This window comes from Skermanella stibiiresistens SB22, assembly GCF_000576635.1.
Taxonomy (GTDB): domain Bacteria; phylum Pseudomonadota; class Alphaproteobacteria; order Azospirillales; family Azospirillaceae; genus Skermanella; species Skermanella stibiiresistens.
In genome coordinates, this window is sequence record NZ_AVFL01000009.1 from 57,672 (window position 1) to 113,346 (window position 55,675).

Annotated in this window: 56 protein-coding genes (2 of these 56 only partly in view); 29 read left to right on the top strand and 27 right to left on the bottom strand. The window is 66.1% G+C overall.

Going from position 1 to position 55,675, the window contains the following annotated elements:
* Both N825_RS13850 and N825_RS13855 read left to right on the top strand, forming a co-directional pair.
* A protein-coding gene (locus tag N825_RS13850) for a CYTH and CHAD domain-containing protein (RefSeq protein WP_051512341.1) crosses the window boundary here: on the top strand, positions 1-822 show its 3' portion. It extends 813 nt beyond the left edge of the window; 822 of the gene's 1,635 nt are visible here — the last part of the coding sequence; the start codon falls outside the window, past its left edge; it ends in the stop codon at positions 820-822.
* A gap of 45 nt (positions 823-867) precedes the next feature.
* A complete protein-coding gene (locus tag N825_RS13855) occupies positions 868-2,844 on the top strand; it encodes a M1 family metallopeptidase (RefSeq protein WP_037452637.1) in 1,977 nt (658 codons plus the stop codon).
* A 192-nt stretch (positions 2,845-3,036) separates the two neighbouring features.
* On the opposite strand, the gene N825_RS13860 is transcribed toward N825_RS13855, so the two are convergent.
* Both N825_RS13860 and N825_RS13865 read right to left on the bottom strand, forming a co-directional pair.
* Entirely contained in the window at positions 3,037-3,486 is a 450-nt protein-coding gene (locus N825_RS13860) for a DNA polymerase III subunit chi (protein WP_037452639.1), read from the bottom strand.
* Between the two features lie 46 nt (positions 3,487-3,532).
* Complete coding sequence (locus N825_RS13865; protein ID WP_037452641.1) at positions 3,533-5,038, bottom strand: leucyl aminopeptidase; 1,506 nt, start codon at positions 5,036-5,038, stop codon at positions 3,533-3,535.
* Between the two features lie 260 nt (positions 5,039-5,298).
* Here N825_RS13865 and lptF point away from each other — a divergent pair, with 260 nt between their 5' ends.
* From lptF to rsmA, 5 genes are all read left to right on the top strand, one after another.
* Positions 5,299-6,423: an LPS export ABC transporter permease LptF gene (lptF, locus tag N825_RS13870; RefSeq protein WP_051512342.1), complete on the top strand. Its 1,125-nt coding sequence runs from the start codon at positions 5,299-5,301 to the stop codon at positions 6,421-6,423.
* Positions 6,424-6,430: 7 nt separating this feature from the next.
* Positions 6,431-7,525, top strand: coding sequence for an LPS export ABC transporter permease LptG (gene lptG / locus N825_RS13875; protein ID WP_037452643.1), 1,095 nt, complete (start codon positions 6,431-6,433; stop codon positions 7,523-7,525).
* Between the two features lie 83 nt (positions 7,526-7,608).
* A complete protein-coding gene (locus N825_RS13880) occupies positions 7,609-8,781 on the top strand; it encodes a peptidylprolyl isomerase (RefSeq protein WP_245613108.1) in 1,173 nt (390 codons plus the stop codon).
* Entirely contained in the window at positions 8,781-9,827 is a 1,047-nt protein-coding gene (gene pdxA, locus N825_RS13885; RefSeq protein ID WP_037452645.1) for a 4-hydroxythreonine-4-phosphate dehydrogenase PdxA, read from the top strand. Before N825_RS13880 ends, pdxA begins: the two co-directional genes overlap by 1 nt.
* Positions 9,824-10,657 (top strand): 16S rRNA (adenine(1518)-N(6)/adenine(1519)-N(6))-dimethyltransferase RsmA, encoded by an 834-nt coding sequence (gene rsmA / locus N825_RS13890; RefSeq protein WP_037452647.1) that lies wholly within the window; start codon positions 9,824-9,826, stop codon positions 10,655-10,657. Before pdxA ends, rsmA begins: the two co-directional genes overlap by 4 nt.
* Positions 10,658-10,722: 65 nt before the next feature.
* Here the strand turns inward: rsmA and gmk are convergent, their stop codons facing one another.
* Together gmk and N825_RS13900 are read right to left on the bottom strand one after the other, a co-directional pair.
* Complete coding sequence (gene gmk, locus N825_RS13895) at positions 10,723-11,376, bottom strand: guanylate kinase (protein WP_037453066.1); 654 nt, start codon at positions 11,374-11,376, stop codon at positions 10,723-10,725.
* 14 nt (positions 11,377-11,390) lie between these two features.
* Complete coding sequence (locus tag N825_RS13900; RefSeq protein ID WP_037452648.1) at positions 11,391-12,257, bottom strand: YicC/YloC family endoribonuclease; 867 nt, start codon at positions 12,255-12,257, stop codon at positions 11,391-11,393.
* A 133-nt stretch (positions 12,258-12,390) separates the two neighbouring features.
* Between N825_RS13900 and N825_RS13905 the strand changes: the two genes are divergently transcribed.
* A complete protein-coding gene (locus tag N825_RS13905; RefSeq protein WP_037452651.1) occupies positions 12,391-13,170 on the top strand; it encodes an SDR family NAD(P)-dependent oxidoreductase in 780 nt (259 codons plus the stop codon).
* Positions 13,171-13,179: 9 nt separating this feature from the next.
* Here N825_RS13905 and N825_RS13910 read toward each other — a convergent pair whose 3' ends face one another.
* On the bottom strand, positions 13,180-15,075 hold the full coding sequence (locus tag N825_RS13910; protein ID WP_037452654.1) for an ABC-F family ATP-binding cassette domain-containing protein: 1,896 nt from the start codon (positions 15,073-15,075) through the stop codon (positions 13,180-13,182).
* Between the two features lie 217 nt (positions 15,076-15,292).
* Here N825_RS13910 and ndk point away from each other — a divergent pair, with 217 nt between their 5' ends.
* Entirely contained in the window at positions 15,293-15,715 is a 423-nt protein-coding gene (gene ndk / locus N825_RS13915) for a nucleoside-diphosphate kinase (RefSeq protein WP_037452657.1), read from the top strand.
* A gap of 26 nt (positions 15,716-15,741) precedes the next feature.
* On the opposite strand, the gene N825_RS13920 is transcribed toward ndk, so the two are convergent.
* The 4 genes from N825_RS13920 to purM form a co-directional block, all read right to left on the bottom strand.
* Entirely contained in the window at positions 15,742-16,695 is a 954-nt protein-coding gene (locus N825_RS13920; RefSeq protein ID WP_037452660.1) for a lipid II:glycine glycyltransferase FemX, read from the bottom strand.
* A 54-nt stretch (positions 16,696-16,749) separates the two neighbouring features.
* Positions 16,750-16,890, bottom strand: coding sequence for an aa3-type cytochrome c oxidase subunit IV (locus tag N825_RS37900; RefSeq protein ID WP_198038321.1), 141 nt, complete (start codon positions 16,888-16,890; stop codon positions 16,750-16,752).
* A 121-nt stretch (positions 16,891-17,011) separates the two neighbouring features.
* The gene (gene purN, locus N825_RS13925; RefSeq protein WP_037452661.1) at positions 17,012-17,665 is read right to left on the bottom strand and encodes a phosphoribosylglycinamide formyltransferase; all 654 of its coding nucleotides are present in this window, start codon (positions 17,663-17,665) and stop codon (positions 17,012-17,014) included.
* The gene (gene purM, locus N825_RS13930) at positions 17,653-18,750 is read right to left on the bottom strand and encodes a phosphoribosylformylglycinamidine cyclo-ligase (RefSeq protein WP_051512345.1); all 1,098 of its coding nucleotides are present in this window, start codon (positions 18,748-18,750) and stop codon (positions 17,653-17,655) included. Before purM ends, purN begins: the two co-directional genes overlap by 13 nt.
* Positions 18,751-18,857: 107 nt before the next feature.
* Between purM and N825_RS13935 the strand changes: the two genes are divergently transcribed.
* From N825_RS13935 to N825_RS13950, 4 genes are read left to right on the top strand one after another with little or no spacing between them, the layout of a single operon-like run.
* The gene (locus tag N825_RS13935) at positions 18,858-20,117 is read left to right on the top strand and encodes a DUF2066 domain-containing protein (RefSeq protein WP_051512346.1); all 1,260 of its coding nucleotides are present in this window, start codon (positions 18,858-18,860) and stop codon (positions 20,115-20,117) included.
* A gap of 34 nt (positions 20,118-20,151) precedes the next feature.
* The gene (locus N825_RS13940) at positions 20,152-20,712 is read left to right on the top strand and encodes a CDP-alcohol phosphatidyltransferase family protein (RefSeq protein ID WP_037452665.1); all 561 of its coding nucleotides are present in this window, start codon (positions 20,152-20,154) and stop codon (positions 20,710-20,712) included.
* On the top strand, positions 20,709-21,797 hold the full coding sequence (locus tag N825_RS13945; RefSeq protein WP_037452668.1) for an AI-2E family transporter: 1,089 nt from the start codon (positions 20,709-20,711) through the stop codon (positions 21,795-21,797). Before N825_RS13940 ends, N825_RS13945 begins: the two co-directional genes overlap by 4 nt.
* A complete protein-coding gene (locus N825_RS13950) occupies positions 21,794-22,477 on the top strand; it encodes an HdaA/DnaA family protein (RefSeq protein WP_342666023.1) in 684 nt (227 codons plus the stop codon). Before N825_RS13945 ends, N825_RS13950 begins: the two co-directional genes overlap by 4 nt.
* A 25-nt stretch (positions 22,478-22,502) precedes the next feature.
* Here N825_RS13950 and mltG read toward each other — a convergent pair whose 3' ends face one another.
* The 5 genes from mltG to fabD all read right to left on the bottom strand — a co-directional run bounded on the left by mltG (position 22,503) and on the right by fabD (position 27,087).
* Positions 22,503-23,498 carry an endolytic transglycosylase MltG gene (gene mltG / locus N825_RS13955; RefSeq protein WP_037452671.1) on the bottom strand — a complete coding sequence of 332 codons (996 nt, stop codon included), beginning with the start codon at positions 23,496-23,498 and terminating at the stop codon, positions 22,503-22,505.
* 7 nt (positions 23,499-23,505) lie between these two features.
* Entirely contained in the window at positions 23,506-24,771 is a 1,266-nt protein-coding gene (fabF, locus tag N825_RS13960; protein WP_037452674.1) for a beta-ketoacyl-ACP synthase II, read from the bottom strand.
* A 137-nt stretch (positions 24,772-24,908) separates the two neighbouring features.
* Positions 24,909-25,148, bottom strand: a complete 240-nt coding sequence (locus N825_RS13965; protein ID WP_037452677.1) for an acyl carrier protein — start codon at positions 25,146-25,148, stop codon at positions 24,909-24,911.
* A 177-nt stretch (positions 25,149-25,325) separates the two neighbouring features.
* Entirely contained in the window at positions 25,326-26,063 is a 738-nt protein-coding gene (gene fabG, locus N825_RS13970) for a 3-oxoacyl-[acyl-carrier-protein] reductase (protein WP_037452680.1), read from the bottom strand.
* A gap of 79 nt (positions 26,064-26,142) precedes the next feature.
* Positions 26,143-27,087, bottom strand: coding sequence for an ACP S-malonyltransferase (fabD, locus tag N825_RS13975; RefSeq protein WP_037452683.1), 945 nt, complete (start codon positions 27,085-27,087; stop codon positions 26,143-26,145).
* A 533-nt stretch (positions 27,088-27,620) separates the two neighbouring features.
* Between fabD and N825_RS13980 the strand changes: the two genes are divergently transcribed.
* From N825_RS13980 to rplI, 5 genes are all read left to right on the top strand, one after another.
* Complete coding sequence (locus N825_RS13980; protein WP_037452686.1) at positions 27,621-28,340, top strand: terminase small subunit; 720 nt, start codon at positions 27,621-27,623, stop codon at positions 28,338-28,340.
* 192 nt (positions 28,341-28,532) lie between these two features.
* A complete protein-coding gene (gene rpsF, locus N825_RS13985; protein ID WP_037452689.1) occupies positions 28,533-29,000 on the top strand; it encodes a 30S ribosomal protein S6 in 468 nt (155 codons plus the stop codon).
* Positions 28,997-29,263 (top strand): 30S ribosomal protein S18, encoded by a 267-nt coding sequence (gene rpsR, locus N825_RS13990; RefSeq protein ID WP_037452692.1) that lies wholly within the window; start codon positions 28,997-28,999, stop codon positions 29,261-29,263. Before rpsF ends, rpsR begins: the two co-directional genes overlap by 4 nt.
* A gap of 33 nt (positions 29,264-29,296) precedes the next feature.
* A complete protein-coding gene (locus N825_RS13995; protein WP_037452695.1) occupies positions 29,297-30,271 on the top strand; it encodes a DUF2232 domain-containing protein in 975 nt (324 codons plus the stop codon).
* A gap of 2 nt (positions 30,272-30,273) precedes the next feature.
* Positions 30,274-30,849, top strand: a complete 576-nt coding sequence (gene rplI / locus N825_RS14000; protein ID WP_037452698.1) for a 50S ribosomal protein L9 — start codon at positions 30,274-30,276, stop codon at positions 30,847-30,849.
* Between the two features lie 124 nt (positions 30,850-30,973).
* Here the strand turns inward: rplI and N825_RS14005 are convergent, their stop codons facing one another.
* Together N825_RS14005 and N825_RS14010 are read right to left on the bottom strand one after the other, a co-directional pair.
* Entirely contained in the window at positions 30,974-31,159 is a 186-nt protein-coding gene (locus N825_RS14005; RefSeq protein ID WP_037452701.1) for a hypothetical protein, read from the bottom strand.
* A gap of 119 nt (positions 31,160-31,278) precedes the next feature.
* Complete coding sequence (locus N825_RS14010) at positions 31,279-31,716, bottom strand: hypothetical protein (protein ID WP_037452704.1); 438 nt, start codon at positions 31,714-31,716, stop codon at positions 31,279-31,281.
* A gap of 250 nt (positions 31,717-31,966) precedes the next feature.
* On the opposite strand from N825_RS14010, the gene N825_RS14015 reads away from it, so the two are divergent.
* The 8 genes from N825_RS14015 (at position 31,967) to N825_RS14050 (ending at position 40,481) form a co-directional block, all read left to right on the top strand.
* Positions 31,967-33,490, top strand: coding sequence for a replicative DNA helicase (locus N825_RS14015; RefSeq protein ID WP_157619186.1), 1,524 nt, complete (start codon positions 31,967-31,969; stop codon positions 33,488-33,490).
* Between the two features lie 257 nt (positions 33,491-33,747).
* Positions 33,748-34,521, top strand: coding sequence for an MlaE family ABC transporter permease (locus tag N825_RS14020; protein ID WP_037452707.1), 774 nt, complete (start codon positions 33,748-33,750; stop codon positions 34,519-34,521).
* A 5-nt stretch (positions 34,522-34,526) separates the two neighbouring features.
* On the top strand, positions 34,527-35,351 hold the full coding sequence (locus tag N825_RS14025; RefSeq protein ID WP_051512380.1) for an ABC transporter ATP-binding protein: 825 nt from the start codon (positions 34,527-34,529) through the stop codon (positions 35,349-35,351).
* 210 nt (positions 35,352-35,561) lie between these two features.
* Positions 35,562-36,968 (top strand): DNA repair protein RadA, encoded by a 1,407-nt coding sequence (gene radA, locus N825_RS14030; RefSeq protein WP_051512347.1) that lies wholly within the window; start codon positions 35,562-35,564, stop codon positions 36,966-36,968.
* A 41-nt stretch (positions 36,969-37,009) separates the two neighbouring features.
* Complete coding sequence (locus N825_RS14035; protein ID WP_037452709.1) at positions 37,010-37,729, top strand: CvpA family protein; 720 nt, start codon at positions 37,010-37,012, stop codon at positions 37,727-37,729.
* 41 nt (positions 37,730-37,770) lie between these two features.
* Entirely contained in the window at positions 37,771-39,231 is a 1,461-nt protein-coding gene (gene purF, locus N825_RS14040) for an amidophosphoribosyltransferase (RefSeq protein WP_037452712.1), read from the top strand.
* Positions 39,232-39,258: 27 nt separating this feature from the next.
* A complete protein-coding gene (locus N825_RS14045; protein ID WP_037452715.1) occupies positions 39,259-39,966 on the top strand; it encodes an SDR family NAD(P)-dependent oxidoreductase in 708 nt (235 codons plus the stop codon).
* 8 nt (positions 39,967-39,974) lie between these two features.
* Complete coding sequence (locus N825_RS14050) at positions 39,975-40,481, top strand: arsinothricin resistance N-acetyltransferase ArsN1 family A (RefSeq protein WP_037452718.1); 507 nt, start codon at positions 39,975-39,977, stop codon at positions 40,479-40,481.
* Positions 40,482-40,525: 44 nt separating this feature from the next.
* Here N825_RS14050 and N825_RS14055 read toward each other — a convergent pair whose 3' ends face one another.
* The 10 genes from N825_RS14055 to N825_RS14100 form a co-directional block, all read right to left on the bottom strand.
* Positions 40,526-42,214 (bottom strand): methyl-accepting chemotaxis protein, encoded by a 1,689-nt coding sequence (locus N825_RS14055; RefSeq protein ID WP_037452721.1) that lies wholly within the window; start codon positions 42,212-42,214, stop codon positions 40,526-40,528.
* Positions 42,215-42,321: 107 nt separating this feature from the next.
* Positions 42,322-43,695, bottom strand: a complete 1,374-nt coding sequence (der, locus tag N825_RS14060; protein WP_037452724.1) for a ribosome biogenesis GTPase Der — start codon at positions 43,693-43,695, stop codon at positions 42,322-42,324.
* A gap of 53 nt (positions 43,696-43,748) precedes the next feature.
* A complete protein-coding gene (locus N825_RS14065; RefSeq protein WP_051512348.1) occupies positions 43,749-45,134 on the bottom strand; it encodes an outer membrane protein assembly factor BamB family protein in 1,386 nt (461 codons plus the stop codon).
* Entirely contained in the window at positions 45,131-45,811 is a 681-nt protein-coding gene (locus N825_RS14070; RefSeq protein ID WP_037452730.1) for a tetratricopeptide repeat protein, read from the bottom strand. The genes N825_RS14065 and N825_RS14070 overlap by 4 nt, the downstream gene beginning before the upstream one ends.
* A 116-nt stretch (positions 45,812-45,927) precedes the next feature.
* Positions 45,928-46,473 carry a thioredoxin family protein gene (locus N825_RS14075; RefSeq protein ID WP_037452733.1) on the bottom strand — a complete coding sequence of 182 codons (546 nt, stop codon included), beginning with the start codon at positions 46,471-46,473 and terminating at the stop codon, positions 45,928-45,930.
* Between the two features lie 133 nt (positions 46,474-46,606).
* Positions 46,607-49,072 (bottom strand): sensor histidine kinase, encoded by a 2,466-nt coding sequence (locus tag N825_RS14080; RefSeq protein WP_245613109.1) that lies wholly within the window; start codon positions 49,070-49,072, stop codon positions 46,607-46,609.
* Entirely contained in the window at positions 49,059-49,733 is a 675-nt protein-coding gene (locus N825_RS14085; protein WP_037452738.1) for a response regulator transcription factor, read from the bottom strand. The genes N825_RS14080 and N825_RS14085 overlap by 14 nt, the downstream gene beginning before the upstream one ends.
* A 40-nt stretch (positions 49,734-49,773) precedes the next feature.
* Positions 49,774-50,208, bottom strand: a complete 435-nt coding sequence (locus N825_RS14090; RefSeq protein WP_051512349.1) for an acyl-CoA thioesterase — start codon at positions 50,206-50,208, stop codon at positions 49,774-49,776.
* Positions 50,205-51,236, bottom strand: coding sequence for an AbrB family transcriptional regulator (locus tag N825_RS14095; RefSeq protein ID WP_051512350.1), 1,032 nt, complete (start codon positions 51,234-51,236; stop codon positions 50,205-50,207). Before N825_RS14095 ends, N825_RS14090 begins: the two co-directional genes overlap by 4 nt.
* Positions 51,237-51,523: 287 nt before the next feature.
* Positions 51,524-52,183 carry a response regulator gene (locus N825_RS14100; protein ID WP_037452739.1) on the bottom strand — a complete coding sequence of 220 codons (660 nt, stop codon included), beginning with the start codon at positions 52,181-52,183 and terminating at the stop codon, positions 51,524-51,526.
* Between the two features lie 286 nt (positions 52,184-52,469).
* On the opposite strand from N825_RS14100, the gene N825_RS38885 reads away from it, so the two are divergent.
* Together N825_RS38885 and N825_RS14105 are read left to right on the top strand one after the other, a co-directional pair.
* Positions 52,470-52,823: a hypothetical protein gene (locus N825_RS38885; protein WP_157619188.1), complete on the top strand. Its 354-nt coding sequence runs from the start codon at positions 52,470-52,472 to the stop codon at positions 52,821-52,823.
* 476 nt (positions 52,824-53,299) lie between these two features.
* Positions 53,300-53,971, top strand: coding sequence for a LuxR C-terminal-related transcriptional regulator (locus N825_RS14105; protein ID WP_245613120.1), 672 nt, complete (start codon positions 53,300-53,302; stop codon positions 53,969-53,971).
* A 170-nt stretch (positions 53,972-54,141) separates the two neighbouring features.
* On the opposite strand, the gene N825_RS14110 is transcribed toward N825_RS14105, so the two are convergent.
* Positions 54,142-54,822, bottom strand: a complete 681-nt coding sequence (locus tag N825_RS14110; protein ID WP_037452741.1) for a LuxR C-terminal-related transcriptional regulator — start codon at positions 54,820-54,822, stop codon at positions 54,142-54,144.
* Between the two features lie 762 nt (positions 54,823-55,584).
* Here N825_RS14110 and N825_RS39765 point away from each other — a divergent pair.
* Positions 55,585-55,675: the 5' portion of a hypothetical protein gene (locus N825_RS39765; RefSeq protein WP_198038322.1), read on the top strand. 86 nt of this gene lie beyond the right edge of the window; the window shows 91 of its 177 coding nt (coding positions 1-91); the start codon lies at positions 55,585-55,587; the stop codon falls past the right edge of the window.

A 55,675-nucleotide genomic window follows, 5' to 3' on the forward strand; every position in this document is an offset into this window, starting at 1 on the left:
AGCGTGATGGCGGTGGCCCACGACCCCGCCGTCGGCGACGAGGGTGTCCACCAGATGCGGGTGGCGCTGCGCCGCCTGCGCTCGGCGCTGGGCTTGTTCGACGAGGTCGTGGCCTCTCCCGACGCGGACTCCATGAGGAACGAGGTCAAGTGGCTGGCGAACCGGCTCGGTCCCGCGCGGGACTGGGACATCCTCGACACGGCGTTCTTCGCTTCGTACGCCGAGAAGAAGGGTAACGACAAGGGCGTCAGGCTGCTCGCCCAAGCCATCACCCAATCCCGCGGTTCGGCCCGGGCCCACGCGATCGAGGCGCTAAGGGCGCCGCGGCACACCACGCTGATGCTGGGTCTGGGAAGCTGGCTGGAATCGGGCCGCTGGAACGAGGACGCCGATGCCGGGGTCAGGGAGCTGCTGACCAAACCGATGGCGGACCTCGCTGGGGGCTGGCTCGCCACCCGGCACCGCAAGTCGCTCAAGGCCGGGCGCCAGATCCGCAAGCTGGACGACGATCGTCGACACCAATTGCGCATCAGCTTCAAGAAGTTGCGTTACGCGGTGGAGTTCTTTCGCGGCATCTATCCGGCACCGGCGGTTCGCCCCTATCTTGAGGCGATCGAAACTTTGCAGGACCTGCTCGGCCAACTCAACGACGCAGCCACCAGCCGCCGGCTGATCGAGGCGATCGGGGCTGAATCCGGAAGCGACGTCAAGGCGGCGGCCAAGGAGTTCAAGGAATGGCTCGACCGCAAGACACGGCGCCAGCTGACCGAACTGCCCGACCGCTGGCGTGATTTCGAGAAGGTCCAGCCGTTCTGGGGGTGAGCGGCGGGCGCTCGCCGCCGACCCCCAGAACATCGGGAGCCCCGCATGACAGGCTGGTCGCGAACACCTCTCCTCCCACTCCGCCTATTGCTGGCCACACTGGTGCCCATCCCGGCCCTCGCCGCGACCTTTCCCGAGGTCGGTCACGACATCGACGCGCGCCTGGATCCGGCGGCGCGTCGGCTGGAGGTGACAGACGAGATCACGCTGACCGGCGATGGCACGCTGGAGTTCCGCTTGTCACCGCGGTTCGCCCGCCCGAGTGTCGAGATCGACGGTGCCGCCATCGAGATCGCGGGTAACCCCGACGGCTGGCGCGTGCCGATCCAGGGGACCGGCGAGAAGCGGGTGACGATCACCTATTTGGGCCCACTCGCTCCGCTTGATGCTGGCGGTGGCCCGTTCGGTGGCGAGGAAGCGGGATCCAGCCCGATGGGAAGCTTCCTTCCGGGCGGTGCGGCGTGGCTGCCGGTGATCGACGCGGAGCGCGTCGCCTATCGATTGACGGTGCGGGTTCCCGCTGGTTTCCGCGCCGTGGCGACCGGCACCCTGATCGAGGAGACGCCAGAGCATACCGTCTACTCCGCCGCCCCCGCCTTCGAGGAGCCATCACTGTTCGTCGGCCCGTGGGACATGCGGGAGCGATGGGCGGGAAACCTCCGGCTGAGGACCTATTTCGAACCCGATCTAGCCGGATTGTCGGATGATTACCTCCAAGTCGCCGAAGACCAGATCAAGCGGTTCTCCGACCTGATCGGGCCCTATCCGTTTCAGGGCTTCTCCATCCTGTCGGCTCCCCTTCCCGTCGGGCTGGGCTTCGCCGGCCTGACCTATATCGGCCGCCAGGTGCTGCCGCTGCCCTTCATGCGCGGCCAATCCCTCCCCCACGAGATCCTGCACAACTGGTGGGGCAATGGCGTCCGGGTCGATTACGCCACCGGCAATTGGTGCGAGGGACTGACGACCTACATGGCCGACTATGGCCTGACGGCGGAACGCGATCCCGAGGCGGCGCGAGAAATGCGGTTCGGCTGGTTGCGCGACTACGCGGCCCTGCCGGAGGAGCGCGATGGATCGCTCGTCGACTTCAAGGCGCGGGTCCATGGCGCCGCCAAGATCATTGGCTACGACAAGTCGGCCTACCTGTTCCTGATGCTGCGCGACAGGCTCGGCGACGACGCCTTCGACCGCGGCATCCGGCTGTTCTGGGAACGGCATCGCCTTCGGCAAGCCGGCTGGTCCGACCTTCGCGCGGCGTTCGAGGCCACGTCGGGCCAGGAACTGGGCGAGTTCTTCCACCAGTGGGTGGCGCGGACCGGGGCCCCCAGGCTGCGCCTGGACGAAGCCACGACCAAGCGGACCCGTGGCGGCCACGCCCTCACCGTCAGGATCGGCCAGGGCTCGCCGACCTATCGGCTCGACGTGCCGGTGGTGATCGAGACGGCCGGCGGCAAGCTCCGGCGCACCATCGCCTTGGATGGCCTGGAGACCACCGCGACCCTCGATCTGGACGCCGAACCGGTGGCGATCGCCCTCGATCCGGATTACCGCCTGTTCCGTCATCTGGCACCTGGGGAAGCCCCACCGATCCTGCGCGACGTCACCCTCGATCCGCGAACCAGACTACTGCTGGTGGGCCCCCACCAGGATGCCGCGCGGGAGTTGGCCGGCCGCCTGATGGACGCCGGCGCCACCGCCGGGCGGCCGGTGGCGGGGACGCCTCTCGCCATCATCGGGACGACCGCCGACGTGGCGGAGGCTCTGGCGGAGCATGGCTTGCGGGACGTTCCCGCGGCGCTGGGGGGCAAGGGCACGGCGCGGGTCTGGACCGCCAGCGCCGAGGGGGGAGCCCCCGTGCTGGTCGTGGCGGCGGACGACCGCGCCAGCCTGGAGGCGCTGCTGCGCCCCCTGCCCCATTACGGTCGCCAGAGCTATCTGGTCTTCCAGGGCCGCGAGGCGGTGGACCGCGGCGTCTGGCCCCCCGGCGCCAGCCCGCTCCGCCGCACGGTCACGGCGGAATGAAACTCAGTGTATCGAGAGCACCCAGCTGCAATCAGATCGTGCAATTCGCAGGTCGGCTATAGCGAAGCGGCAGCCGACACCCATTCCGGCGCGCCTGCTTGTCGGCTGCCGCTTCGCTATAGCCGACCTACGGTAGGAAGCAACGCCGTTACGGTGGAAAGCATTGCCGCCGCAGCCCCAAAACAGTCGACTTCAAGCCTTCTTCTCCCATCCTCCCCGGTCGGTCTGCTGCCAATAGGTCAGCGCGTGATTGTCGGCCTTGTACTGTTTCCAGCGGCGCCGGGCGGATTGAACGGCGTCGAAGTCGTTGCCGTCGAACATCTCGCAGACCAGGGTGAAGCCGTCGAGACGGTCGGTTTCGACCCCGTCGGTCAGGATCAGCACCGTGGCACCGTTGGGGTTCTCCTTCTCCGTGGTCAGCCAGATCGGCTGGTGCTCGGCGTCGCCGTCGCGGGCGCTGCCATGGGGCAGGAAGCCGAAGTCCTTATAGGTCCACAGATGCTGGGTCAGCGCCTCCACCCGCTCCTCCGACCCGGCCATGACGACGGCCCGCCAGCCGCGCTCCAGGGTCTTCTCCAGGATTTGCGGCAGGGCGTCCTCCAGCGTCTTCCGCTGAAGATGGTAGAACCGGATCTCGGTCATGTCGGATGGCCGCGCGGGAGACTGGCTACCGCGCGGCCCCCTTCCATCAGGACTCGTAAACGTCGGCGACGTAGCGGTCGAGCAGGCGCACGCCGAACGAGGTGGCGCCCTTCGGGATCGTGCCGGTATCCTTCTTCGACCAGGTCACGCCGGCGATGTCCAGGTGGGCCCACGGGACGTTGTTGACGAACCGCTGTAGGAACTGGGCGCCGATGATGCTGCCGGCGTCGCGGCTGCCCGCGATGTTCTTGACGTCGGCCGCGTCCGAGTTGATCGCCTTGTCGTAGGCGTCGTTCATCGGCATCCGCCACAGCTTCTCGCCGACCTTGCGGCCGGCCGCCGTCAGCTGCTCCGACAGGGCGTCGTCGTTGGAGAACAGCCCCGCGTGCTCCGTTCCCAAGGCCACGATGATGGCGCCGGTCAAGGTCGCCAGATTGACCATGGCGCGTGGCTTGAAGGTGTCCTGGGTGAACCACAGGGCGTCGGCCAGCACCAGCCGTCCCTCCGCGTCGGTGTTCAGCACCTCGATCGTCTGGCCCGACATGCTGGTCACGATGTCACCGGGCCGCTGGGCGCTGCCCGACGGCATGTTCTCGACCAAGCCGACGATGCCGACCGCGTTGACCTTGGCCTTGCGGCCGGCCAGCGCCTTCATCAGGCCCAGGACGACGCCGGCGCCGCCCATGTCCCACTTCATGTCCTCCATGCCGCCGGCCGGCTTGATCGAGATGCCGCCGGTGTCGAAGGTGACGCCCTTGCCGACGAAGGCGACCGGGCGCTTGTCCTCGGCGTCTGGAGCGCCGTCATACTTCATGACGACCAGATACGGCTCCTTGACGCTACCCATGGCGACACCCAGCAGCGCTCCCATGCCGAGGCTCGCCATCTGGTCCTGGTCCAGCACCTGGACCTCGACGCCCAGCGATCCCAGCTCGACGCAGCGGTCCGCCAGGGTGCGCGGATACAGGATGTTGGCCGGCTCGGAGATGACGTCGCGGGTCAGGAAGACGCCGTCGGCGACCGCCTCGCGAGCGGCGTACACCGACGCGGCGCCTTCGGCGTCGGAGGTCAGCAGGGTGATCGCCTGGAGCGACGGCTTGGCCTCCGGCTTCTCCTTGGTGCGGTACTTGTCGAACCGGTAGGAGCGCAGCTGGGCGCCGAACGCGATCTCCGCCGCGACGGTGGCCGGCGCCATCCCGCCGCCCAATTCATCGACGACGACCGTCACCTCGTCGGCGTTTTTGCCCAAGGCCGCCACAATGGCGCCACCGGCATCCTGCAAGGTCAGGTCGGTGATCTGGTCGGGCTTGCCCAGGCCGACCAGGACGATGTGGTTGAGATCGACGCCACCCGGCGCCACGACGGTCAGCAGTTCGTCCGTCTTGCCGGAGAACTTGTTGGCGGCCATCGCGCGCGTCAGCATGCCGCCGGTCTTGCCGTCCAGGTCGGTGCCGGCGGGCGTCAGCGTGCGTTCGGCCAGGACGGGTAGAACGAGCGAGCCGGATTTGGGCAGCGACACGGGAAGGGTCAGATCGGAGAACGTGAATTTCATGTCTACCCTCTTGGTTTATCACAGGCGGCCAGTTAGGGCCTTTTATCCCAACGGCAATTTCGCCGTCCCGGCACTGGGCAAATTGGCCGTCCCGGCATCGGATGGTTGTTTCGACGGCGCGTGTCCGATAAAGAACACGAGCACTACGCTGTCAAGCTACGCCGACCAGGGCTCACGCGCCACTTTCGTCCGTCGGGTGGCCGGTCGGGGTGATGCCCCGGTCATGGGACGACGGGACGGCTGGGTATAAGTTCGAGTCCATGAAACGGTTGACCGCCTATCTCCTGCGCCACCTCACGGTGGCGGCCATCTTCGTCACCGCCGGGTTGACGCTGGTGATCTGGTTGACCCAGTCGCTGCGCCTGCTCGAGATCGTGGTCGACGGTGGAGCCCCCATCTACCTGTTCCTCCAGCTGATGCTGGTCACCCTGCCGACATTCCTGTCGATCGTGCTGCCGATCAGCCTGCTGGCGGCGGTGCTGTTCACCTATAACCGGCTCACGATGGATTCGGAACTGGTGGTGATGCGTTCGGCCGGGCTGGGAACCTGGGGCTTGGCCAAGCCCGCCCTGATCCTGGCGCTGGCCGTGACGATGATCGGTTATGTCCTGACGCTCTATCTGGCCCCGGCGGCGCATCGCGAGCTGGCGCGGCTGGAAGCGTTGGCGAAAAGCGATTTTTCGACCGTGTTCCTGCGCGAGGGCGTGTTCAACGAGGCGGGTGACGGTGTCACCGTCTATGTCAGGCGTCGGATGCAGGACGGCGAGTTGCAGGGGCTGCTGATCCACGATACCCGCACGCCGGGCAAGCCGGTCACCATCATGGCCGACCGCGGCCGGACGGTGGAGGGCGAGGCCGGTACCCGGGTCGTCGTGTTCGACGGCAACCGCCAGGAGGTGGATCTCGCCACCGGCCGCATGTCCCAGCTCTATTTCGACCGTTACGCCGTGGATTTCCGCGTGTTCGAGAAACAGCTGGGCGACCGGCTGCCCGACGCGCGCGAACGGTCGACCTTCGACCTGCTGCACGCGGAGGACCATCCGGAATTGGCGCCGTTCAAGAACCGCCTGACCGCCGAATTGCACCAGCGATACACCAGCCCGGTCTTCTCCCTGGGCTTCACCATGATGGGTGTCGCGATCCTGCTGGTGGGGGAATTCAACCGGCGCGGCCAAAGCCGCAGGATCATCGCCGCGGTCGCGTGCGTGCTGGTCCTGCAGAGCTCGGCGCTGGGCATCACCAATCTGGCGGTCAACAACAACGCGTTCATCCCGCTGCTCTATGTCGTGGTGGCCATTCCCGTGCTGGTCGGCGGGTTCCTGATGCTGCGCCAGCGGCTGCGCGGCAGCCGGGCATTCCGCGCGCGGCCGGCGGCGGCGGGGTGAGGCGACCATGAGAACCTCGGCCACGCTGTCGCGCTATATCGGGCGGCAGTTCCTCCTCTATTTCTGCATGCTGTTGGGCATCCTGCTGTCGATCATCCTGCTGGTCGACACGGTGGAACTGCTGCGCCGCGCCGGCGGCAAGCCGGATGCCACCTTCTCCGTCGTCATCCGCATGGCTTTCTTCAAGCTGCCGGAAATCGGCCAGCAGGTGTTTCCCTTCGTCATCCTGTTCGCCGGCATGTTCACGTTCTGGAGGCTGACGCGCAGCCAGGAACTGGTGGTGGCGCGCGCGGTCGGCGTTTCCGCATGGCAGTTCCTGGCGCCCGTGCTGATCGTGGCGCCGCTGATCGCCATCTTCCAGGTCACGGTGATCAACCCGGTCGGTTCCGTGCTGGTCGCCCGCTACGAGAAGATGGAGGACCGCTACCTGCGCGGCCGGACCAGTTCGCTGGTGGTGTCGGGGTCGGGCCTCTGGCTCCGGCAGGTCCAGGAAAACGGGCAGGTCCTGATCCACGCCGACACCGCCGAAGCCGGCACCGCCACGCTGAAGCCGGTCAACGTCTTCATGTACGACACCAAGGGTGACTTCTCGAGCCGGATCGACGCCGCGTCGGCGACGCTGGAACGGGGACACTGGACGATCCGTGACGGCTGGCTCAACACCGGGACGGCGCCGGTCGAGCGGTTCGCCGAGTACCGGCTGAACACCGATCTGACTTTGGAACGCATCCAGGAAAGCTTCGCCTCGCCGGACAGCCTGTCCTTTTGGGAGCTGCCCGGCTTCATCAAGACGTTGCAGGACACCGGTTTCTCCGCGACCCGGCACCGCCTGCATTTCCAGTCGCTGCTGTCGACACCCCTGCTGTTCTGCGCCATGGTCCTGTTCTCGGCCGCCTTCTCGCTCCGCCAGACCCGCCGGGGCGGGACGATGATGATGGTCGCGGGCGGAGTCGTCACCGGATTCGTGCTGTTCCTGTTCAGCGACGTGGTCCGCGCCTTCGGTATTTCCGAGACGATCCCGGTGCCGCTGGCCGCCTGGGCACCGGCCGGCGCCAGCCTGCTGCTCGGCATCGCCGTACTTCTCCACCTGGAGGACGGATGATGCTAGGGATACGCCGCAAGGATCGCTCCTCGACCCTGGATATTTCGAACCCAAGACCGCCCAAAGCTTTGGAAGGGCCGACAGTGTACAGAACCGTATTTGAAATCATCGGCGGCGTCACCCGCCGGAGCGGAATTATAGCGGCGTCCCTCGCGTCCGCGATACTCGCCCTGGGCACCCTTCCGGCGGCGGCCCAGTTCGCCACTCCCCAGACCATGCCGCAGGGTGGCCAGCAGCAGGCGCCCCAATCGGCTCCCCAGCAGGCTCCCAAGCCCCAGCCCCAGCAGCAGGCACCCCGCCCGGCTCCGCAGGCGACCCCGCGTCCGGCGGCGCCAGCCCAGCAAGCCCGGCCCGCCGAACCGGCTCCGATCGCTCCGCCACCGGCACGCTCGGTCGAGGGTATCGCCGCCGTGGTCAACGACGACATCATCTCCACATCGGACCTGACCGCCCGGTTGCAACTGGCGCTGGTCTCATCCGGCCTGCCGAGCACGGCGGAGACCCGCCAGCGGCTGACACCCCAGGTGCTGCGCGGTCTGGTCGACGAACGGCTTCAGCTCCAAGAGGCGACGAGGTCCAACATCTCGGTCGGCGAGAAGGAGATCGGCGACGCCTTCGCCCGCGTCGCCGAGCAGAACCGGATGGATCGCGACCAGCTGGAGAAGATGCTGGCGAGCCAGGGCGTGCCGCGCAGCACCCTGGAAAGCCAGATCCGCTCCACCATCGCCTGGGGCAAGCTGGTGCAGCGGCGACTGCGCCCGAGCATCGAGATCGGCCAGGACGAGATCGACGCCGTGCTCCAGCGCATCCAAGCCAACGCCGGCAAGCCCGAATACCTGACGGCCGAAATCTTCCTCGCCGTCGACACACCCGACCGCGAGGACGAGATCAAGCGTCTGGCCGACCGGCTGGTGGAGCAGATCGGCCAAGGCGCCAGCTTCCCCGCCGTGGCCCGGCAGTTCTCGCAGTCGGCCGGGGCCAGCAATGGCGGCGACCTGGGTTGGGTCCAGCAGGGCCAATTGCCGGACGAGCTTGACACGGTGCTGCGTGAGTTGAGGCCGGGTCAGGCGTCGCGCCCGATCCGCAGCCTGACCGGCTACCACATCCTGCTGCTGCGCGACCAGCGCACCACCGGAGGCACCCTGCCGCCACGCGATCAGGTCATGGCCTCGCTGGGCCAGGAGCGACTCGACATGCTGCAACGCCGGCTGCTCCGCGACCTGCGCCGCGACGCCTTCGTGGACCTGCGCATCTGATGCGCGGCGATGGTCCAGGCGGAAGCCCTCCGCTCGCCCTGACCATGGGCGAGCCCTCGGGAATCGGTGGCGAGCTGGCGCTGAAGGCCTGGACCTTGAGGACCACGCGGACCGTGCCGCCATTCGTCCTGCTGGACGATCCGGAGCGGATTTCCGCGCTGGCGGCACGGATTGGGCTGGACGTGCCGGTCGTGACAGTCGCGGACCCGGCCTGGGCGGCGCAGGTCTTCGAGCGTGCCCTGCCCGTCCTACCGATCACGCTGGATCATCCGGTGGAACCTGGACGTCCCGATCCGGCCAACGGCGCCGCCGTGCTCGCCAGCATCGATCAGGCGGTGGCTCTGGTCCAGTCGGGCGCCTGCGCCGCGATGGTGACCAACCCGATCCAGAAGAGCGCGCTGTACGCGGCCGGCTTCGGCTATCCGGGACATACGGAATACCTCGCGGCCTTGGCCGACATCGTGACCGAGCCAGTGATGATGCTGGCGGGCGGCGGGCTGCGCGTGGTTCCGATCACCATCCACCTGCCGCTGCGCGACGCGATCGACGCGCTGACGATCGACGGCATCGTTCAGTGCGGGCGTGTCACCGCCGCCGCCTTGACCGCCGATTTCGGCATCGAGCGCCCCCGCCTCGCCCTCGCCGCCCTCAACCCCCATGGCGGGGAAGGCGGCTCGCTCGGAACCGAGGAGATCGAGATCATCGCCCCGGCCGCCGCCCAACTCGCGGACGAGGGATATGACGTGATCGGCCCGCTGCCGGCGGATACCCTGTTCCACACCGCCGCCCGCGCCCGCTACGACGCCGTGCTCTGCATGTACCATGATCAAGCGCTGATCCCGTTGAAGACGGTCGACTTCGACACCGGCGTGAACATCACGCTGGGCCTGCCGTTCGTGCGGACATCGCCCGACCATGGCACGGCGCTGGATATCGCCGGCTCCGGCACGGCCGATCCAAGCAGCCTGATCGCGGCGATGCGGACGGCGGTCGAGATGGCCAGCTTCCGGGCCAGTGGCAAGCTGTCGGCCGCATCGCCCAAATGAGCCGAATCGACGAATTGCCGCCGCTGCGCGATGTCATCGCGCGGTTCGACCTGGGCGCCAAGAAGGCGCTGGGCCAGAACTTCCTGCTCGACCTCAACCTGACCGGCCGGATCGCCCGGGCCGCCGGTGACCTGACCGGCGTCACCGTGATCGAGATCGGTCCGGGACCGGGTGGATTGACGCGGGGCCTGCTGAACACCAACGCCGCCGCCGTCGTGGCGATCGAGCGCGATCCCCGCTGCGTCACGGCCCTGGCCGACCTGATCGAGGCGGCGGAGGGACGGCTCCGACTGGTCGAAGGCGACGCGCTGGAGGCCGATGTCGAGGCGCTCGCCCCCGCCCCCCGCGCCATCGTCGCCAACCTGCCCTACAACGTCGCCACACCCCTGCTGATCGGCTGGCTTCGTCGGATCGACCAGTTCCGCAGCCTGACCCTGATGTTCCAGCGCGAGGTCGCCGACCGCTTGGCCGCGAAGCCGGGCGGCAAGACCTATGGACGGCTATCGGTGATCTCGCAGTGGCGCGCCGATGTCCGGCCGCTGTTCAACCTCCCCGCCCGCGCCTTCACGCCGCCACCGAAGATCGAGTCGACCGTCGTCCAGCTGATCCCCCGCCAGTCTCCCGAACCGGCCGAGTTCGCGGCGATGGAGACGGTGACGGCCGCCGCGTTCGGCCAGCGCCGCAAGATGCTGCGCGCCAGCCTCAAGTCGATCGGCGATGCCGAGTCCTTGATCGAGCAGGCGGGATTGATCCCGACACAGCGCGCGGAGGAGATCCCCGTCGCCGGCTTCGCTGCGCTCGCCAGGGCCTATCAAGCCTCGCGTTCGTAGGTCGGGTGCCGCTGCGCTCTACCCGACCTACGGCCCTACGGCCAAAACTCCGGCACCTGGCTTCCTCAGAGACCTTCCTGAAGCTGGCGCACGAAGTCGGACAGGCCGATCTGGCGTCGGCGCTTGAGGCGCTCGGCCTCCAGGATGGTCTGGACCTGATGGACGCTGGACTCGACGTCGTGATTGACGATCACATAGTCATAATCGAAGTAGTGGCTCATCTCGTCCGAGGCCTTGGCCATCCGGCCGGCGATCACCTCGGCGCTGTCCTGGGCGCGGGCGTGGAGTCGCCGCTCCAACTCCTTCGCGGAGGGCGGCAGCACGAAGATGCTGACCAAGTCCTCGCGGGCGTTCTCGGAGAGTTGCTGGGTGCCCTGCCAGTCGATGTCGAACAGGATCTCCCGTCCCTTGGCGAGCGACAGTTCGACCGGCCCCTTCGGCGTGCCGTAGTAGTTGCCGAAGACACGGGCGTGTTCGAGCAGTTGACGCTCCTCGACCATCCGCTCGAAGGTGTCGCGGTCGATGAAGTGATAATCGACGCCATCGACCTCACCAGGCCGCATCGGCCGCGTCGTCACCGACACCGACATGGTCAGGTTGGTGTTCCGCTGAAGCATCCGGCGCGCGATGGTCGTCTTGCCGGCGCCCGAGGGCGACGACAGCACCAGCATCAGCCCGCGGCGTCCGATCTTCGCCGGGCCAGATCCCGCCGGCTGCATGTCCATGGGTACGGTCATTCGATGTTCTGCGCCTGCTCACGCAATTGTTCGATGGCGGCCTTCAAGGCGAGGCCGGTGCGCGTCAGCTCCACGTCGGACGACTTGGAGCAAAGGGTATTGGCTTCCCGGTTGAACTCCTGACACAGGAAGTCCAGCTGCCTGCCGATGGCGCCGCCCTTGGCGAGCATGTCGCGGGCCGCTGCGATATGGGCCCGCAGGCGGTCCAACTCCTCCCGGACGTCGGCGCGCGTGATCAGCAAAGCCGCTTCCTGGGCCAGCCGCTCCTCGGTCAGGCTCGGGATGGCTTCCAGCAACGCCACGACCTGCCCGCGCAGCTTCTGCCGAAGCGCCTCCGGCTGGAGCGACGCGCAGGCCGACGCCTGATCGGTCAAGCGGGCGATCTCATCCAAATGCTGGTTGAGGACATGGACGAGCCGGGCGCCCTCCGCCAGACGAACGGTGGACAGGTGGTCCAGAGCCTGCTGGAGCGTGGCCGCCATGGCCGCCTCCAGACGCTCGCGATCCTCGCCGCCGTCGGCGTCCTCGACCGTCTCGACAACGCCGCGCACCGCCAGCAAGGCGTCCAGCCGGGGCTTCTCGGTGGCGCCGCCAAGCTCCATCGAAAGCGCTATCAGCTGGTCGAGCAGATCGCGGTTGATCCGGATCTGGTTGGCCGCCGCCGTACGGGTGACGGCCAGCGCCACGTTGACGCTGCCACGGCGGACCCGCTGGGGAATGGCGGCGCGGGCGATCGGCTCCAGCGCGTCGAAACCCGGAGCCAGACGGCAGCGGAGGTCGAGGTTCCTGCTGTTGACGCTCTTGATCTCGAAGGTCCAGGCATGGCCCTGGTCGCGCCCTTCGGCCCGCGCGAAACCAGTCATGCTGGCGACTTGTTGTTGAGCGCTCAACGCTGCCTCGCTAGTACCGTTGGTTGGCCGCCGTTATACCCCTGGTGTCCCGCCACAACAAGCGACTGTGGCCGAGCGTCGAAGAGCCAGCCTTGGAGACATTGTCATGCGCGATCCCCGCGTCATCCTGATCACGGGTGCCTCCAGCGGCATCGGCGAGGCTCTGGCCGAAGCCTATGCCGCTCCCTCGACCACGCTGGTGCTGACCGGGCGCGACCAAGCCCGACTGGATGGCGTGGCGGAGCGCTGCGCCGCGCGCGGGGCGACCGTCCGGGCGGCGGTCATCGACGTCACCGACCGCGACGGCATGCGGCGCTGGCTGGCCGAGGTGGACGCCGCGTCGCCGATCGACCTGTGCGTCGCCAATGCCGGGATCAGCGGCGGGACCGGCGGGCGCGATCCCAGCGGCGCGGTCGGGGAGACCGAGGAGCAAGCCCGGCGCATCCTGGCGGTCAATGTCGATGGGGTGCTCAACACCATCCATCCGCTGATCGGTCCCATGAGGGCGCGCGGCCGCGGCCAATTGGCCCTGGTCAGCTCGATGGCCGGCTTCCACGGGTTTCCCGGAGCGCCGGCCTACTGCGCCAGCAAGGCCGCCGTAAAAAGCTACGGTGAGTCGCTGCGGCTGGACCTCCGCAAGAGCGGCATCCAAGTCTCGGTGATCTGCCCCGGTTTCGTCCGCAGCCGGATCACCGCGCTCAACCGCTTTCCCATGCCGCTCCTGATGGATGCCGACCGGGCGGCCCGGATCATCCGGCGCGGGCTGGAACGCGACCGCTCCCGGATCGCCTTCCCCCTGCCGACCCTCTTCATGAGCTGGCTGATCGGTGCCCTGCCCGCCGGGCTGGCGGACTTGGCGCTGGCGCGGACACCCGCCAAGGAGTGACCAATTGCTTCAGGCGGTGCCGGCGGCTTCCGATTCGGCGGCTTCCAGCACCTCCAGCGCGTCGAGCCAGGTCTGCTCGGCCGCCTCCAGCTTCTTGTCCAGGTCGCCGATCTGGATCTGGAGCTTGGTCACCTTGTCCGGCGGTCCATCGTACAGGCCCGGCTCGGCGAGCTTGACCTGAAGCTCCTGGCGGTCGCGGGTCAGCCGGGCGATCAGCTTCTCCGCGTTCTCGGCCTTGCGCTTCAAAGGGGCCAGGGCCGCGCGCAGCTCGGCGGCGGCGCGGCGCTGATCCTTCTTGTTGCCCCCGCCCTGGTCGCTCTCCTTGCCGTCCGACTTGTCGGCGCGCCGCTTCTCCATCAGCAGCTTCCGATAGTCCTCCAGATCGCCGTCATAGGGCCGGCACGCTCCACCATCGACCAGCAGCAGGCGGTCGGCGGTCAGTTCGATCAGGTGGGGATCGTGGCTGATCAGGATCACCGCCCCCTCGAAACCGTTGATCGCCTGGATCAGCGCCTCGCGGCTGTCGATGTCGAGGTGGTTGGTCGGCTCGTCGAGCATCAACACGTGGGGAGCCTCGCGGGTCATCAGCGCGAACAGCAGCCGCGCCTTCTCGCCGCCCGACAGCTTGGCGATCTGGGTGTCGGCCTTCTGCTGGGGAAAGCCGAACCGGCCCAGATGGGCCCGGACCTTCTCCTCGACCACGTCCTTCATCCACAGCCGCGCCTGCGCCACGGCGGTCAAGCTCAAGTCCAGCTCCTCCGCCTGATGCTGCGCGAAGTAGCCGATCCTGAGCTTGCTCGACCGTCTCATCTCGCCGGCCATCGGCGCCAGCCGGTTCGCCAGCAGCTTGACCAGGGTCGATTTGCCGTTGCCGTTGGCGCCCAGTAGGGCGATGCGGTCGTCCAGGTCGATGCGGAGATCCAAGCCTCGCAGGATCGGCTTGCCGTCATAGCCGACGTCGACATCCTCCAGCTGGATCAGCGGCGGAGCCAGTTGGGCCGGCGACGGAAAATCGAAGCTGACGGTGTGGTCCTCGACGATGCTGACCAGCGGCTCCATCCGCTCCAGCATCTTGATCCGGCTTTGCGCCTGTCGGGCCTTGGACGCCTTGTAGCGGAAGCGGTCGATGTAGGACTGGATATGCTTCCGCTGGGCGATCTGCTTGGTCTGGTTGGCAGCCAGCCGCTCCAGGTTGGCCCGCCGGGTCCGCTCGAACTGGTCGTAGTTGCCGGTGTAGGAGATCAGCTTGGCCTGATCCAGGTGGATCGTCGTGGTCGGGACCTTGTTGAGCAACTCGCGGTCATGGCTGATCAGCAGGATCGTGTGCGGGTAGTTCCGCAGGTAGTTCTCCAGCCAGATCGTCGCTTCCAGGTCCAGGTGGTTGGTCGGCTCGTCCAGCAGCAGCAGTTCGGGCGCCGCGAACAGCACGCCGGCCAGCGCCACGCGCATGCGCCAGCCGCCGGAGAAGTCGCTGCACGGCCGCGTCTGCGCCTCGGCGTCGAAACCAAGGCCGGATAGGATCTGCGCCGCCCGCGCCGGGGCCGAATGGGCATGGATATCGGCCAGCCGGGTGTGGATCTCGCCGATCCGGTGCGGGTCGGCGGCGGTCTCGGCCTCCGCCAGCAGCGCCGTGCGTTCGACATCGGCGGCCAGCACCGTGTCGAGCAGGCTGACGTCGCTGCTCGGCGCCTCCTGCGCCACCATGCCCATGCGTGTCCCCGCGGGCATGGTGATGGATCCGCCGTCCACGGGCATCTGCCCGGCGATCAGACGGAGCAGGGTCGTCTTGCCCGTGCCGTTGCGACCGACCAGCGCGACGCGATGGCCCTTGGGAATGGCGACGGTGGCGTGGTCGAAGATCACACGCCCGCCGAAGCGGAAAATCAGGTCTTTGATATGAAGCATGCCGAGGCAGGTGATAGCATGGCGGATGGGTCGATTTGAAGTCACCGCGCGCCGAAATCGCCATGGCCTCCACGAATGGCAGCCGGTTGCCGGACGCTTGCGCCGGGGATCGGGACGTGTTCGGAAAGACCGGTCGAAAAAAACCCTCGTTGCCAACTCCGCCGAAGCGCGTATATAACGCCGCGAATTTTGCGAGAGCACACAGGAGCCTTCCAACATGGCCGTCGAACGGACCTTGTCCATCATCAAGCCGGACGCGACCCGCCGGAACCTCACGGGTAAGATCAACGCCCGCTTCGAGGAAGCCGGGCTGCGGATCGTGGCGCAGAAGCGCATCCGTCTGACCAAGGAACAGGCGGAGAAGTTCTACGAGGTCCACGCCGAACGCTCGTTCTTCGGCGAGCTGGTCACCTTCATGATCTCCGGTCCGGTCGTGGTCCAGGTCCTGGAAGGCGAGGACGCCGTCCAGCGCAACCGCGACATCATGGGCGCCACCAACCCTGCGAACGCCGCCGCCGGCACCATCCGCAAGGATTTCGCCGAGTCGATCGAGGCGAACTCGGTCCACGGCTCCGACAGCCCGGAGAACGCGGCCAGCGAGATCAAGTTCTTCTTCAGCAAGAGCGAAATCGTCCCCTGATCTAGGGGCCGGTAGGTTTCGGACGGTCAGACGTATCCGCCGACCAGGCGGAACGGCTGGCCGCCCATTCCCGTCTTGAACCGCGCGATCCCCGGAGTCGTCTCGTTGAGACCGCCCAGGTCGAAGCCGGTGATGCCATTGGCCTTCAGCCACAGTGCCGAACGCCAAAGCAGCAGGTGGTGAGCGCGCGACCGCCGCCCCTCCTCCCCATTCCAGCCGACCTGATACGTGGCGGCGACACCATGCCGCACCAGGAAAACGCCCGCGACCGGCCGTCCCTCCCGCAGGGCGGTGAGCTGCACCGGCGGAGCGGTATCCGCCGACAACTCCCTCAGCACCCGCAGGAACGCCGGCGACGGACCCTTGTAGTTCCGCGCCATCTTGTCCTGAAGGTACTTCTCCATCAGCCAGTCGAATCGGCGGCCCGAGGTGTCGGTCTCGACCTCCAGCCCGCTCCGCTCGGCCTGCACCAGCTTGTTCCGCCATTTGCGGTCCAGCCCCGCTCGAAGATCGTCGGGTGTGGGCGTCAGGTCGAGCCAGACCGACTCGTAGCCGGCGCTTCGGCGATGGAAGCCGCTGTCCGATAGGCGCTTGCGCGCCACATCGCCATCGATCATCTCGGGATGGAACACCAGGGGGCGGCCGCGCAGCAGATGGTAGCGGTCGCGGATCATCCGCAGGACCAGCTTCAACATCTCGCCGGGAATCTCGTCGTGGATCCACAAGGGACCGCGGTGGATCTGGCAGGTGGTCAGGAAGGGCAGCCAGCGCTTGGTTTGGACCTGGACCAGACCGACCGGCTTATCCTCGAACCGGATGATGCCGAAATCGGCCTTCCAGCCCTCCGTCTTCGCCAGCGCCTGGGCATAGGGCAAGGTCTGGAGCAGCGTCGGACGCTTGCACCGGTTCAACAGCGCGTTCCATTGGGCGAACGTGCAGTCGTTCCAGTCGATGCGGAAGGGATTGAACGGGAGAACCATGGAACCGGGGGCGACCGCCACGCTGGAAAGGACGGGCGCCGCCCGGTCGGGATGTCAGAGCAGGAAGATCGCCATCAGGACCAGGATGACCGCCACCGCGATGGCACTGTACTTGGTCAAGGCGGTGAACCGCTCATACGTGTCCATATGGGCGCGGTATTCCTCTTTCCTGAACTCGTCTTCACTTTCGGTCACGGCCATCTCCAACCTCTGCTTTCTTATTGGGGTCCCGACGCCCCGATCTAACGGTAGACAAAACCGTTTACAAGCGCAAACCCGCTCGCCGTCATAGGATGATCGGCCTCGTTCGAGCGGGTCAGCCGACGGGGTTCAGCAGCGGCTCCCCAGCCAGCGCGGCTGGACCCATCACGGTCGCCCGCTCGCCCTCGACCCGAACCCTGCCCTCGGCGATCAAGCGGAGCGCCAGCGGGTAGCAGCGATGCTCGGCGACCAGGACCCGGTCGGCCAGGGCATGGTCGTCATCATCCGCCAGCACCGGCACGGCGGCCTGGATGATGATCGGGCCCTCGTCCATCGCCGGACGCACGTAGTGGACGGTGCAGCCGGTGAATCGCACGCCGGCGGCCAAGGCGCGGGCATGGGTGTCCAACCCCTTGAACGACGGCAGCAACGAGGGATGGATGTTGATCATCCGGTCGCGCCAGCGCTCGACGAACTCCGCCGTCAGCAGCCGCATGAACCCGGCGAGGCAAACCAACTCCACACCGGCCGCCGCCAAGGCGCCATCCATCGCCGCCTCGAAGCTCGGCTTGTCGGGGAAATCGCGGTGGCTGACGACTTGGCCCGTGACGCCGGCCAGCCGGGCGCGCTCCAGGCCATAGGCGTCGGCCTTGTTGGACAGGACCAGCACGATCTCCGCCGGGAACTCCGGATCGGCGCAGGCGTCGATCAGGGCCTGAAGGTTGCTGCCGCGCCCCGAGATCAGGACGCCGACCCTCAGGCGTGCCACGCCGTGTCCACTCCGTCGATCACCACGCGCTCGACCTCGCCGATGGCGGGCTGGACTTCGCCGATCCGGTGGACCGACTCGCCAGCCTCGGACAGGATGCGCATGGCCTCGTCCGCCTTGTCCGGCGCCGTGATCACGACCATGCCGATGCCGCAGTTGAAGGTGCGGGCCAGATCCTCGTCCGAGATGCCGGCGCTCTCCGCCATCCAGCGGAACACCGGCAGCAACGGCCACGCGGTCGCATCCAAAGTCACGCCCAGACCCTCGGGCAGCACGCGCGGAATGTTGTCGGTCAACCCGCCGCCTGTGATGTGGGCCAGGGCCTTGACGGTGCCGGCCCGCACGGCGGCCAGCGCCGGCTTGACGTAGATCCGGGTCGGCGCCAGCAACGCCTCGCCCAGGGAGGTGCCCGGAGCGAAGGGCGCTTCGTCCTGATAGGACAGGCCAGCCTTCTCGACGATCCGGCGGACCAGCGAGTAGCCGTTGGAGTGGACGCCGCTCGACGCCAGCCCCAGCACCACGTCGCCCGCCGCGACATCCGTCCCGGTCAGGATCTGGCCGCGCTCGGCGGCGCCGACAGCGAAGCCCGCGAGGTCGTAATCCTTGCCGGCGTACATGCCGGGCATCTCGGCCGTCTCGCCGCCGATCAGGGCGCAGCCGGCGATCCGGCAGCCCTCGGCGATGCCCGCGACAATGTCCCGGCCCGACGCCACGTCCAGCTTGCCGGTCGCGAAGTAATCCAGGAAGAACAGCGGCTCGGCACCCTGCACCACGAGGTCGTTGACGCTCATGGCGACCAGGTCGATCCCGATCGTGTCATGCTTGTTGGCCGCGATGGCGATCTTCAGCTTGGTGCCGACGCCATCGGTGCTGGCGACCAGGATCGGGTCCTTGTAGCCGGCGGCCTTGAGATCGAACAGCGCGCCGAAACCACCCAGTCCCGCATCCGCGCCAACCCGGGCCGTGGCCTTCGCCAGAGGCTTGATCGCATCGACGAGGGCCGCGCCGGCGTCGATGTCGACACCGGCATCCTTATAGGCGTCGCCGGTGTTATTCGATCCGGTGTTATTAGATGTGGTGTTGATGGCGTCCTCGCGTGCGCTGGGTTATAAACCGGGCCGGTCCCAGGTCATGAAACAGCATCACGGGCCGGCATCAAGGGCCGAACATACTCGAAACGGAAGGCTTTGCAATGCTTCACCGCCGTCCGCTGGCATGCCTGTTCCAGCTTGCCGTTGGCATCGTCCTGCTCGCTTTTTCCAGCCCGCTCCGGGCTCAGGAAGCCAGCGATATCTATACCGTCAAGGATGTCGAAATCGATGTCACGGCCGACAACGCGGCGGCGGCGCGCGACCGGGCGATCACCGAGGCGCAGCGCAAGGCCTTCGGAACCCTCTATGGCCGCCTCAGTCCCGACCAGGCCGGCCGCCCGCCCGAATTGAGCGATATCGAGGTCGCCCGGCTGGTCCAGGATTTCGAGGTCCAGCGCGAGCGCAGCTCGGCGGTCCGGTATCTGGCGACGCTGACCGTACGCTTCCGCCCGGCGAACGTACGGACGCTGCTGCAGAACAAGGGCGCCAGCTATGTCGAGGTCCGCAGCAAGCCGGTCCTGGTCCTACCGGTCTACCAGCCGACCGGCGGCGGGCCGATCCTATGGGAGGATCGCACCGCCTGGCGCGCCGCCTGGGAGAACTTCCCGCCTCCCCAAGGCATGGTGCCAATCGTGGTCCCCTATGGCGAGTTGAGCGATATCGCCGATGTCAGCGCCGCCAACGCGATCGACGGCTCCGCGAGTGGCTTCACCTCCATCGCGGAGCGCTATCAGGCGGGCGATGTCCTGGTCGCGGTCCTCGGCGTGCGCGGAGCGGAGCCCGACCCGTCCCAGCCCAACACCGTCAAGCTGACCCGCTACGGCGCGGAAGGCGGCAGGCGGACCGACAGCGTCACGATCCCCGCGGCACCCGGCCAGTCGGTCGACGCCTACCTAGCCGGAGGGGTCGCCGCCGTCATCCGTAATCTGGAGGACAAGTGGCGGCAGGCGAACACGGTCGCCGCCGGTCCGGAGCAGGTGATGCAGGTCGCCGTCCCGATCGCGCGGCTGGAGGATTGGGTCCAGACGAAGCGCCGGCTGGCCCAGGTTCCAACGGTGTCGCGCACCGACCTGCTGTCGCTGACCCGCGGGGCCGCCCGGGTCGAGCTGGCCTATCGCGGCTCGCCCGATGTTCTCCGGAACGCGCTCGCCCAGCAGGACTTGGAACTGACCGAGGCCGCTCCGCTGGACCAGGGCGCCATCCAGGCCGGCCTGCCCGCCACGCCCGGCACGGTCGCGGCCCCCGTCGCGGTGATGGGGCCGGCGGGCCAGCAGCTCGGCGTCTATCAGCCAGGGCCCATCTGGCAGCTGCGCTGGAACGGCTCGCGGGCGACAGGTTCAGCCGGCCGTTCAACACCGTGACCAGCGCCCTCGCACGGGTTCGGGTCTCACCGTCATGAGCATTCCAAACATCATCTCCATGGGGCGGCTGCTATCGGTGCCCCTGGCGGTGTGGCTGATCCTGGAAGGCAGGCTGGACTGGGCGTTCTGGCTGTTCATCGCCGCCGGCTTGTCCGACGCGGTGGATGGATTCATCGCCCGGTCGTTCCGCTCCCGCACCATGCTGGGCGGATTTCTCGACCCGATCGCCGACAAGGCGCTGCTGGTCAGCGTCTATCTGGCCCTGGGCCACACCGGCTACCTGCCCCTTTGGCTGGTGATCCTGGTCGTCTTTCGCGATATCCTGATCGTCGGCGGCGTGCTGCTGCTCTACACGCTCAAGGAGTCGTTCGCGATGCAGCCGTCCTTCATCAGCAAGGTCAACACGACCGTTCAGATAGCGCTGGTGGCGCTGGTGCTCTCGACCTTTGGACTGGGTCTGACGGAGCCTCCGGTGGACTTGGCCTGGATCACGCCGATCATGATCTGGGTGGTGACCGTCACCACCGTCTGGTCGGGCCTCGGCTACGTCGTGACGGGGAGCCGACTGCTGAACCGGCTGGGCGGAACGAAATGACCGAGACACGGCAGCGGCGCTTCTGGCTGCTGGCACTATTGGCGGCGGTGGTCACGCTCTATGTGCTGAGCGACGTGCTGGTGCCCTTCGTCGCTGGCATGGCGATCGCCTATTTCCTCGATCCGATCGCCGACCGGCTGGAGCGCTATGGCGCCGCGCGCTGGCTGGCGACGACCTGCGTCCTGCTGTTCTTCATCTTGGCCCTGATTCTGGCGCTCCTGCTCCTGGTGCCGTTGATCCAGTCCCAGGTGGTGCAACTGGTCGAGACGTTGCCCCGGATCATCGCCTGGGTCAACAATACCGCGATCCCGCGGATCGAAGGCCTGATGACCCAACTGTCGCCGGAGGACCTGGAGCGGCTGCGAACCGCCGTCGGTTCCTACGCCGGAGAGCTGGTGGGTTGGCTGGGGACGGTCCTGCGGTCGATCGTGACCGGAGGCTTCGCGCTGTTCGACGTCCTGACGCTGCTGTTCATCACGCCAATCGTGGCGTTCTATCTTCTGCGCGACTGGGACGTGATGATCGGGACCATCCACGGCTGGCTGCCGCGCCAGCACACCGGAACGATCCTGGACCAAGTCAACGAAATCGACAGGACGCTGGCCGGCTTCGTCCGCGGCCAAGCGACGGTCTGCCTCGTCCTCGGCTTGTTCTACGGACTGGCGCTGTCGATCTTCGGCCTCAACTTCGGTCTGGTGATCGGGTCGATCGCCGGCCTGCTGTCCTTCATCCCCTATGTCGGGTCGCTGGTCGGGTTCGTGTCCAGCGTCGGCATCGCGATGGTCCAGTATGACACCTGGACCCCCGTGGTCATCGTCATCGTCATCTTCGTGGTCGGACAAGCGGTGGAGGGCAACTTCCTCACGCCGAAACTGGTGGGCGACAAGGTCGGCCTGCATCCCGTCTGGGTGATGTTCGCCCTGCTCGCCGGCGGCAGCCTGTTTGGTTTCCTCGGCGTCCTGATGGCGGTTCCGGTCGCCGCCGTGATCGGCGTGCTGACCCGGTTCGCGCTCCAGCGATATCTCGCCAGCGCCTACTACACGAGTTCAGGCGAAGGGGCTGCCGAAGAGGTCTGGCGGCCGTGATCGGAAGGCCGGCGCAGCTGCCGCTCGATCTCGGGCACCGTGCCGCCATGGGCGCCGACGACTTCCTCGTGGCTCCCAGCAACGAGGCGGCGGTCTCGTGGCTCGACCTATGGCCGAACTGGCCGGCGCCGGCCCTGGTGATCTTCGGACCGGCCGGCTGCGGCAAGACCCACCTCGCCCAAGTGTGGCGCGCCCGCACCCAAGCGCCGAGGGTCGAACCCGGCGAGTTGGAAATCGACACCCTGCCCCAGCTGCTGGCACGGACATCCACCGTGGTGATCGACAACGCGGACAGCGGCACGGGGGACGCCCGAATCGAACGCGCGCTGTTCCACCTGTACAATCTCGCCCGGGAAAGTGGGGGCCACCTGCTGCTGACCGCCGAGTCGGCGCCGGCCCATTGGGGGATCAAGCTGCCGGATCTGCGATCCCGCCTGCTGGCGGCTCCCGCCGTCGCCGTGGGTGCTCCCGATGACGCGCTGCTCGCCGCCATCCTGGTCAAGCTGTTCGCCGACCGTCAGGTGCGCGTCGGCGCCGATGTCGTGGGGTTCCTGGTGACCCACATGGAACGGTCGTTCGACGCCGCGCGGCGGCTGGTCGCCGATCTGGACGCCGCCGCCTTGGCCGCCCGTCGCCGAATTACCGTGCCGCTGGCAAGGCGGGTGCTGGAAAGGTCCTGAACCCAAATCGTGAACGGCGACCGGGCTACTCCGCCGCGCCCTCGTCGCCCTGCCGCTTCATCACCTCGCGCCAGCGTGTGACGTTGCGGTTGTGCTCCGCCAGCGTCTTCGCGAAGGCGTGACCGCCCGAGCCGTCGGCGACGAAATAGACGAATTCATGCTGTTCCGGATTCATCACCGCCTCCAGGGACGCTTTCCCCGGATTGGCGATCGGCGCCGGCGGCAAGCCGTCGATCATGTAGGTGTTATAGGGCGACTCGAACTTCCAATCGGCGCGCGTCAGCGGCCGACCCAACGCGCCATCGCCCTCGGTCAAGGCGTAGACCACCGTCGGGTCCGACTGGAGCTTCATGTTCGATAGCAGCCGGTTGACGAAGACCCCTGCGACCTTCGCCCGCTCCCGCGGCACGCTGGTCTCCTTCTCGACGATCGACGCGAGGATCACCGCCTGCTCGGGAGTGTCTAGCGGCAGCGACAGCGACCGTTTGGACCAAGCGGCCTGCAGCGCGGTCCTCATCGCGGCCTGCATGCGCTTCAGCATCTCGGCGCGGCCATCGCCCCAGGAATAATGATAGGTCTCCGGCAGCAGCGATCCTTCCGCCGGCTCGTCGGTGATCTCGCCGGCCAGCGATGGCTCGTCGCGCATCAGCCGCACGACCTGGGACGACGTCAGCCCCTCGGGCACGGTGAAGCGCCGGACGACGGTCTTGCCGCTTTGCAGGATACGAAAGGCCTCGGCGATGCTGACATGGGCCGGAAACGCGTACTCGCCGGCCTTCAAAGCCCGGTTGGCGCCGGCGATCTTGGCGGCGGCGACAAAGACCAGGGGCTGGTCGACGACCCCCGCGTCGGTCAGGGCGGCGCTGATGTTGTCGAGACCGCTGCCGCGCGGAATGACGACGGCGGTTTCCGTCGCCAAGGGACCCGCGCGGTTGACGAGGTGCAGACCCCACAACGCCGCGCCGGCGACCAGGACGATGACGAAGACCGCCCCGATCGCGATCCGGACGGCGACACGCATGAGCGACCTACTTGAATTCCTTGAAGACCAGCGAGGCGTTGGTGCCGCCGAACCCGAACGAGTTCGACAGGGCGGCCTTGACCCGCTTCTCCTTGGCCCGCTTCGGCACCAAGTCGACGCCAAGGCAGCTATCCGACGGATCATCCAGGTTCAAGGTCGGCGGCACGATGCCATCGTTGATCGCCTTGATCGAGAAGATCGCCTCGACCGCACCGGCGGCACCGAGCAAGTGGCCGATCGCCGACTTGGTGGACGACATCGACACGGTCTCGATCGCCGAACCGAACAGCCGCTTGACGGCGCCCAGCTCGATCTCGTCGCCGAGCGGGGTCGAGGTGCCGTGGGCGTTGATGTAGTCGATGCCGGAGGGATCGACGCCAGCCCGCTTGAGCGCGTTGCGCATCGACCGGAAACCGCCGTTACCGTCCTCGGGCGGCGAGGTGATGTGGTAAGCGTCGCCCGACATGCCATAGCCGATCACTTCGGCATAGATCTTGGCGCCACGCCGCTTGGCGTGCTCCAGTTCCTCCAGCACGACGACGCCGGAGCCCTCGCCCATCACGAAGCCATCGCGGCCCTTGTCATAGGGGCGGGAAGCCTCCGATGGGCGGTCGTTGTAGCCGGTCGACAGCGCGCGGGCCGACGAGAAGCCGGCGATGCCCAGGCGGCTCACCGCCGCCTCGGTGCCGCCGGCCAGCATGACGTCGGCGTCTTCCCACATGATCAGGCGGGCGGCGTCGCCAATGGCGTGCGCGCCGGTCGAGCAGGCGGTGACCGCCGAATGATTGGGTCCCTTGAAGCCATACATGATCGAGACATGGCCGGAGGCCAAATTGATCAGGCTCGCGGGAATGAAGAAGGGGGAGATGCGGCGCGGCCCCTTCTCGTGAAGGGTGATCGAGCCCTCGTAGATGCCGATCAGGCCGCCGATGCCGGAGCCGATCATGACACCGGTCTTCTCGCGCTCCTCGTCGGTCTGGGGAACCCATCCACTGTCCGCCACGGCCTCGCGGGCGGCGGCGATGGCCAGCACGATGAACTCGTCCATCTTGCGCTGGTCCTTGGTCGACACGTGGTCGTCCGCGTTGAACAGACCCTCGGCGGTGGGGCCACGGGGCACCTGCCCCGCGATCTTGGCCGGCAGATCGGACACGTCGAACGACGTGATGCCACGCAAGCCGGATTCGCCCTTTATGAGACGTTCCCAGTTGTTCTGAACGCCTACCCCGAGGGGCGACACCATCCCGAGACCGGTTACGACGACACGTCTCATGATTTATCCTGAACTGCTCGTGCCTTGCTTCAAAGGCCCTGGGGCGTGATAAGCCCGGAGATTGTTGGCGCTGGATGGCAGGCGTTGGTCGGCCAGGTCATGGACCTGGCCGTGCCCCCGCGACCCTCGACCGGGGCTCAGGCCGCGGCGTTCGCCTTGATGAAGTCGATCGCGTCCTTGACGGTCAGGATCTTCTCCGCGGCGTCATCGGGGATCTCGCACCCGAACTCCTCCTCGAACGCCATGACCAGCTCGACAGTGTCCAGGCTGTCGGCGCCCAGATCGTCGATGAAGCTGGCATTCTCGGTAACCTTGGCCTCTTCGGCACCCAAGTGCTCGATGACGATCTTCTTAACGCGCTCGGCGATGTCACTCATCTTTACAAACCTTCCCGAATCTTTCGTTTGATTGGGGTGAGCCCCGACGTCTGGACACCAGATATTATCGGCCCAACCCGTTAGTGTCGGCCCCATGAAAAGTGCCGTCACATAACACACTTGAGCGGGGTTGACCAGCACCCCCGCCAACAACCGGCACTGCGCAGCCATGTCACCTTAGATCATGGCCATGCCGCCATTGATATGCAACGTCTGCCCCGTCACGTAGCCGGCCTGTTCGCTCGCCAGATAGACGACGCCGGCGGCGATGTCCCTCGGGTCGCCCAGCCGGCCGGCCGGGACGGCGCCCGTCAGCTTTTGCTTTTGCTCGTCTGGCAGCACGTCGGTCATCGCGGTCGCGATGAAGCCCGGTGCCACACAGTTGACCGTGATGTTCCGCGACGCGACCTCGGCGGCCAGCGCCTTCGACATGCCGATCATGCCGGCCTTGCTCGCCGCGTAGTTCGCCTGCCCCGGATTGCCGGTGACGCCGACGATCGACGTGATGCCGATGATGCGGCCCCAGCGGCGCTTCATCATGCCGCGCAGGACCGCCCGCGACAGGCGGAAGCCCGCCGTCAGGTTGACGTCCAGCACCAGCTGCCAATCCTCGTCCTTCATGCGCATGGCGAGACCATCGCGGGTCAGGCCGGCGTTGTTGACCAGGATGTCCACCTGCCCCATCGCCGATTCGGCCGTCTTGATCAGCGCCTCGGTGGCCGCCGTGTTGCTCAGGTTGGCCGGCGTCACGAAGGCGCGCTCGCCCAGCTCCAAAGCCAGCGCCTCGAGCGCCTCGACCTTGGTGCCGGACAGCGCCACGGAGGCGCCCTGGGCGTGGAGGGCCCGCGCGATGGCGGCTCCGATGCCGCCGGAAGCGCCGGTCACCAGCGCTGATTTACCCGTCAGATCGAACATCAATGGCCTCGACGTGAATTCGGCGGGAGGACCGCGTGACGTGATGCCATCCCCGACGCCATCATTGTAAAGGAATGACTCACGAGACCTTCTTGAGGAAGGCCTCGATGTCGGCCGGCCCCTGGATCGACACGCCGGCGATCTCGCGGTCGATCCGCTTGGCCAACCCGCTCAGGACCTTGCCCGCGCCCAATTCGACCAGGGTGTCGACACCCTGCTCCTTCATGAACAGCACGCTCTCGCGCCAGCGCACCAGCCCCGTGACCTGATCGACCAGCAGGCGGCGGATCTCGTCCGGGCTGATGACGGCTTGCGCCGTCACGTTGGCCACCACCGGCACCGTCGGGCCACGCAGCTCGACATTGGCGAGCGCCTCAGCCATGGCCTCGGCGGCCGGAGCCATCAGCTCGCAGTGGAAGGGTGCGCTGACCGGCAGCAGGATCGACCGCTTGGCGCCCTTGCCCGCCGCGATGGCGATGGCGCGCTCCACAGCGGCGCGGTGTCCGCTGACGACCACCTGCCCCGGCGCGTTGTCGTTGGCGGTCGAGCAGATCTCTCCCTGGGCCGCCTCGGCCGCGATCTCCTGAGCGGCGGCAAGATCCAGCCCCAGCAACGCGGCCATGGCGCCCTCGCCAACCGGCACCGCCTTCTGCATCGCCTGGCCGCGCAGCTTCAACAGGCGCGCGGTGTCGGCCAGACTGAAGGTGCCTGCGGCGGCCAGCGCCGAATACTCGCCCAGGGAATGACCGGCCACGAAGCTCGCGGCCTTGTGCAGTTCCACCCCGCCCTCGCGCTCCAGCACCCGCAGGACGGCGACGCTCACCGCCATCAGCGCCGGCTGGGCGTTCTCCGTCAGCGTCAGGTCGCTCTCGGGCCCCTCGAACATGAGGGAGGAAAGCTTCTGCGACAGAGCCTCGTCGACCTCCTGGAAGGTGTGGCGGGCGATCTGGAAGGCATCGGACAGTTCCCGGCCCATGCCGACAGCTTGGCTACCCTGGCCTGGAAAGACGAACGCGCGGGTCATGACCGGTCCTGTATGACTGGATGGCGCCTCGGAGGGACGCCAAAATGGCCGACAGTCATACCGCTTGAACGAGTTAAGTCAAGACCGCCTGAATCGGAACGCCCCACGCCCCGGCCTTCAGGCTGACGCCAGTCCGATCCAAAGCGGTCCGAACTGATCAGCTTTCAACCGTAGTCGCGCGACGGCTGGTTGAGACGGACCTCGCTCCTTGCCGAAGGCTAATTTTCCGACCGCTGTTTTAAACACAGATGAAGAGGATTCACAGGATGGACACGGATCCATCGAGGTGGACCCCTCATCCACCTCGATGATGAGCGGAAGAGTCGATCCATCTGTGTCCATCCTGTGAATCCTCTTCATCTGTGTAAAAGAATCACATTCCAGTAGGAAAACGGGACCGGAGTGGATCAAGGCCATTCCGATCGCTCTCATGAAAAGGTGAAATTTTCCTAATTAGCCGTCAAATCCATTGACTTTCGGCTAATTTATAGGATTAAAATCTGGTTCAAGTAATCCAACGCCGAAGGCCCGCCATGATCGCCCCAGCCCCCACCAGCATGCGCCCCATGTCCTCAACCGCTCCTCTCGTGACGCGGCAAGAGTTGTTCTGCGAAGCCATGGCGGCGGGGGCGTCCGCGGCCGAGGCGGCACGGCGGTCGGGGTACTCGGCCAAGGGGGCCAAGCAGCGCGGTCACTTCCTGATGAGCCAGGCCGCGATCCGGCTCCGCGTCGACCAGCTTCGCGCCCGGCACCGCGCTTTCCACAAGGCGGAACTCGACAATGCCGCCGAGATCATGGAGATGGCCATCGGCGACGCGCTCGACGCGAAGAAGCCGATGCAGGTCATGCGCGTGGTCGAATTCCGCCTGAAGCTGATCGGCGTCATCCAGGACCGGCGCATCGCCCACCATTATAATGACGACCGTCCGTCCCCCGACGCCGATGTCGAGGACATGCCCGCCGATCCGGCCGAATGGCTGGACGGCATCCCGGCGGGATTGGACGAAACTCCGCCACCAGACGAAGCTCCGGTAGTGACCAAGGATGACCTTCCGGCCGGTTCGGAGGGTGACCCCGAACCGGCCTCGCCCACTCCCCTCCCGCCGGCCAGCGTGATCCAGGCGATCGGGAGCGGGCTTCCCCCGCATTTCATCAGGGATCTCCCGGCCGAAATCCTGGACGACCTGTGCGACGGGATGGCCGACCTGACACCGGCCCAGCTCAGGAAGCTCACGGCCGACCTGGTGGCGTGAACCCCGTCAAACCGTGTTCGGAGCCAGGGCTGTCAAGCTTATTCGCTTGCCCGCGGACCGCCGATGTGTATAGTGCGCCGCTTCCAAAGCTCCTTGCCGGCGCACGCCAAGCGTCCGGCTAGGTCCGACAGGCTGACGCCGGCATTTCGCCGACCCGCAGCTCCGGGCCGCTAACAGCCATGGGGAGACCAAATGGCGAATTACGAGTGCGTGTTCATCGCACGCCAGGACATCTCGACCGCGCAGGTCGAGGCGCTCACCGAGACCTACGCGACGATCATTCGCGAAAACGGTGGCGAGATCTCCAAGACCGAGCAGTGGGGCCTCAAGACCCTCACCTACAAGATCAAGAAGAACCGCAAGGGTCACTACGTGATGTTCAACCTTGTCGCCCCTCCGGCCGCCGTGGCCGAGATGGAGCGCAACATGAGCATCAGCGAAGACATCCTGCGCTTCATGACCGTGCGCGTCGACGAGTTGGAAGCCGGCCCGTCCGCCATGATGCAGAGCCGCAACGAGCGCGGTGATCGTGGCGACCGCGGCGATCGTGGTGACCGCGGCGGCCGTCGTTTCGACGGTGATCGCGGCGACCGTGGTGATCGCGGCGATCGCGGCCCCCGTCCTCCCCGCCGCACTGAATTCGAAGGAGAGCAGGCATGACCGGCCCATCATCCTCCGGCGGCCGCTCTGGTGGCGGTCCCCGTCGTCCGTTCTTCCGCCGCCGCAAGACCTGCCCGTTCTCGGGTCCGAACGCCCCGGCGATCGACTACAAGGACATCAAGCTGCTGTCGCGGTTCATCTCCGAGCGCGGCAAGATCGTGCCGAGCCGGATCACCGCGGTGTCGACCAAGAAGCAGCGCGAGCTGGCGCGAGCCATCAAGCGCGCCCGCTTCCTGGCGCTACTGCCGTACATCGTGAAATAAGCACCCTGTCAAAGGGCGAGGTGGAACGGCGTCATGCGTAATGCCCTGCTGATGTCGATCGGCGGTGGCGTGCTCAGCGCGCTGCTCTATCTTTCCGTGACGACTGGCGGCCTAGGCGCGGTCATCCTGGCGTATCTGGCGCCATTGCCACTGCTGATGGTCGGGTTGGGATTGGGCCTGCGGTCCTTCGCGATCGCCGGCACGCTCGCCGTCCTGATCGTCGCCGCGTTCGGTGGACCGCTCTTCGGACTGTCCTATGGTCTGGCGAACGGCGCCGTCGTGGCGTTGATCATCCGGCAAGCCCTGCTGGCCCGGCCTGGGCCCGATGGGCGGCTGGAATGGTACCCGCCGGGATTGCTGCTGATGGCGCTGACCGGTTTCGGTCTGGCCGGATTGATGGCGGCGGCCCTGCTGACGCTGGGCGATCCGGGTGGGCTCGAAGGGTCGGTGCGGGAGTTCCTCTCGGTCGCCTTCGGCGATGCCGCCGGAGCGGTCGCGACGGTGGAGCCGGGTGGCGGTTCGGCGGCTGGTGAGTTGCCGGCTGGTGAGCTGATCGACGGGTTCGCCCAGGTCTTCCCGGCGATGGTGGTGGTTTCGTGGCTCACGATGGCGATCATCAACGCGGCGCTGGCGCAAGGTGTCCTGCTGCGGTTTGGCCGCAATCTCCGTCCCGCGATGCGGATCGCGGAGGTCGAGTTGCCGAATTGGGCGCCCTTGCCGTTGGCGTTGGCCGGAGCCTTGGCCCTGCTGGGCGGCGATGGTCAGTTGGGCTATCTGGCGCTCAACGTGGCGATCGTGCTGCTGGTGCCATTCTTCTTCGCCGGGCTGGCCGTGGTTCACGCCTTTGCCAGTGGGCGGCAGGCCCGGACCCTGCTGCTGGTGGTGTTCTATTTCTTTTTGCTGGTGTCCGGCTGGCCGATCGCCATGGTCGTCGGCCTTGGTGTGATTGAGCAATGGGCCGGGCTGCGCCGGCGGTTCGTCCGGACCGGCCCGGATCAGGAGAACTAGTCATGGATATCATTCTGTTGGAGCGGGTCGAGAAGCTCGGCCAGATGGGTCAGGTCGTCAAGGTTCGGCCCGGCTATGCGCGCAACTTCCTGCTGCCGCAGAAGAAGGCCCTGCGCGCGACGAAGGCGAACCTCGCCTTCTTCGAGACGCAGAAGGCCCAGCTCGAGGCGCAGAACCTCGAGCGCCGCAAGGATGCCGAGCAGGTCGCCGGCAAGATGAAGGGCGTGTCCGTCATCATCACCCGTCAGGCCGCCGAATCCGGCATGCTCTACGGGTCGGTCAACGGCCGCGACATCTCCGAGGCGGTGACCGAGGCCGGCTACACGGTCGAGCGCAATCAGGTCGCGATCAGCGATCCGATCAAGAGCCTCGGCCTGTACGACATCCGCGTCATCCTCCACCCCGAGGTCAGCGTCAACGTCCGCGTGAACGTCGCCCGCACGCTCGAAGAGGCCCAGATGCAGGCCCAGCGTGGCGGCATGGTGTCCACCGCGGACCTGCTGGCCGAAGAGGAAGAGGCCGAGGCCGCCGCCGAAGCCGCCGCCGCCGCAGCGGACGAGGAAGACGAGAACGCCTGACCGGCGTCCTCGGCTTTCCCGTCGAGACCATGCGAAAAGCCCGCCGGCTGTGGCAGCCGGCGGGCTTTTCGTGCTTTCGGAATTGATCCTGTGAAACCCGCCCTCGACGCGAAGGATCGGCAACTCAACCGTTGATCATGGTCTCAAGTTCGTCGGTGTAGACAGCATTCCTGTCCAGTTTAGCCGAGGCATCGCTCGCGGTGAAGTTGAGCATCAGGGAGCCAAGAATGATGCCGATAATCAATCCGGCCGCGGCCCCCATGTGCCCACCACTGTCGTTTTCGTCATGTCTTGGTTCGTGAAACTGCATCAAGCCCTCTCGATATCTGTCTTTGCAACAGACTATCCGGGCAGATGTTGCGACAAGCCTAACGCCGACTGTTGAGCCAAACTTGGCTCAACTTCGCATACCTACAGCGATGCTCGTGCTCAATGGTATTCGTAGGCCCGTGCCTCGAAGTCGCGCTCCATGTCGCGCCACGCGGCGTCCTCGGGATCGGTGTCGAACTCCTCGACCACCTCCTCCATGTCATAGTCGGACCAGCGCAGCACCGAGATCATGAACTCGACCTGATCCGGCCGCAGCCCGACCTTACGCGCCATTTCCGGCATGTCCCGACCTTCGCGGACGTATTGGACGATGTTCCGAACCCGGCGGAAGACATCCTCCTCCACTTCCGGATCATACGCGAAGACGTCAAGGAACTTGCGGGTCCAGGGACCGTCGGCCTCGAAACCCAGGGGCAAGGTCACCTCGTGCCGTTCGGCGATCAGACGCGCCAGTTCGACTTGGGCGGCACTCGGCCGGGCTTCGCCCTCCGATTTCGTGGAGGCGGATTTTCCAGGGCTGTCGGATTTCCGGGCCACGCTGAACCAATCCTTCCTTAACTCGGTAACCGTAATCTCGGTGTCTTGGAAACCTGTCCGGGGCGAAACAGGTCCGGAATGAACTTGATACACTCCCAAGGCTCCCATGATCGCATCCGGAAATCCTCATTGCGAGGGTTAATTTGCAGCATCTTCACAGGCTGTGGATAACTTCCCTCGCCGGGTTCCACAAGCTATCCACAGCCGCGGCGTCTATCTCCACAGGGACCGCTCTGCTAGTCTCCCCACCATGGAAACGATGACCACTGATCCTCGCGCCGCCCGCCCCGCGGATGCCGCCGGCCGACGCGCCAGCTACCGTGTCACCCCGAACAACGCGGAGGCTGAGCAGAGCCTGCTGGGCGCGATCCTGACCAACAACAAGGCCTATGAGAAGGTCGGCGAGTTCCTGAAGCCGGAACACTTCTACGACCCGGTGCATACCCGCATCTTCGAGACGATCCACATCCTGATCCAGCGGGGCGAGGTCGCCGACCCGATCACGCTGAAGCGCTATTTCGAAGGCGATCCGGCGCTGGATAGCGTCGGTGGCGTCGGATATCTCGCCGAACTGGCCGGCAGCGTGGTCTCGGTGGTCAATTCCGAGCATTACGGCCGAATCATCCACGACCTGTACCTCCGCCGCCAGCTCATCGACATGGGCGAGGACATGGTCAACGAGGCGTACAGCCACAACCTGGAGGGTGCCGCCCTCGAACAGATCGAGGGGGCGGAGAAGAAGCTCTTCGATTTGGCGACCACCGGCGACATCCAGGGCGGTTTCCAGCCGTTCAGCCAGTCGCTCCGAGTCGCCATCGAAATGGCGGAGGAGGCGTTCAAGCGGGACAGCCAGGTCACCGGCGTCACGACGGGCCTGATCGACCTCGACCGCAAGCTCGGCGGCCTCCATCCCAGCGACCTGCTGATCCTCGCCGGACGTCCGTCGATGGGTAAGACGGCGCTGGCCACCAACATCGCCTTCGCGGCGGCCAAGGCGCATCTGCGGACCGAGGGCAAGGAAGGCGCCGGCGTCGCGTTCTTCTCGCTCGAAATGTCGGCCGAACAGCTTGCCACCCGTATCCTCGCCGACGAGGCGCAGGTCGCCTCCGAGAAGATCCGGCGTGGCGACCTGAAGCCGGAGGATTTCCAGCGCTTCTCGGAAGCCAGCAGCATCCTGTCGCGCGTCCCCTTCTATGTCGACGACACCCCGGCGCTCAGCATCGCGGCGGTCCGGACCCGGTCGCGGCGGCTGGCGCGGACCGCCGGCGGTCTGGGCCTGATCGTGGTCGACTATCTGCAATTGCTGCGCGGATCCGGCACCAAGGGCAACGAGAACCGGGTGCAGGAGATCTCCGAGATCACCCGTGGCCTCAAGGCCATCGCCAAGGAGCTGGACGTTCCGGTCATGGCGCTGTCCCAGCTCTCCCGCGCGGTCGAGCAGCGCGAAGACAAGCGGCCCCAGCTATCCGACCTTCGTGAATCCGGTTCGATCGAGCAGGACGCCGACGTCGTCATGTTCGTCTTCCGCGAGCAGTATTACCTGGAGCGCGCGGAGCCGAGCCGCCGGCCGGACGAGGCCGACGACAAGTTCAACGACCGCTACCAGCGCTGGCAGCAGCGGCTGGGAGAGGTCCACAACACCGGCGAGGTCATCATCGCCAAGCAGCGGCACGGCCCGATCGGCACCGTCCGCCTGTTCTTCGACGGCCAGTACACCAAGTTCGGCGACTTGGACCAAAGCCATCCCGGCGGCGGTGGCGGCGAGGAATACTGACGCCGGGCGGCTGGCGAATCACAACGGTACGGGGGAGAGCGGCCCAAGGCCCTCTCCCCCGTACCGTTGACAGTGTTATGACGGTTGGGTAGGGTGCGCCGCACAAGGCTGCGCGCTGAGGTGAAGTCGCAACGACTCCAGCAGGTTACATGCATGGTTTCAGCCGTTCCCTCAACGCGTCCGGCCCAAATGCCGTAAATCGGCAGGCGGGCGCGGGTGAGCGGGTCAGCCACCTGCAAGGCTGCCACGGGGGATCAATGGGCTTCCTGACCACGACCGGTCGCGCTTTCCTGGTTTTCTTGGAAGCGACTGGAAGGCTGATGCTGTTCACCAGCCTCGCCATCTCGCATTGCTTTCGGCCGCCTTTCTACTTCCGCCTGATCACACGGCAGATGATCGACATCGGCTACTACTCGCTGCCGGTGGTGGGATTGACCGCCTTGTTCACCGGCATGGTGCTGGCCCTGCAAAGCTATACCGGCTTCGCGCGCTTCCAGGCTGAGGGCGCCGTCGCGACCGTGGTGGTGCTGTCCATCACCCGCGAGCTGGGCCCCGTGCTGGCCGGGTTGATGGTCGCGGGCCGGATCGGCGCCTCGATGGCCGCCGAGATCGGCACCATGAGGGTGACCGAGCAGGTCGACGCCCTCTCCACCTTGGCGACCAACCCCTTCAAATACCTCGTGGCGCCGCGGCTGATCGCCGGGCTGACCATGCTGCCGTTCCTGGTGCTGGTGGCCGACATCATCGGCGTCTTCGGCGGCTTCCTGATCGGCGTCTACCGGCTGGACTTCAACCCCGCCGCCTATATCGGCCGCACCTGGGAATACCTGGAGCCGATGGACGTGATCTCCGGCTTGGTCAAGGCGGGCGTCTTCGGCTTCGTGATCGCGCTGATGGGCTGCTATCACGGCTATCAATCGCGCGGTGGAGCGCAGGGCGTCGGGGCCGCGACCACCAACGCCGTGGTGTCCTCCTCCATCCTGATCCTGGTGTTCAACTACCTGATCACCGGTCTGTTCTTCTCACGATGAGCGCCATGAACTATTTCGCGGACGGCACACCGGTCGGTACGCCACCGGGCACATTCGTCGAGACGCCCAAGCTCAGGCTGACCAACCTCCACAAGGCGTTCGGCTCCAAGGTTGTCCTCAACGGGCTGGACCTGGAGGTCGGCCGCGCGGAATCCCTGGTGGTGATCGGCGGCTCGGGAACCGGCAAGTCGGTCATGCTGAAATGCGCCCTAGGCCTGCTGCGCGCCGACAGCGGCTCGATCCAGATCGACGGCGAGGAGACCACCCGGCTGGGAACACGCGATCGCGAGCGGGTGATGCGCAAGTTCGGCATGCTCTTCCAGGGCGCCGCCCTGTTCGACAGCCTGCCCGTTTGGGAGAACGTCGCCTTCGGCCTGATCCAGGGCCAGAAGATGCGGCGCGACCAAGCGAAGGAAGTCGCGGTGGAGAAGCTGGCGGCGGTCGGTCTCGCCAAGGAGGTCGCCGAGCTTTTTCCCTCGGAGTTGTCGGGTGGCATGCAGAAGCGGGTCGCCTTGGCGCGCGCCATCGCGACGCAGCCGGAGATCATCTTCTTCGACGAGCCGACCACCGGGCTCGATCCGATCATGGCGGACGTGATCAACGACCTGATCATCAAATGCGTCAAGGACCTGGGCGCCACCGCGTTGTCGATCACCCACGACATGGCGAGCGCCCGCAAGATCGCCGACCGCATCGCCATGATCTACAAGGGAAAGATCATCTGGCACGGCCCCGTCTCGGAAATCGACAACTCCGGCAACCCCTATGTCGATCAGTTCATCCACGGGCGGGCCGATGGGCCGATCCAGATGGAGGTCATGCATCCCTGACCCGCGCGCGCGGCGTCGGGCGGGATCTCGCATTCCCGTTCCGTTCATCTTAAATAAACGCCGTTACGCTACCGATTGAACGGTCCAGCCATCGAACGGCCGCGGCTGGCATCCGACCGGGGCAAGTCCCGCGAGGGACGTTTCCGATAGGATGGCGTGCACCTCCATGCTATCCATGCCGCACCGCAACACGTCGAGAACACTGCTACCTTGGCCCGCTCCAACACCCGTTATGTCTGCCAGGCCTGCGGCGCCAGCCACACCAAATGGAGTGGCAAGTGCGACGCGTGCGGCGAGTGGAACACCCTGGTGGAGGAGGCCGTCCCCGAAAGCGCCCCCAAGGGATTGGGCCGCACGGCGGGTGCTGGCCGGCGGATCGATTTCGTCGATCTGAAGGGCGTCTCGGAGCGGGCGCCGCGCCAAATCTCCGGCATCGCCGAATATGACCGCGTATGCGGCGGCGGCATGGTGCCAGGCTCCGCCCTGCTGGTTGGCGGCGATCCCGGCATCGGCAAGTCCACCCTTCTCCTCCAGGTCGTGTGCAGCCTCGCCAGGACGCTGCGCTGCGCCTACATCTCGGGCGAGGAGGCGGTCGATCAGGTCAGGATGCGCGCGTCCAGGCTGGGAACCGCCGAGTCCGCCGTGGCACTGGCGGCGGCGACCAATGTCCGCGACATAGTCGCCTCGCTTGATGCCGCCGACGCGCCCGGTCTCTGCGTCATCGACTCGATCCAGACCATGTATGTCGACACCCTCGACAGCGCCCCCGGCACCGTGGCGCAGGTCCGCGCCTCGGCGCAGGAGTTGATCCGGGTCGCCAAGCGACGCGGCATCATCCTGGTGCTGGTCGGACACGTCACCAAGGAAGGCACCATCGCCGGGCCGCGCGTTCTGGAGCACATGGTCGATACCGTGCTATATTTCGAAGGCGAGCGCGGCCACCAATTCCGCATCTTGCGGGCGGTCAAGAACCGCTTTGGCCCGACCGACGAGATCGGCGTGTTCGAGATGACCGATGCCGGACTGACGGAGGTTTCCAACCCGTCGGAACTGTTCCTGGCGGAACGGCGCGGCGATGTCTCCGGCGCCTGCGTCTTCGCCGGACTCGAAGGCACCCGGCCCGTGCTGGTGGAGATCCAGGCGCTGGTGGCGCCCTCCCCGCTCGGCACGCCACGCCGCGCGGTGGTCGGCTGGGACAACGGCAGGTTGGCGATGGTCCTGGCGGTGCTTGAAGCGCGATGCGGCGTCGCGATCGGCGCCAACGACGTCTATCTCAACGTCGCGGGCGGCCTCCGGATCAGCGAACCCGCCGCCGATCTGGCGGTGGCGGCTGCGCTGGTGTCGTCCTTGACGGGCGAGCCTGTGCCGGCCGACACGGTGGTGTTCGGCGAGATCGGTCTTTCCGGCGAGGTCCGGGCGGTCAGCCAGACCGACGTGCGCCTGAAGGAAGCCGCCAAGCTGGGGTTCGAGAAGTCGCTGATGCCGACGCAGAGGAGCCGCAAGACCAGCGGCCGAGGCGATAGCGGCATCCAGAGGATCGAATTGGCTCATCTCGAGGACTTGATCCCGATGTTCCAGGAAACCCGGTCCGCCTCCTCGGGGCGGGGGCGGGAATGACGCCTTCCATGAACACCCAGATGACGTGACGGATCGCCGACATGGACTCGACATCAATCAACCCGACCGACATCGCCGTCATCGTCATCCTGCTGCTGTCGGCCCTGCTCGCCTTCGCCCGCGGACTGGTGCGGGAGGTCCTGTCGGTCGGCGCCTGGGTTGGTGCCGCCTTCGCGACGCTGTACCTTTTTCCGCACGCCCTGCCCCTGGTCCAGCAGGTCGTCGCCAAGGAGTTGATCGCCAAGGCGGTCGCCGGCCTCTCGGTCTTCTTCGTCTCGCTGATCCTGCTGTCGATCGTCAGCCATCAGATTTCCAAAGGTGTCCGCGGGTCGGCCCTCAGCGCGGTCGATCGCTCGCTCGGGTTCGTTTTCGGGATCGCGCGGGGTGCGGTGATCGTCTGCCTCGCCTATCTAACGGTGGCGTGGGTCTTCCCGCCCACCGACCAGCCCAAATGGCTGCGCGAGGCCCGGACCATGCCGGTGATCCAGACCGGAGCCGAGATGCTTCGCAACCTGGTGCCGGACCGGACCCGCGCGACCACCGATTCCCAGGCGGCCAACGCCGCCGCGACCGCCGCCAACACCGCCAGGATGGCCACCGAGCAGGCCACCCAGGCGGTGCGGGAGGAAGCCCTGAAGCGCCTTTCCACCCCCAAGCCGCCAATGGCCGCCGCCACGAACGCGAGTGCGCCCGTACCGGACTCGGGGTATAAGGACCGTGACAGGACCGAACTCGACCGCTTGATCGAAACCAACCGCTGACAGCCCGCTGTTCCCAAACCCCGCGAAAGGGTTTTGTACCCATGTTGACGACCCATCCGTTCGACGACGACAAACTACGCGAAGAGTGTGGCGTGTTCGGCGTTTACAACCATGGTGAGGCGGCCGCCGTCGCCGCGCTGGGGCTTCACGCGCTTCAGCACCGTGGGCAGGAGGCGGCGGGCATCGTCACCTTCGACGGTGAGCACTATCATATCCAGCATGCCATGGGGCAGGTCGGCGACAACTTCAGCTCCCAGTCGGTCATCGCCAAGCTGCGTGGCCACGCGGGAATTGGGCATGTCCGCTATGCCACCAGCGGCGATACGGTCCTGCGCAATGTACAGCCCCTTTTCGCCGATTTCGAGTTCGGCGGCTTCGCGCTGGCGCACAACGGCAACCTGACCAACGCGCTGATGCTGCGGCGCCAGCTGGTGCGGCGCGGCTGCCTGTTTCAATCGACCACCGACACCGAGGTGATCGTCCACCTGATGGCGACCGCCCGCAGCGGTTCCGTGATCGACCGCATGGTCGAGGCGCTGCGCCAGGTGGAGGGCGCCTACTCGCTGATCGCCTTGGCCAAGGACATGGTGATCGGCGTACGCGACCCGCTGGGTGTACGTCCGCTGGTGCTGGGCAAGGTCGGCGACAGCCACGTGCTCTGTAGCGAGACCTGCGCGCTCGACATCATCGGCGCCGACTTCGTCCGCGACGTCGAGCCCGGCGAGATGATCGTGCTGGACAGCTCCGGCGTCCACAGCCTGCGACCCTTCCTGCCGCAGCACCGCCGCTTCTGTATCTTCGAATACATCTATTTCGCCCGTCCCGACAGCGTTATGGAGGGCCACTCGGTCTATGAGGCGCGCAAGCGCATCGGCATGGAACTGGCGCGGGAGAGCGCCGTCGACGCCGACGTGATCATCCCGGTTCCCGACAGCGGCGTGCCGGCCGCCATCGGCTACGCGGCGGAGAGCGGCATCCCATTCGAGCTTGGCATCATCCGCAACCACTATGTCGGCCGCACCTTCATCGAACCGACGGATCAGATCCGCAACCTGGGCGTCAAGCTGAAGCACAACGCCAACCGGCTGATGATCGAGGACAAGCGCGTCGTCTTGGTCGACGACAGCATCGTGCGCGGCACCACGTCGATCAAGATCATCGAGATGGTTCGCCGCGCCGGCGCCAAGGAGGTCCACATGCGGATCTCCAGCCCGCCGACCAGCCACGCCTGCTTCTATGGCGTCGACACGCCGAAGAAGGAGAAGCTGCTGGCCCACAAGTACTCGATCGACGAGATGGCCAAGTATATCGGCGCCGACAGCTTGGCCTTCATCTCGATCGACGGCTTGTACAAGGCGGTCAAGGAGCCGGGCCGCAACAACGCCCGTCCGCAGTACTGCGATGCCTGTTTCACCGGCGACTATCCGATCCCGCTGCTCGACCGCGACACCCCCGCCGGTGACGGCTCCGAAATCACCTACCGCGCCGAAGCGCGTGGCTGACCAAAATACCTGAAGAGAAGCGTTTAAATGCCGGAACCACGCCTTTCGAACCGCGTCGCCCTGATCACGGGCGCCTCCCGAGGCATCGGTGCCGCCGTGGCCGAGCGGTTCGCCGCCGAGGGTGCGCATGTCATCCTCGCGGCTCGGACCGTTGGCGGCTTGGAGGAGGTCGACGACCGGGTCCGCGCCAAGGGCGGCACCGCCACGCTGGTCCCGGTCGATCTGATGGACCACGACAAGATCGACCAGCTTGGCCAGTCGATCTTCGAACGCTTCGGCCGCTTGGACATCGCCGTCGGCAACGCGGCGATGCTGGGCGATCTCAGCCCGATGTCGCACTACGCCCCCAAGGTGTGGGACCGGGTGTTCTCACTCAACGTTACCGCGAATTATCGTTTGATCCGCAGCCTGGACCGGCTGCTGCGCGGCTCCGATGCCGGGCGCGCCTTATTCGTGACTTCAGGTGTCGCCCGAAACGCCGTCGCGTATTTTGGCGCCTATGCCGCGAGCAAGGCGGCGCTGGAGACGATGGTCAAGATGTACGCGCTGGAAGTCGCGACCACCCCGCTCAAGGTCAACCTGATCGACCCCGGCGTGATCCGGACCAAGCTGCGCGCCCAAGGCTTCCCCGGTGAGGATCCCATGGTCCACCCCGCCCCGGAGGACATCACCGACCGCTTCGTGGAACTGGCCGAACCGGCCTACCGCCGCCACGGCGAGATCGTCCCCGTCTGAAGCTACCCATGCTGACCCGTCCCGCCATCCCGGCAGATGCCGGCTCGATCGCCGAGATCTACAACCAGGGTATCGAGGATCGCGTCGGCACCTTCGAGACCCAGCCCAGGACGATCGACCAGATCCGGGCGTGGTTCGACGCCACGGGACCGTTGGGTCCCTACCCGATCGTCGTGACCGTGGATGCCGGGCGGATCGTCGCTTTCGCCTCGACCTCCCAATATCGGTCCCGTGCCTGCTATGGCGGGATCGCCGAGTTCTCGTTCTATGTCGCCCGCGACGCGCGCGGCCGGGGGGCGGGCCGCGCCGCCTTGGCCGGGCTGATCGAGGCCGCCAGCGCCGCTGGTTACTGGAAGCTCGTTTCCCGCGTCTTCACCGAGAACACCGCCAGCCGCAAGGCCTGCGCCGCCTTGGCCTTCCGTGAGGTCGGCACCTACCTGAAGCACGCCAAGCTCGATGATGTCTGGCGTGACGTGGTCGTCGTCGAACGCCTGATCGAAGAGAACCTGAAATGATCGGATTGGCCGAGCGCTGAGGCCACCCGGCCAATCCCAGTCGTTCAAGCCGCCCGGATGCCCGACAGGAACCGCTCGATTTCATCTCGCAGGGTGTTCGCCTGACCGCTCAACTCCTTGGCGGCTCCCAGCACTTGGGCGGCGGCGGTGCCTGTCTGCGAAGCCGCCTGGGACACCTCGGTCAGATTGGCCGAGACCTCCTGGGTGCCTTGCGCCGCCTGCTGGACGTTGCGCGCGATCTCGTGGGTGGCGGCGTTCTGCTCCTCCACGGCACCGGCGATGCTGGTGGCGATCTCGTGGATCGACGAGATTGTCCGACTGATCCCCTGGATGGCGCCGACCGCGCCGCCGGTCGCCTCACGCATGGCGACGACCTGGGTGGTGATGTCCTCGGTCGCGCGCGCCGTCTGGTTCGCCAAGCTCTTGACCTCGCTGGCGACGACCGCGAAGCCCTTGCCCGCCTCGCCGGCGCGCGCCGCTTCGATCGTGGCGTTGAGCGCCAGCAGGTTGGTCTGTTCGGCGATGGTCTGGATCAGCCCGATCACCTCGCCGATCCGCTGGGCGGCGTCGGACAACCCCTGGACGGTCTCGTTGGTCTGGCCGGCCTCGCGCACGGCCGAGGTGGCGACCATGCTCGACTCGGTGACCTGACGCGAAATGCTGTTGAGCGTCGAGGTCATCTCCTCGGTGGCGCTGGCGACGGTCTGGACGTTGGCGGAAGTCTGCTCGGCGGCGACGGCCGACGCGGCCGACTGGCGCAAGGTCGCGTCCGCGACGGCGGTCATGCCCTGCGCGGTATCGTTGAGTTGGTTGGCCGCCGTCGTGACGCCACCAAGCACCGCCACGGTCTGCCGCTCGAACTGCCGGATCATGTCCTCGACCCGGGTTGCCCGGACCTGCTTCGCCGCCTGCTCCGCCGCCTGCGCCGCCTCCAGTTCCTTGGCCGTCACCAGACCATCCTTGAAGACCTGCACCGCCGCAGCCATCTGGCCGATCTCGTCATGGCGCTCCGTGCCCTGCACCGTCGTGGCGAGTTGACCCTTGGCAAGCGCTCCCATCGTGCCGCACAGCGCGCGGATCGGCCGGGAAATCGACGTTGACAGGAAAAGGCCCGCGGCGGCGCACAGCACCAGCGCCACGACCATGGCGGCGATGATCAGTTTCCAGGTGGTGCTGTACAGGGCGGACGAGGCGTCGCCGACCGCCTGCCCCGACGAGATGGTGACTCGGACCAGTTCCTCCGCCTGCTTCTTCATCTCGCGGAACGCGTTGCGCGAGTCATTGAGGAAGACAGCCGAGGCCTCGTCCTTTTTCCCTTGCCGCGACAGGTCAAACACGGTCTTGGTCGCGCCGACATAGCTGTTCCAAGCCGTCATGTAGCGGCCGTAGATCTCCCGCTCGTGTTCGGATCTATCGAAATCCTCGTATTGCTCACGGGTGTCGGCCAAACGATTCGCGAGGTTCTGGGCGAAGCGCTCCCGCTCCAGCATCAGGTCGACGTTGACCTCGGAAACGTGTCCCGATTCATAGGTGCGGTACTCGTTGGCACCGGTCAGGAGTTCTCCGACATGACCGGTACTCGGCAGCCAACGGTCGCGGAGCTGCTCGGTCATGGCGTTCATCTCGGTGAGCCGGCTCAAGGCGAACAGTCCGAGACCGGCGGAGACGAGGAGTACCAGACCAAACGAGAGGAAAACCTTCGTCTGGATCTTTAGGTTGGTCAGCGCTGTCATTGAATTCTTCCGCTGGGTAGGTCAAGTGGCATGACCAATACCCAACGGAAGTTTCAAATTTGGTAACAAATGGAACCGTTTAGGACAATCTATCCTAAAGGTTGCAATCAATCCTCCGCATAGGGGTTCTTGCCCTTGCGCGTCAGCATACGGATCGGCACACCCGGCAAGTCCAAAGCATCACGCAAGCCATTGACCATATAGCGGATATACGTCTCCGGCAGATCGAGCGGCTTGCTGACCCAAAGAGCGAAGGTCGGCGGCCGCGCCTTGACCTGGGTCATGTAGCGGATCTTGATCCTGCGGCCCTCGACCGCCGGCGGCGGATGCGCCTCGGTCATGCCAGCCAGCCAGCGGTTGAGATCGGCGGTGCTGACGCGCCGGTTCCAAACCTCGTAGATGTTGAAGACGGCGTCGAGCAACCCGTCCAGCTTCTGCTTCCGCAGGGCGGACATGGTCACCACCGGAATGCCCCGCACCTGGGCCAGTTGCGCCTGGAGCTTGTCATCGATCTGCTTGAGTGTGCCGGCGCGGTCGGTGACGATATCCCACTTGTTGACCGCGATGACCAGCGCCCGGCCCTCGTCCAGCACCATGCGGGCGATGGTCAGATCCTGGTGATCCAGGATCGCGTCGGCGTCGACCACCAGCACGACGACCTGGGCAAGCCGAATCACCCGCAGGGCGTCGGCGACCGCCAATTTCTCCAGCTTGTCGTCGACCCGCGCCCTGCGCCGGATGCCGGCGGTGTCGACCAGCCGGATCGGCCTGTCCTTATAGGTCCACTCGACCGAGATCGCGTCGCGCGTCATGCCGGCCTCTGGCCCGGTCAGCACCCGGTCCTCGCCAACCAGGCTGTTCAGCAGAGTCGACTTGCCGACATTGGGCCGTCCCACGATGGCGAGCTGGATCGCCCGCACCGGTTCCGGCTTGCCATCGGCAGTTCCCCCGGCCGCACCATCATCATCCTCGGGTTCGACCTCCTCGGGCGGCGCATACGGCAGCAGGGCTTCGACCAATTCGGCCAAGCCCTCGCCATGCTCGGCGGAGATCGGCACTGGCTCGCCCAGGCCAAGCTCGAACGCCTCGTAGAGGCCGGGAGCGCCCGCCCTGCCCTCGCACTTGTTGGCGAGCAGGATGATCGGGGTGTTGCCCTTGCGGAGCCACGCCGCGAAGTGATGGTCCAGCGGCGTCACTCCCGCCCGCGCGTCGATCAGGAGCAAGGCCACGTCGGCTTCCTCGATCGCCCGCTCGGTCTGCTTCCGCATCCGAGCCTCGAGGCTATCGTCGAACGCCTCCTCCAGACCAGCGGTGTCGATGACGGTCAGGTCGATGCCGGCCAATCGCGCCGGGGCCGCGCGCCAGTCGCGTGTGACGCCGGGTGTGTCGTCAACCAGCGCCAGCTTCTTGCCGACGAGCCGGTTGAACAGGGTGGACTTGCCGACATTGGGCCGGCCGATGATCGCGACGGTGAGAGACATTGCTTCCATGTAGGGAGCCGCGCGCGGCTCCACCACTCCAATAAAAGGCCGCCTCAGCGGTAGGCGGCCAGGGTACCGTCATCAGTCAGGACATAGAGGGTGCCGTCGGCGACCACCGGCGGGATGAAGGTGGAGCCGGGCAGGTCGAGCCGTTGGGTCTCACGGCCATCCTCGGGCGACAGCGCCACGAGTTCGCCGGTCGAGTTCGCCAGCCACAACTGGCCGCCGGCCAAGGTCGGGCCGGTCCAGATTATGGGTCCTTGCCGGTCCGCCGGGTCCTCGTAGCGGGCCAGGGGTGCCACCCAGCGGACCCGCCCGGCCTGCCGGGTCAATGCGATGACCTCGTTGTCATTGCTCAGCACGAAGATGAAGTCACCAGCGACCGCGGGGGTGTCGACGCCGCCAATCTCCTGCTCCCACGCGCGCCCGCCGGTCCGCTCGTCGATCGCGACCATTCGGCCGCTGTGGCTGACCGCCAGAACCAACCCCCGGTCGATCACCGGCATGCCCCGGATATCTGCGAGGTTCGACAGCGCGCCGACCCGGCGCGCGGCGGCGAGATTGTCGGACCACGCGACGCGGCCGTTCTCGGCGCGCAGCGCGAACAGTTCGCCCGAGGAATAGGGCGCCGCGACGATGGTGCCGTCGACCGCCGGGCTGGCCGCCCCCAGCAGGCCCGCCGTCTCCAGGATGCCCGTGTGCGTCCACAGCGTGGCGCCATCGTTGGCGGAATAGGCGATCAGCTGGTTGTCGACGGTGATGACGAAGACGCGGCCATTGACGATCGACGGGGCGGAACGCACCGGGCCGGGCACGCGGGTCCGCCAGCTGATGGCACCCGTCGCCGGATCGACCGACAGCAGTTCGCCGTAACCGGTCGTGACCATCAGTCGGTTGTCGGCGAAGGCGGCGCCGCCACCCAGCGCGCCGCCGGACTCGTTCTCCCGCTCGACGCTGGTTTGCCAGACCTGCTTGCCGGTCGAGGCGTCGAAGGCGGTCAGATCGTATTCGGTGTCGAGCGTGTAGACGCGGCCCTGCGCCACGACCGGCTGCGCCAGCAGACGTGTCTCGGTGGAGGAGCCATAGCCGATATCGGCGGTCCAGACTTGGCGGATTCGCGGCGCCAGTGCCAGATTGCCCATGGCGTGATCGGGGTTGCCGCCCGCCTGGGGCCACGCGGGGTTGGTCGTGGCGGCCGGCAGTTCGACCCGCAGGTCGGCCAGCCGAGGATCGGGCTCCAGTTGACGCTCCAGCCGCAGCACCGAGATCCGCTCGCCGGGGATCGGCGGCGGCTCGCTGTCGCCAAACCAGCTGCCCGACCCACATCCGGCCAGGGACAAGGTCACCATGCCTGCGGCCATCAGCCGGACGGCGGGTCCGCAGCCGATGGCGTTACGGGGAGATGAGGCGCGATCGGAGGTGGCGCGGTCTGGGGTCATTGCGGCTCGGCGGCATAGAGGGCGGCGAGTTCGGTGGCGCGGTTGCGGACACCGGATGGAGCGGTTGCGTCGTCCTGGAGCTGGGCGAACAGCTTGCCGGCCGTCGCCTTGTCTCCGGCGCGGATCGCCAGTAACGCCGTGAGTTCACGGGCGGAATGGCGCCAAGGGCTGCTTTCCGCCGTCAACGGCTCAAGCCGGGCGCGAAGCTGTGCCGGCTCACCGGCCTGCACCTGATGGGTGACCGACAGCAGGGTCGCCAAGTCCCGATAGACCTGCGCCACCGCCGACGAGCCCGCGAGTTCGTCATAGATCTTGGTCGCCGCCGCCCCATCGCCATCACGGGCGCGAAGACCGGCCTCGTAGAACCGGGCCAGGGTTCCCTGCCCCGCGCCGGTCTGCGCGGCGTAGGCCGCCAAGGCATCGGCAGCGGCTTTTGGATCACCGCCGGTGGCGCCGCCCTGGGCTGCCGGCGTGCCGGCCAGACGCAACGCCTCGGCCAATTGCTGGGTCTTCGTCTCGGCTTCCGAGTGCTGCCAATTGCGCCACGTGACGAACCCAGCGGTACCCGCGACGACGAGCAGCACGACGGCCACGATCAGGGCGCCGTACCGCTTCCACAGCTTTTCCAATCGATCACGGCGAAGATCTTCGTCAACTTCGCGGAAGATATCGGTCATATAGCTTTTTCCGGGCAGACGAAGTCCGCCGGTCCTCATGCGTCCGGGTTTGGCCGGATACCAGACGGTCCCCCGCCGGTCAAGGCGGCAAAGCGCCCGCCCCTAGGCACGGGGCTCTATTTCCACTTGATCGAGCAGCCCATGCTCGGGATCTGCTCGGTCGGCCCCTTGCCGGTTTCGGCGATCCGGACCATGGCCTCGAACAGTTCGCGCCGGGCGTTGGGGATCGGTTGGACCTTCGACGCGTCCAGCCTGCCACGGTAGCACAGCTCGAGATCGGCGTTGAATCCGAGGAACTCGGGAGTGCAGACGGCGTCATAGGCCCTGGCGACCTCCTGGGTCTCGTCGATCAGGTAGGGAAAGCCGAAACCGTGCTCCGCCGCGAACCGCTTCATGTTGTCGAAGCCATCGTCGGGATAGCGGGTGATGTCGTTTGGCATGATGGCGATCGCCTTGACGCCACGGGCCTCCAGCTCGCGGCAGTCGCGGACTACGCGATCGATCACCGCCCTGACGTAGGGGCAATGATTGCAGATGAACATGATCAAGGTGCCGTTGCGTCCCCGCGAGTCGGCCAGCGCGTGGGTTTGCCCGTCGATGCCCGGCAGGCGGAAATCGACCGCCTTCCATCCGGAGTCGAGGGTGGTCGATCGTGCCGCCATCTGGCTTTCCGCTCCCGGTTGTTCTTCTTCGTTGCGCCGGACGGCACCCCTTGGGAGCACCCGGCGATGAGGCCAGCAGTCTAGCGCGCTTGGCCACCGCCTCCAACCATCCTTGAGGCCGCGCCTTTGCCCCTCACGGGGCCTGGAAAGCCAGATGCCACTGGCGCAGGAAGTTCTCCCGCTTCAGCCTGTCGAGGAAGACCAGCAGCGACGGGCTGAGCGTGATGGGGATAACGGGACCTGCCGTGCCGCGCCGGACGCCGGCCGAGGTCGCCTCCCCTTCGGTTCCCGACAGGGCATAGAGGACGGAGCGTTCCGCCACCACCTTCTGGCCGCGCTCGGACAGCAGGTAATCGATGAAGCGCCCCGCGAGATCGGCCCGCTTGGCGGCTTTCGGGATGAGCGCCACGCGTGACAGGATCAGCGTGTAATCCTCGGGCAGGACGATCCCGATCCGCGCTCCGGCGTTGATTCGAGCGCGCGCGTAGGAGCCGAGCACGTTGTAGCCGATCAGCACCTCGCCACGCTCGATCATGTCCAGGACATTGGACGTGCAGCACACCAGCCGGGCGCGGGCGGTTCCCAGCGTCGCGACCAGCTGCCAGAACTGGCTGAACAACACGGAGTCCTGGCTGGCGAAGAAGTACCCGATACCGCTTGTCGCCAGATCATAGGTCGCCACCCGTCCCGCGAACCGGCTGGGGTTCTCGCGGATCAGCCGGATCAGCGCGTCGCGCGATCTCGGCGCCTCCGGGGGCGGCACGAGATCCAGGTTATAGGCGATCACCGCGGGCTCATAGGTGAAGCCGAACGCCTCGTCGCGCCAATTGGCCCAATCGGGCAAGGCGCTGGTGGCGTCCGACACGTAGGCTTGCCCATAGCCGTCGTTGACCAGCTTGACCTGCAGATCGGCCGCCGAGCTGATCAGCAGATCGGCCCTCGATTCCACGGCCACCGTCCGCTCGTACAGCTCCCGCGATGTCAACTCGTCGTAGACGATCGTGACATCCGGGGCGACCGCCTGGAAGTCCCGGATGAGCGGCTCCATCGCCGCGAGATCGGTGACCGCGTCGATCCTCAGGATGTCGAGCGCGGCACCGGCCGCGGCGGCAAGAGGTGCTGGATGCAGCGACTCGGCCGCCGTCGCCTCACGCGGCGACCACAGAAGCAGGGCGGCCAGGAGCAACACCGGCACCATGCCCCTCTTGACGGCGGTGGTCGGTCGCGGAAACTCGAGCCGCGCGATCAAACCGCCGCCCGGCCGGTCGAGCAGGGTCAGATCGGCGTCATGCGCATCGGCCACCGCCTTGACGATCGCCAATCCCAAGCCGCTTCCAACGGTTCCCGCGCCGGCCCCGCCCCGCCCGAACCTCTCCAGCACCCGCCCCTTCTCCGCGTCCGCGACGCCCGGTCCGCGATCGGCGACCTCGACCCGCAGGCCCGGCCCGCTGGCGGCCAGGGCCACATCGACCGGGCCATCCAAGCCACCATACTTGACGGCGTTGTCCACCAGGTTGGTGAAGGCCTCGTGCAGGCTGATCGCGTCACCCGGCACCAGTGCCTCCGCCACGTCCTCCTCTATCCTCAGCCGAATGGCGGCGTCCTCGCTGACCGCCTCGGCACGCTGGACCACTTGGGCCAGCAGGCTAGCCAGATCGACCGCCTTCGGCTCCAGCGCCTCGCTCCGGTGGATCACCATGGCGTGGCTGAGCAACTGGTTGGTCAATTGGCTGGCTTCGACCGCGTTTCGGTGGATCCGCGCGACCGAGCGCCGGACCATCTCCGTGTCGGGCTCGTCCGCCGCCAGTTCGGCCTGAAGCCGGAGGCTGGCGAGTGGCGTGCGGATTTGGTGGGCGGCGTCGGCCAGAAAGACCTGCATGGTGTTCAGATTGCCCTGGAGGCGCGCAAGCAGGGTGTTGATCGCGTTGACCAGTTGCGACACCTCGGCGGGCGGCGGCACCGCGATCGGCGAGAAGTCGTTGGGCTGGCGGGCTCGGATGACCCCCTCGATGAACGCCAACGGCGCCAAGGCCCGGCGTACGCCCAGCCAGATCAACCCGGCGCCAACCAGCACGGCCAACGCTATCGGCAGGAAGGCGTTGGTCAGGATGGTCCGGGCCAGTCCGTCCCGCTCCTCCCGCGTCTGCGCCACCGCGATCCTGACCCAACCGGAAAGCTGGGGATGGGAGATCAACCGGTCCAGCGCCGCGACCCGGACCGTCACGTCCTTGTACGACACGTTCCGAAAGCCGGAACGATCGCCGCGCGGGATCGCGACGTCCACCGGCAGGTCCTCGTAACCCGTCACCAGACCGCCGTCCGGCGCCGTGATCTTGTAGAAGACGCGGTCGCGCCGGGCCATGGCCAGGATGTTCAGGGAGGAATAAGGCAGGTCGACGGCGATCCCGCCGCCCTCCACCCTGACGGTGTCGGCGATCGACAGGGCGGCCGCCAGCAAAAGCTGGTCATAGGCGCTGTCCGCCGCCCGCTGGGCGTAGTCGTGAACGAAGGCGAACAACCCGGCCGCGAGCAGCGCCAAGGCTCCGAATAATCGGATCAGCAGGCGCCGGCGCAGCGAGAAGCCGTCACGGTCCGGCACGGACTTCCGCCACATAGCCCAAGCCGCGCACCGTCCTGATCTCGACCGAAGTCCCCTGCAACTTGCGCCGCAGGCGGGAGACGTACAGCTCGATCGCGTTGGGCGCCGCCGGCTGGTCCAGGCTGAACAAACGATTCAACAGATCGTCCTTGCCCAGGACACTGTCCAGATTGGTCAGGAACAACTCCAGCAGGCGGAACTCGCGCCCGCTCAACTCCAGGGGCCGGCCCTCGACCAGCGCGCGTTTGGCCGCCATGTCGAACAGCAGGTTGCCGAACTGGGTGGCCGAGGCCGCGATCCCGTGCGAGCGGCGCAGCAAGGCCCGGCAGCGGGCCTCCAGTTCGCGCAGGTCGAACGGCTTGACGATGAAGTCGTCGGCGCCGAGGTCCAGCAGGTCGACCTTGACGTTGACCTGGGAGCGCGCGGTCACCACCAGCACCGGCGTCCGGTCGCGGCGGCGCCTCAGCTTGGTCAGCAGCGCCTGCCCGTCGATGCCCGGCAGCATGATGTCCAGGATGACGAGTTGATAACTCTCCTGGGTCAGCAACTCCTCCGCCGCCTCGCCATCCGGCGCCCAATCCACCGCGTATCCGAGGTTGCGCAACCGACGCACGACGGCGTCGGCCAAGTCCTCGGTGTCTTCGACCATCAGGATTCGCATGGGATCACCCGCCGCCCGCTCGCCCCCGGCTCAGCCCCGGTCACGCGGCTGGCGGCGGCACCAGCCGCGGCCGCCGATCCTCGTCGATCGCCACGAAGGTGAAGGTCGCCTCCGTCACCTTGAAGCTCTCGTCGCCGTCACGGCTCCGCCGCCACGCCTCGATCCTGATGCTCATCGACGTCCTCCCCACCCGCACGATCTCGGCGTAGAGGCTGACCTCGTCGCCAACGAAAACGGGAGAGTGGAATACCATGCTGTCAGCCGCCACGGTAGCACATCGGCCCCGCGCCCGCCGCGCCGCCGCGTTGCCGGCCGCCAAGTCCATCTGGGCCATCAGCCAGCCGCCGAAGATGTCCCCGGCCGGGTTGGTGTCGGCCGGCATGGCGACGGTGCGGATGACCGGTTCGCCGCTGGGAAGTCCTCCCTGCGGGGCGCTGGCCGGTTGCCCACCGGGTGCGGGATTTTCGTCGGTCATGGCGTTCCAGTCTTTCCCTTGTCTTTGACCGATAGCCGCCGAAGCCACAACGGCACGAAAACGTTCAGAACGATCAGTCTAACGACATGATGGGCGCCGACGAAGGCTGGGTCGAGCCCCAGCGCGAAGGCCATGATCGTCATGGCCTCCACCCCACCGGGCGCGTAAGCGAGCCACACTTGGCCGAATGGCAGATCGAGCAGCCAGTGGGCCGCGAAGGCGAACAGCGCCGAGACGCCAAGGGCCAGCAGGACGCTTTCCAGCGCTCCCCGGAACGCGCCCCGCAGCGATGAGAACGACGCGTTGCCGAAGCGGCAGCCGATGACGCAGCCGGTGACCACGAAGCCGATGATCAGCAGCGGCCCTGGGAGCCGTCCCTCGACCACGCCGATCGCGTGGACGGCGGCGCTGACCAGGATGCCGCCCAGCAAGCCGCCGGCGGGTACGCCGACGCGGTCCAGCGCCACGCCGACGACCCACCCCGCCGCCAGCACGCCGGCGGCCTCCAGCAGAGATAGCTGGATGTCGGTCGTGACCGGGACGGCGTGGTCCGCACCCGGCAACAACCATGGCATGAGGGCCACCAGGACGAACAGCCGGAGACTTTGGGCGAACGCGATGCGCGGCAGATCTGCTCCCCCGCGCAACGCCATGACCAGCACTTGCGACAGGGCTCCGGGGATCGATGAATAGCGCGCGGTGGCGGCCTCCCACTTCCAGACGCGTGTCAGGTAGGTCGTGCTGGCGCCGATCATGACCACGACCGCCACCGCCAGAATGGCGAGGCTGCCCGGCCAGGCCGCGATCTCGGCGATCGTTCCGGGTGTGACGGCGCTGCCGATCGACGTGCCGAGCACGACGAAGACGATCGTCCTGATCCAGTCGGGGACCCTCATGGGCAGGCCGAGGCCGGCCGCCACCGCGACCGCCATCATGGCGCCGGTCAGCCACGCGGCGGGAAACCCCGCCAGGGCCAGCAAGGCTCCCCCCGCGGTGCCCGTCAGAACCGTCAGGCAGAAGTTGATCACGCGTCCCCCGGAGCGGCCCTGGGGTCGCTGACGCCCACGATGGAAGAACGGGAGAAGCTATGGGTGTTGGGCTCTGATCGCACCGGAAGCCGCACGGATGGCGACGGCATCGGCTTTCCTCCAGGAATTTTTCTTTTTTCCAGCCGCGTCGTCATCCTTGGGATGCGAAGCGGCCACCTGGAGTAGAACAGCAGATAAAGCTGTCAGGCACCTGTCAAAAAATTATGGATCCCGAGAATGCGCTCCGGCCGCTTGGCGGCGGGGGTACCCCAGCCGCCAATCGGCCGTCAGCGCTGGAGTTCGGAAGCCACGATCACGGCCTGCGTGCGGTTCTTGACGCCGAGCGACTTGAAGATGGCGGTGACGTGGATCTTGACCGTTCCCTCGGAAAGGCCGAGTTCGTAGGCGATCTGCTTGTTGGACTTGCCTTCGCGCAGGCAGTTGAGAACTTCCCACTGGCGCTGGGTGAGTTGATGGTGGTTGGCGCCCCGCTCCCCGCCCTGCTGGTCGAAGTTCTGGTGCATCGGCATCGCCTTGGCGGCGACATCGGCGTGGATCGCCGAAGGCGGCAGGTAGATGCCACCCGAGAACACGAGGTTCAGCGCGCTCAGCATGATCTTGACGCTGGACGACTTGGGAATGAAGCCGGCGGCACCCGCGTCCAGGGAATTGCGGACGTCGGATTGATTCTCCGACGCGGAGACCACGACGACCGGTGTATCCGACGCGATCGTACAGATCTGCTCGAGTCCAGTGAAACCGGTCCAGCCCGGCATCTGCAGATCGATCAGGATCAGGTCGAAGGCGTCGCCCTCTTTCTGGAGCTGCTCCAGGACCTCGTCGAAGTTGCTGGCGTCGGTGAACTCCGCATCGGCGCTCAACTGCTCCAAGAGGCGGCGCAACCCTTCCCTGAACAATAAATGGTCGTCACCGATCAAAATTCTCATCGCCGCACCTCAAAGACTGCAAATCGCCATTAGGCATCGAAACGTTCGTCAAGGGACTTCGGGCGCAAGATCAAGCCGGTGGCACACGAGATCGTGATCCATACCATCGTTCGGGCCCCCCTCGACCACGATGCACGAGTGGTGACTTCAACCTCTTTGCGACAGCCGTCTCCCCTCCAAACCGCCTCGGCCCCCGACGTCGATCTCGGGAAATCGAACTCACTTGAAGGGGGCGACCCTAGAAGACCAGCTTCTGGCCCAGTTTCCTATGACTAGACGATATAGCATGGAGTTGACGAAAACGCGCATCGCAATCGTCGTGAAAAATCAACTTTCGAGGTATGATGGCCTCTCCAACACACTTCCCTCAACACCAAACCACCCCAATGAGAGTGGTATCATAAGAGGCGCGGAGTCGGCATCCGGCATCGACTCCGACAAACCCCTACTCCCCCTCAGCCAGATCAAGCAAGGCGGTCCATCGGCGGGGAAATTGGATTATACCGTCTGTCCATTGACAGTCCTGTTTTATTCCGTGCCTTCGATTCGCCTCAATGCGTACAATAGCTTTCGGCGTATGCCCGATCATCGCCAGTATTTGCACGATTCGACACCGATCGGACGCGGCGACGGCGTCTAACCTAACGTGGCAATCCATGGAAACTCAAGGTCCGAACCTGCGGGCACGTCCGCGAACACAATCGAAGGAGATAACCTGATCCGCATTTCACAACCTGAATTGGATGCGATCCTGCGATTTCGCGCAGGCCTTACCCGGATGGGTTGCCACGATCAGCAGGAATATAACCTCATTGCTTTATTTCGGCGCTGCAATGTCTGCGATATTGTAAATTAACCAATCCAAACTACTTTGGATTTTAGCTTCTTCGCCTTTAGTGACTTGGTGTTTGCTACTCCGCTTCTTACGACAACCCGTTTAATTCTTTGAGATCTTAGAATGTCGAGAAGTCATCCGATGGCCCGCCATCACACCCCGCGCGAATTCACCCAAGGCGTCTTCGCGCCGAAAGTCAGAGCAGCGCCATGCATGTGCACAATGACCAGACCACCAGGAAGTCTTTTCCCCAGGGTTTGGATGAAACTAGGTTGACCGCAGTGACGCCCATGCACGTTTGCCTTGTCGTCGATGACGATGCCGTAGCCGATCATCTTGTCTCGGCGTTGGAGAAGGCTGGGAGACACCGGATCTCGGTGTTCCACGACATCTCCGACCTGCAGCAGAGCAACATCACGCCGGACGCGATCCTGATCGGTGTCCAGCAGTTCGCGGCGCTCCGCGAGAACGAGCCGATGGTCTATCTTCGGCTGTCGCGCCGCAGCCGCATCGTGGTGGTGCTGAGCAGCCGGGAGTTGCTTGACGCGGCGCACATCCTGGCTTTCGCCGACGCGTGGGTCTTCCAGGACATCAACGCCGACAGGATCAACGAGTTGATCGATCTTGGGCTGGAGGGCCATTGCCTGATGCCCAAGCAGTTCTTGTCACGCCTGGGCGTCGACGAGATCAGGCTGACCCTGCTGCCGCGCCTGTCCGATGTCGAGTTCCGGACCCTGCTGCTGCTCGGCGAGGGCTTGAACAACCGCACGATCGCCGACCAGTTGGAGCTTTCGGAAGCCGTCATCAAGTCGATGGTGCGCAGCGTGCTGTCGAAGCTGCATTTCCGCAACCGGACCGAAGCCGGCGTCTTCGCCGCCCGGCAACAGCCCTCCCTGGAAATCGCGCGGAACTCCGAGCGGCCGTCACTGGCCGCCAGATCGTCCGAAGGCTGAACGGGGGGCATCGCGCGCCCTGGCGACATCGCTTCCATCCAACGTCGCCCCAACGGACGTCGGCCCGCGCGGTCCACGAAAAATGAAAGCCGGCTCCCGCGTCATGCGGGGAGCCGGCTTTTCCATTCTCGATGATCAGCCCGGGAACCGGGTTGGCCCAAACCGCCGGTTCAGGCGATCGACGCCGCCGCCGTTCCCGTCAACTCGCCACCGATACCGTTATTCAAGGCCCAGATCGCGGCCTGGGTGCGGTTCGACGCGTTGATCTTGCGCAGCAGGCTCTTGAGGTGGACCTTGACCGTCGCCTCGGTGATGTTCAGGTGATTGGCGATCATCTTGTTGCTGTCGCCGTTCAGAAGGCAGCGCAGGATCTGGACCTCGCGCTGGGACAAGCCCTTCCGCGAGATCGGCATCTCCAAGCCATTGCCATTGACCCGGCCACTGATCAACAGCGCCGCCAAATGGGTCGGGAACACCTTCTCGCCCATCATCACCAAACGAAGCGACTGGGCCAGGGCGTCAGCCGACAAATCCTTCATCAGGTAACCGTCGGCGCCGGCCTCCAAGGCGTTCGCCAAGCGGCGGGTGCACAAGTCGGTGGTCAGGACGACCATGCGGGTATCCGGCAGGAGCGCCCGCAAACGACGCATCGCCTCGGCCTCGTCATCGCCACCGCTGACCAGATCCATCAGCACGAGTTGCGGCTTCAACCCGGACTCGGCGATCGCCACGCCTTCGCGGAGATTTCCCGCCTCGGCGACGATCTGGAAAGGACTGTCGTCCAGGAGACGCTTCAGCCCCTCCCGGAAAAGTTTGTTCGAGTCGATCAGGAAGGCTTCGATACGTTGCATAATCCGCTCCCGCGCTGAAAGGCAATTGTGGTTCTTGTTTCTTCCATCGACTGCTCGATAAGGTGGCCAGCCCCGACCATCACGTCCTTGATGGCCAAAACCCCTTCTCTCTTTCGGATGAAACTACCTGACTTTGTTCCGCCTGGATATTCCCCTTTGGAATAAATTAGGCGCGCATTAGACATATGCCCAATTCACTTCAATGACTAGGGTACTCACAGGCGGGTTTCCACTCCGAAATTTCGAGCCGTCACCCTGGAAGATGATTACCCATCACCGTTCGCATGAGCGAACGGCATTACCCGATCTCACCGGTTTACTTTAGATTACTGCGTTATTAAGCATATAGTGCATCGCACAATGATGCCGGTCAATATCGCATTGCGCCCAAATCACCCATACGTTTAATAATTTCCTGAGCTACGCTTAACCACGACGCGGTAAGACCATCCCAAAGCAGGATGCCAACATCGTTCTTCATGCTGGCAACCCATGAGACCACCACCTAAGATCCAGGAGATGCCATACCTCCTGGCTCGCTGAAAATATGGTTAATATAAATTTACGATTTCCGCCAGAGGCTGCGACGTCACACTATCCCGGCTATCACATCATTCGGGCGTTGTGCGACCTTTCGAGCACACTTTTGATGCCACACCACTCCCATTGGGTAACGAAGATGGCGAAAATTCGGCGACGACGCGCCATTCCCAAGGCGAATGGGAGCCGTTGGCATCATCGGGGAGATGATAGCCGGTCAAGATGACGCTTTTGCAGGGGGTGGGCTTGTTCGTCGCCGGATATCTGGCGTTGCTCGCCCGGAGCGCGTGGAAACAGGGGGAGATCAGGCAGT

What these genes read in the sequence shown, in the direction of transcription:
- N825_RS13855 (WP_037452637.1), top strand. Translation starts at nt 868, where the DNA reads ATGACAGGCTGGTCGCGAACACCTCTCCTCCCACTCCGCCTATTGCTG.
- N825_RS13860 (WP_037452639.1), bottom strand. Translation starts at nt 3,486, where the DNA reads ATGACCGAGATCCGGTTCTACCATCTTCAGCGGAAGACGCTGGAGGAC.
- N825_RS13865 (WP_037452641.1), bottom strand. Translation starts at nt 5,038, where the DNA reads ATGAAATTCACGTTCTCCGATCTGACCCTTCCCGTGTCGCTGCCCAAA.
- lptF (WP_051512342.1), top strand. Translation starts at nt 5,299, where the DNA reads ATGAAACGGTTGACCGCCTATCTCCTGCGCCACCTCACGGTGGCGGCC.
- lptG (WP_037452643.1), top strand. Translation starts at nt 6,431, where the DNA reads ATGAGAACCTCGGCCACGCTGTCGCGCTATATCGGGCGGCAGTTCCTC.
- pdxA (WP_037452645.1), top strand. Translation starts at nt 8,781, where the DNA reads ATGCGCGGCGATGGTCCAGGCGGAAGCCCTCCGCTCGCCCTGACCATG.
- rsmA (WP_037452647.1), top strand. Translation starts at nt 9,824, where the DNA reads ATGAGCCGAATCGACGAATTGCCGCCGCTGCGCGATGTCATCGCGCGG.
- gmk (WP_037453066.1), bottom strand. Translation starts at nt 11,376, where the DNA reads ATGCAGCCGGCGGGATCTGGCCCGGCGAAGATCGGACGCCGCGGGCTG.
- N825_RS13900 (WP_037452648.1), bottom strand. Translation starts at nt 12,257, where the DNA reads ATGACTGGTTTCGCGCGGGCCGAAGGGCGCGACCAGGGCCATGCCTGG.
- N825_RS13905 (WP_037452651.1), top strand. Translation starts at nt 12,391, where the DNA reads ATGCGCGATCCCCGCGTCATCCTGATCACGGGTGCCTCCAGCGGCATC.
- N825_RS13910 (WP_037452654.1), bottom strand. Translation starts at nt 15,075, where the DNA reads ATGCTTCATATCAAAGACCTGATTTTCCGCTTCGGCGGGCGTGTGATC.
- ndk (WP_037452657.1), top strand. Translation starts at nt 15,293, where the DNA reads ATGGCCGTCGAACGGACCTTGTCCATCATCAAGCCGGACGCGACCCGC.
- N825_RS13920 (WP_037452660.1), bottom strand. Translation starts at nt 16,695, where the DNA reads ATGGTTCTCCCGTTCAATCCCTTCCGCATCGACTGGAACGACTGCACG.
- N825_RS13935 (WP_051512346.1), top strand. Translation starts at nt 18,858, where the DNA reads ATGCTTCACCGCCGTCCGCTGGCATGCCTGTTCCAGCTTGCCGTTGGC.
- N825_RS13940 (WP_037452665.1), top strand. Translation starts at nt 20,152, where the DNA reads ATGAGCATTCCAAACATCATCTCCATGGGGCGGCTGCTATCGGTGCCC.
- N825_RS13945 (WP_037452668.1), top strand. Translation starts at nt 20,709, where the DNA reads ATGACCGAGACACGGCAGCGGCGCTTCTGGCTGCTGGCACTATTGGCG.
- mltG (WP_037452671.1), bottom strand. Translation starts at nt 23,498, where the DNA reads ATGCGTGTCGCCGTCCGGATCGCGATCGGGGCGGTCTTCGTCATCGTC.
- fabF (WP_037452674.1), bottom strand. Translation starts at nt 24,771, where the DNA reads ATGAGACGTGTCGTCGTAACCGGTCTCGGGATGGTGTCGCCCCTCGGG.
- N825_RS13965 (WP_037452677.1), bottom strand. Translation starts at nt 25,148, where the DNA reads ATGAGTGACATCGCCGAGCGCGTTAAGAAGATCGTCATCGAGCACTTG.
- fabG (WP_037452680.1), bottom strand. Translation starts at nt 26,063, where the DNA reads ATGTTCGATCTGACGGGTAAATCAGCGCTGGTGACCGGCGCTTCCGGC.
- fabD (WP_037452683.1), bottom strand. Translation starts at nt 27,087, where the DNA reads ATGACCCGCGCGTTCGTCTTTCCAGGCCAGGGTAGCCAAGCTGTCGGC.
- N825_RS13980 (WP_037452686.1), top strand. Translation starts at nt 27,621, where the DNA reads ATGATCGCCCCAGCCCCCACCAGCATGCGCCCCATGTCCTCAACCGCT.
- rpsF (WP_037452689.1), top strand. Translation starts at nt 28,533, where the DNA reads ATGGCGAATTACGAGTGCGTGTTCATCGCACGCCAGGACATCTCGACC.
- rpsR (WP_037452692.1), top strand. Translation starts at nt 28,997, where the DNA reads ATGACCGGCCCATCATCCTCCGGCGGCCGCTCTGGTGGCGGTCCCCGT.
- N825_RS13995 (WP_037452695.1), top strand. Translation starts at nt 29,297, where the DNA reads ATGCGTAATGCCCTGCTGATGTCGATCGGCGGTGGCGTGCTCAGCGCG.
- rplI (WP_037452698.1), top strand. Translation starts at nt 30,274, where the DNA reads ATGGATATCATTCTGTTGGAGCGGGTCGAGAAGCTCGGCCAGATGGGT.
- N825_RS14005 (WP_037452701.1), bottom strand. Translation starts at nt 31,159, where the DNA reads ATGCAGTTTCACGAACCAAGACATGACGAAAACGACAGTGGTGGGCAC.
- N825_RS14015 (WP_157619186.1), top strand. Translation starts at nt 31,967, where the DNA reads ATGGAAACGATGACCACTGATCCTCGCGCCGCCCGCCCCGCGGATGCC.
- N825_RS14020 (WP_037452707.1), top strand. Translation starts at nt 33,748, where the DNA reads ATGGGCTTCCTGACCACGACCGGTCGCGCTTTCCTGGTTTTCTTGGAA.
- N825_RS14025 (WP_051512380.1), top strand. Translation starts at nt 34,527, where the DNA reads ATGAACTATTTCGCGGACGGCACACCGGTCGGTACGCCACCGGGCACA.
- N825_RS14035 (WP_037452709.1), top strand. Translation starts at nt 37,010, where the DNA reads ATGGACTCGACATCAATCAACCCGACCGACATCGCCGTCATCGTCATC.
- purF (WP_037452712.1), top strand. Translation starts at nt 37,771, where the DNA reads ATGTTGACGACCCATCCGTTCGACGACGACAAACTACGCGAAGAGTGT.
- N825_RS14045 (WP_037452715.1), top strand. Translation starts at nt 39,259, where the DNA reads ATGCCGGAACCACGCCTTTCGAACCGCGTCGCCCTGATCACGGGCGCC.
- N825_RS14050 (WP_037452718.1), top strand. Translation starts at nt 39,975, where the DNA reads ATGCTGACCCGTCCCGCCATCCCGGCAGATGCCGGCTCGATCGCCGAG.
- N825_RS14055 (WP_037452721.1), bottom strand. Translation starts at nt 42,214, where the DNA reads ATGACAGCGCTGACCAACCTAAAGATCCAGACGAAGGTTTTCCTCTCG.
- der (WP_037452724.1), bottom strand. Translation starts at nt 43,695, where the DNA reads ATGTCTCTCACCGTCGCGATCATCGGCCGGCCCAATGTCGGCAAGTCC.
- N825_RS14065 (WP_051512348.1), bottom strand. Translation starts at nt 45,134, where the DNA reads ATGACCCCAGACCGCGCCACCTCCGATCGCGCCTCATCTCCCCGTAAC.
- N825_RS14070 (WP_037452730.1), bottom strand. Translation starts at nt 45,811, where the DNA reads ATGACCGATATCTTCCGCGAAGTTGACGAAGATCTTCGCCGTGATCGA.
- N825_RS14075 (WP_037452733.1), bottom strand. Translation starts at nt 46,473, where the DNA reads ATGGCGGCACGATCGACCACCCTCGACTCCGGATGGAAGGCGGTCGAT.
- N825_RS14085 (WP_037452738.1), bottom strand. Translation starts at nt 49,733, where the DNA reads ATGCGAATCCTGATGGTCGAAGACACCGAGGACTTGGCCGACGCCGTC.
- N825_RS14090 (WP_051512349.1), bottom strand. Translation starts at nt 50,208, where the DNA reads ATGACCGACGAAAATCCCGCACCCGGTGGGCAACCGGCCAGCGCCCCG.
- N825_RS14100 (WP_037452739.1), bottom strand. Translation starts at nt 52,183, where the DNA reads ATGAGAATTTTGATCGGTGACGACCATTTATTGTTCAGGGAAGGGTTG.
- N825_RS38885 (WP_157619188.1), top strand. Translation starts at nt 52,470, where the DNA reads ATGGAGTTGACGAAAACGCGCATCGCAATCGTCGTGAAAAATCAACTT.
- N825_RS14110 (WP_037452741.1), bottom strand. Translation starts at nt 54,822, where the DNA reads ATGCAACGTATCGAAGCCTTCCTGATCGACTCGAACAAACTTTTCCGG.